The 50445-nt window shown below is 65.9% G+C and carries 64 protein-coding genes and 1 other RNA gene; 25 read left to right on the top strand and 40 right to left on the bottom strand.

All coding sequences use genetic code 11. From position 1 onward, the window contains the following. Nucleotides 1-35: 35 nt before the first annotated feature. From LL06_RS14525 to LL06_RS14515, 3 genes are all read right to left on the bottom strand, one after another. Nucleotides 36-338, bottom strand: coding sequence for a hypothetical protein (locus LL06_RS14525; RefSeq protein WP_035528188.1), 303 nt, complete (start codon nucleotides 336-338; stop codon nucleotides 36-38). A 279-nt stretch (nucleotides 339-617) separates the two neighbouring features. Next, on the bottom strand, nucleotides 618-1637 hold the full coding sequence (gene ilvC / locus LL06_RS14520; RefSeq protein WP_035528185.1) for a ketol-acid reductoisomerase: 1020 nt from the start codon (nucleotides 1635-1637) through the stop codon (nucleotides 618-620). Between the two features lie 74 nt (nucleotides 1638-1711). Then, nucleotides 1712-2446: a TetR/AcrR family transcriptional regulator C-terminal domain-containing protein gene (locus LL06_RS14515; protein WP_244447138.1), complete on the bottom strand. Its 735-nt coding sequence runs from the start codon at nucleotides 2444-2446 to the stop codon at nucleotides 1712-1714. Nucleotides 2447-2576: 130 nt separating this feature from the next. Between LL06_RS14515 and LL06_RS14510 the strand changes: the two genes are divergently transcribed. Further along, nucleotides 2577-2915: a DUF1778 domain-containing protein gene (locus LL06_RS14510; RefSeq protein WP_035528182.1), complete on the top strand. Its 339-nt coding sequence runs from the start codon at nucleotides 2577-2579 to the stop codon at nucleotides 2913-2915. Continuing rightward, nucleotides 2903-3433 carry a GNAT family N-acetyltransferase gene (locus tag LL06_RS14505; RefSeq protein ID WP_035528179.1) on the top strand — a complete coding sequence of 177 codons (531 nt, stop codon included), beginning with the start codon at nucleotides 2903-2905 and terminating at the stop codon, nucleotides 3431-3433. The genes LL06_RS14510 and LL06_RS14505 overlap by 13 nt, the downstream gene beginning before the upstream one ends. A gap of 22 nt (nucleotides 3434-3455) precedes the next feature. Here LL06_RS14505 and LL06_RS14500 read toward each other — a convergent pair whose 3' ends face one another. Further along, nucleotides 3456-3938, bottom strand: a complete 483-nt coding sequence (locus tag LL06_RS14500) for a hypothetical protein (RefSeq protein ID WP_035528176.1) — start codon at nucleotides 3936-3938, stop codon at nucleotides 3456-3458. A 162-nt stretch (nucleotides 3939-4100) separates the two neighbouring features. Beyond that, on the bottom strand, nucleotides 4101-4463 hold the full coding sequence (locus tag LL06_RS14495; protein ID WP_244447140.1) for a helix-turn-helix domain-containing protein: 363 nt from the start codon (nucleotides 4461-4463) through the stop codon (nucleotides 4101-4103). A gap of 180 nt (nucleotides 4464-4643) precedes the next feature. Here LL06_RS14495 and LL06_RS14490 point away from each other — a divergent pair, with 180 nt between their 5' ends. Then, on the top strand, nucleotides 4644-5531 hold the full coding sequence (locus LL06_RS14490; protein ID WP_035528170.1) for an SDR family oxidoreductase: 888 nt from the start codon (nucleotides 4644-4646) through the stop codon (nucleotides 5529-5531). Between the two features lie 88 nt (nucleotides 5532-5619). On the opposite strand, the gene LL06_RS14485 is transcribed toward LL06_RS14490, so the two are convergent. From LL06_RS14485 to LL06_RS14475, 3 genes are all read right to left on the bottom strand, one after another. Beyond that, nucleotides 5620-6192, bottom strand: coding sequence for a hypothetical protein (locus tag LL06_RS14485; protein ID WP_035528167.1), 573 nt, complete (start codon nucleotides 6190-6192; stop codon nucleotides 5620-5622). 89 nt (nucleotides 6193-6281) lie between these two features. Continuing rightward, nucleotides 6282-7025, bottom strand: coding sequence for a pyridoxine 5'-phosphate synthase (locus LL06_RS14480; RefSeq protein ID WP_035528165.1), 744 nt, complete (start codon nucleotides 7023-7025; stop codon nucleotides 6282-6284). A 156-nt stretch (nucleotides 7026-7181) separates the two neighbouring features. Beyond that, the gene (locus LL06_RS14475; protein ID WP_035528161.1) at nucleotides 7182-7457 is read right to left on the bottom strand and encodes a hypothetical protein; all 276 of its coding nucleotides are present in this window, start codon (nucleotides 7455-7457) and stop codon (nucleotides 7182-7184) included. 449 nt (nucleotides 7458-7906) lie between these two features. Between LL06_RS14475 and LL06_RS14465 the strand changes: the two genes are divergently transcribed. Continuing rightward, on the top strand, nucleotides 7907-8503 hold the full coding sequence (locus tag LL06_RS14465) for an HD domain-containing protein (protein ID WP_035528157.1): 597 nt from the start codon (nucleotides 7907-7909) through the stop codon (nucleotides 8501-8503). A gap of 27 nt (nucleotides 8504-8530) precedes the next feature. Here LL06_RS14465 and LL06_RS14460 read toward each other — a convergent pair whose 3' ends face one another. The 4 genes from LL06_RS14460 to LL06_RS14445 form a co-directional block, all read right to left on the bottom strand. Next, on the bottom strand, nucleotides 8531-10039 hold the full coding sequence (locus LL06_RS14460; RefSeq protein WP_035528153.1) for a globin-coupled sensor protein: 1509 nt from the start codon (nucleotides 10037-10039) through the stop codon (nucleotides 8531-8533). A gap of 293 nt (nucleotides 10040-10332) precedes the next feature. Further along, on the bottom strand, nucleotides 10333-10965 hold the full coding sequence (locus LL06_RS14455) for a LysE family translocator (RefSeq protein WP_035528151.1): 633 nt from the start codon (nucleotides 10963-10965) through the stop codon (nucleotides 10333-10335). 65 nt (nucleotides 10966-11030) lie between these two features. Next, nucleotides 11031-11696 (bottom strand): DNA-3-methyladenine glycosylase I, encoded by a 666-nt coding sequence (locus tag LL06_RS14450; protein ID WP_035528148.1) that lies wholly within the window; start codon nucleotides 11694-11696, stop codon nucleotides 11031-11033. An 84-nt stretch (nucleotides 11697-11780) separates the two neighbouring features. Beyond that, the gene (locus LL06_RS14445; RefSeq protein ID WP_035528145.1) at nucleotides 11781-12680 is read right to left on the bottom strand and encodes a LysR substrate-binding domain-containing protein; all 900 of its coding nucleotides are present in this window, start codon (nucleotides 12678-12680) and stop codon (nucleotides 11781-11783) included. A gap of 107 nt (nucleotides 12681-12787) precedes the next feature. Here LL06_RS14445 and LL06_RS14440 point away from each other — a divergent pair, with 107 nt between their 5' ends. From LL06_RS14440 to LL06_RS14425, 4 genes are read left to right on the top strand one after another with little or no spacing between them, the layout of a single operon-like run. Then, entirely contained in the window at nucleotides 12788-13474 is a 687-nt protein-coding gene (locus LL06_RS14440) for an isochorismatase family cysteine hydrolase (protein ID WP_035528143.1), read from the top strand. Then, nucleotides 13471-13788, top strand: coding sequence for a GYD domain-containing protein (locus LL06_RS14435; protein WP_035528140.1), 318 nt, complete (start codon nucleotides 13471-13473; stop codon nucleotides 13786-13788). Before LL06_RS14440 ends, LL06_RS14435 begins: the two co-directional genes overlap by 4 nt. 15 nt (nucleotides 13789-13803) lie before the next feature. Continuing rightward, nucleotides 13804-14613: a transporter substrate-binding domain-containing protein gene (locus LL06_RS14430; RefSeq protein ID WP_161784980.1), complete on the top strand. Its 810-nt coding sequence runs from the start codon at nucleotides 13804-13806 to the stop codon at nucleotides 14611-14613. Between the two features lie 20 nt (nucleotides 14614-14633). Next, nucleotides 14634-15305 (top strand): amino acid ABC transporter permease, encoded by a 672-nt coding sequence (locus LL06_RS14425; RefSeq protein WP_035528135.1) that lies wholly within the window; start codon nucleotides 14634-14636, stop codon nucleotides 15303-15305. 15 nt (nucleotides 15306-15320) lie between these two features. On the opposite strand, the gene LL06_RS14420 is transcribed toward LL06_RS14425, so the two are convergent. From LL06_RS14420 to LL06_RS14415, 3 genes are all read right to left on the bottom strand, one after another. Then, the gene (locus tag LL06_RS14420; RefSeq protein ID WP_035528132.1) at nucleotides 15321-15995 is read right to left on the bottom strand and encodes a hypothetical protein; all 675 of its coding nucleotides are present in this window, start codon (nucleotides 15993-15995) and stop codon (nucleotides 15321-15323) included. A 160-nt stretch (nucleotides 15996-16155) separates the two neighbouring features. Next, nucleotides 16156-16305: a hypothetical protein gene (locus tag LL06_RS27685; protein WP_161784979.1), complete on the bottom strand. Its 150-nt coding sequence runs from the start codon at nucleotides 16303-16305 to the stop codon at nucleotides 16156-16158. Continuing rightward, entirely contained in the window at nucleotides 16299-16994 is a 696-nt protein-coding gene (locus LL06_RS14415) for a hypothetical protein (RefSeq protein WP_052161584.1), read from the bottom strand. The genes LL06_RS27685 and LL06_RS14415 overlap by 7 nt, the downstream gene beginning before the upstream one ends. 120 nt (nucleotides 16995-17114) lie before the next feature. Here LL06_RS14415 and LL06_RS14410 point away from each other — a divergent pair, with 120 nt between their 5' ends. Continuing rightward, nucleotides 17115-18038: a LysR family transcriptional regulator gene (locus tag LL06_RS14410; RefSeq protein ID WP_035528131.1), complete on the top strand. Its 924-nt coding sequence runs from the start codon at nucleotides 17115-17117 to the stop codon at nucleotides 18036-18038. Nucleotides 18039-18075: 37 nt separating this feature from the next. On the opposite strand, the gene LL06_RS14405 is transcribed toward LL06_RS14410, so the two are convergent. After that, entirely contained in the window at nucleotides 18076-18504 is a 429-nt protein-coding gene (locus tag LL06_RS14405) for a hypothetical protein (RefSeq protein WP_244447137.1), read from the bottom strand. Nucleotides 18505-18748: 244 nt separating this feature from the next. On the opposite strand from LL06_RS14405, the gene LL06_RS14400 reads away from it, so the two are divergent. Continuing rightward, a complete protein-coding gene (locus LL06_RS14400; RefSeq protein WP_052161583.1) occupies nucleotides 18749-20170 on the top strand; it encodes an EAL domain-containing protein in 1422 nt (473 codons plus the stop codon). Between the two features lie 22 nt (nucleotides 20171-20192). Here LL06_RS14400 and LL06_RS14395 read toward each other — a convergent pair whose 3' ends face one another. Further along, nucleotides 20193-20561 carry a helix-turn-helix domain-containing protein gene (locus LL06_RS14395; protein ID WP_035528129.1) on the bottom strand — a complete coding sequence of 123 codons (369 nt, stop codon included), beginning with the start codon at nucleotides 20559-20561 and terminating at the stop codon, nucleotides 20193-20195. 102 nt (nucleotides 20562-20663) lie between these two features. Between LL06_RS14395 and LL06_RS14390 the strand changes: the two genes are divergently transcribed. The 3 genes from LL06_RS14390 to LL06_RS14380 all read left to right on the top strand — a co-directional run bounded on the left by LL06_RS14390 (nucleotide 20664) and on the right by LL06_RS14380 (nucleotide 23733). Further along, on the top strand, nucleotides 20664-21785 hold the full coding sequence (locus LL06_RS14390; protein WP_035528125.1) for an NADH:flavin oxidoreductase: 1122 nt from the start codon (nucleotides 20664-20666) through the stop codon (nucleotides 21783-21785). A gap of 234 nt (nucleotides 21786-22019) precedes the next feature. Next, complete coding sequence (locus LL06_RS14385; protein ID WP_035528122.1) at nucleotides 22020-22463, top strand: hypothetical protein; 444 nt, start codon at nucleotides 22020-22022, stop codon at nucleotides 22461-22463. Nucleotides 22464-22524: 61 nt separating this feature from the next. After that, the gene (locus tag LL06_RS14380) at nucleotides 22525-23733 is read left to right on the top strand and encodes a hypothetical protein (RefSeq protein WP_035528120.1); all 1209 of its coding nucleotides are present in this window, start codon (nucleotides 22525-22527) and stop codon (nucleotides 23731-23733) included. 74 nt (nucleotides 23734-23807) lie between these two features. Here LL06_RS14380 and LL06_RS14375 read toward each other — a convergent pair whose 3' ends face one another. From LL06_RS14375 to LL06_RS14355, 7 genes are all read right to left on the bottom strand, one after another. Further along, a complete protein-coding gene (locus LL06_RS14375; protein ID WP_052161587.1) occupies nucleotides 23808-24539 on the bottom strand; it encodes a hypothetical protein in 732 nt (243 codons plus the stop codon). 62 nt (nucleotides 24540-24601) lie between these two features. Next, entirely contained in the window at nucleotides 24602-25909 is a 1308-nt protein-coding gene (locus tag LL06_RS14370) for a hypothetical protein (RefSeq protein WP_035528118.1), read from the bottom strand. Between the two features lie 171 nt (nucleotides 25910-26080). Beyond that, complete coding sequence (locus LL06_RS28470; protein ID WP_345775683.1) at nucleotides 26081-26242, bottom strand: helix-turn-helix transcriptional regulator; 162 nt, start codon at nucleotides 26240-26242, stop codon at nucleotides 26081-26083. After that, nucleotides 26239-26364 (bottom strand): hypothetical protein, encoded by a 126-nt coding sequence (locus LL06_RS28465; protein WP_345775682.1) that lies wholly within the window; start codon nucleotides 26362-26364, stop codon nucleotides 26239-26241. The genes LL06_RS28470 and LL06_RS28465 overlap by 4 nt, the downstream gene beginning before the upstream one ends. 76 nt (nucleotides 26365-26440) lie before the next feature. Next, on the bottom strand, nucleotides 26441-27763 hold the full coding sequence (locus LL06_RS27310) for a hypothetical protein (protein ID WP_152599623.1): 1323 nt from the start codon (nucleotides 27761-27763) through the stop codon (nucleotides 26441-26443). 336 nt (nucleotides 27764-28099) lie between these two features. Next, complete coding sequence (locus LL06_RS14360) at nucleotides 28100-29227, bottom strand: ATP-dependent RecD-like DNA helicase (RefSeq protein ID WP_035528115.1); 1128 nt, start codon at nucleotides 29225-29227, stop codon at nucleotides 28100-28102. Nucleotides 29228-29354: 127 nt separating this feature from the next. After that, complete coding sequence (locus LL06_RS14355) at nucleotides 29355-29744, bottom strand: Rrf2 family transcriptional regulator (protein ID WP_035528205.1); 390 nt, start codon at nucleotides 29742-29744, stop codon at nucleotides 29355-29357. An 86-nt stretch (nucleotides 29745-29830) separates the two neighbouring features. Here LL06_RS14355 and LL06_RS27960 point away from each other — a divergent pair, with 86 nt between their 5' ends. Both LL06_RS27960 and LL06_RS14350 read left to right on the top strand, forming a co-directional pair. After that, nucleotides 29831-29989 (top strand): hypothetical protein, encoded by a 159-nt coding sequence (locus LL06_RS27960; RefSeq protein ID WP_162835376.1) that lies wholly within the window; start codon nucleotides 29831-29833, stop codon nucleotides 29987-29989. Further along, entirely contained in the window at nucleotides 29982-30431 is a 450-nt protein-coding gene (locus LL06_RS14350) for a group III truncated hemoglobin (RefSeq protein ID WP_052161582.1), read from the top strand. Before LL06_RS27960 ends, LL06_RS14350 begins: the two co-directional genes overlap by 8 nt. Before the next feature lie 67 nt (nucleotides 30432-30498). Here LL06_RS14350 and LL06_RS14345 read toward each other — a convergent pair whose 3' ends face one another. The 4 genes from LL06_RS14345 to LL06_RS14330 all read right to left on the bottom strand — a co-directional run bounded on the left by LL06_RS14345 (nucleotide 30499) and on the right by LL06_RS14330 (nucleotide 32915). Continuing rightward, nucleotides 30499-30828: a nitrile hydratase accessory protein gene (locus LL06_RS14345; RefSeq protein WP_035528198.1), complete on the bottom strand. Its 330-nt coding sequence runs from the start codon at nucleotides 30826-30828 to the stop codon at nucleotides 30499-30501. A 55-nt stretch (nucleotides 30829-30883) separates the two neighbouring features. Further along, nucleotides 30884-31543 (bottom strand): nitrile hydratase subunit beta, encoded by a 660-nt coding sequence (gene nthB / locus LL06_RS14340; protein ID WP_035528114.1) that lies wholly within the window; start codon nucleotides 31541-31543, stop codon nucleotides 30884-30886. Further along, on the bottom strand, nucleotides 31540-32217 hold the full coding sequence (gene nthA, locus LL06_RS14335; RefSeq protein WP_035528113.1) for a nitrile hydratase subunit alpha: 678 nt from the start codon (nucleotides 32215-32217) through the stop codon (nucleotides 31540-31542). The genes nthB and nthA overlap by 4 nt, the downstream gene beginning before the upstream one ends. Nucleotides 32218-32321: 104 nt before the next feature. Continuing rightward, a complete protein-coding gene (locus tag LL06_RS14330; protein WP_035528110.1) occupies nucleotides 32322-32915 on the bottom strand; it encodes a LysE family translocator in 594 nt (197 codons plus the stop codon). 121 nt (nucleotides 32916-33036) lie between these two features. Between LL06_RS14330 and LL06_RS14325 the strand changes: the two genes are divergently transcribed. Then, the gene (locus LL06_RS14325) at nucleotides 33037-33882 is read left to right on the top strand and encodes an aldo/keto reductase (RefSeq protein WP_035528108.1); all 846 of its coding nucleotides are present in this window, start codon (nucleotides 33037-33039) and stop codon (nucleotides 33880-33882) included. A gap of 106 nt (nucleotides 33883-33988) precedes the next feature. Here the strand turns inward: LL06_RS14325 and LL06_RS14320 are convergent, their stop codons facing one another. The 3 genes from LL06_RS14320 to LL06_RS14310 form a co-directional block, all read right to left on the bottom strand. Further along, nucleotides 33989-34252: a hypothetical protein gene (locus LL06_RS14320; RefSeq protein ID WP_035528106.1), complete on the bottom strand. Its 264-nt coding sequence runs from the start codon at nucleotides 34250-34252 to the stop codon at nucleotides 33989-33991. A gap of 188 nt (nucleotides 34253-34440) precedes the next feature. After that, nucleotides 34441-35013 carry an acetolactate synthase small subunit gene (gene ilvN, locus LL06_RS14315; RefSeq protein ID WP_035528104.1) on the bottom strand — a complete coding sequence of 191 codons (573 nt, stop codon included), beginning with the start codon at nucleotides 35011-35013 and terminating at the stop codon, nucleotides 34441-34443. 24 nt (nucleotides 35014-35037) lie between these two features. Then, nucleotides 35038-36813: an acetolactate synthase 3 large subunit gene (locus LL06_RS14310; RefSeq protein ID WP_035528102.1), complete on the bottom strand. Its 1776-nt coding sequence runs from the start codon at nucleotides 36811-36813 to the stop codon at nucleotides 35038-35040. Nucleotides 36814-37135: 322 nt separating this feature from the next. Here LL06_RS14310 and LL06_RS14305 point away from each other — a divergent pair, with 322 nt between their 5' ends. The 3 genes from LL06_RS14305 (at nucleotide 37136) to LL06_RS28250 (ending at nucleotide 39642) form a co-directional block, all read left to right on the top strand. Then, on the top strand, nucleotides 37136-39064 hold the full coding sequence (locus tag LL06_RS14305) for an ATP-binding protein (protein WP_035528100.1): 1929 nt from the start codon (nucleotides 37136-37138) through the stop codon (nucleotides 39062-39064). A 134-nt stretch (nucleotides 39065-39198) separates the two neighbouring features. After that, the gene (locus tag LL06_RS14300) at nucleotides 39199-39441 is read left to right on the top strand and encodes a DUF1902 domain-containing protein (RefSeq protein WP_035528096.1); all 243 of its coding nucleotides are present in this window, start codon (nucleotides 39199-39201) and stop codon (nucleotides 39439-39441) included. A 6-nt stretch (nucleotides 39442-39447) separates the two neighbouring features. After that, nucleotides 39448-39642, top strand: coding sequence for a type II toxin-antitoxin system HicA family toxin (locus LL06_RS28250; RefSeq protein WP_035528093.1), 195 nt, complete (start codon nucleotides 39448-39450; stop codon nucleotides 39640-39642). A gap of 45 nt (nucleotides 39643-39687) precedes the next feature. Here the strand turns inward: LL06_RS28250 and LL06_RS14290 are convergent, their stop codons facing one another. Further along, entirely contained in the window at nucleotides 39688-40461 is a 774-nt protein-coding gene (locus LL06_RS14290) for a GGDEF domain-containing protein (protein WP_035528090.1), read from the bottom strand. Nucleotides 40462-40551: 90 nt separating this feature from the next. Continuing rightward, a complete protein-coding gene (gene miaA, locus LL06_RS14285; protein WP_035528087.1) occupies nucleotides 40552-41466 on the bottom strand; it encodes a tRNA (adenosine(37)-N6)-dimethylallyltransferase MiaA in 915 nt (304 codons plus the stop codon). Here miaA and serB point away from each other — a divergent pair. Together serB and LL06_RS14275 are read left to right on the top strand one after the other, a co-directional pair. After that, the gene (serB, locus tag LL06_RS14280) at nucleotides 41465-42355 is read left to right on the top strand and encodes a phosphoserine phosphatase SerB (protein WP_035528084.1); all 891 of its coding nucleotides are present in this window, start codon (nucleotides 41465-41467) and stop codon (nucleotides 42353-42355) included. The genes miaA and serB overlap by 2 nt on opposite strands. Then, nucleotides 42352-42918 carry a GNAT family N-acetyltransferase gene (locus LL06_RS14275; RefSeq protein WP_035528079.1) on the top strand — a complete coding sequence of 189 codons (567 nt, stop codon included), beginning with the start codon at nucleotides 42352-42354 and terminating at the stop codon, nucleotides 42916-42918. Before serB ends, LL06_RS14275 begins: the two co-directional genes overlap by 4 nt. Nucleotides 42919-42986: 68 nt before the next feature. Here the strand turns inward: LL06_RS14275 and LL06_RS14270 are convergent, their stop codons facing one another. From LL06_RS14270 to LL06_RS14245, 6 genes are all read right to left on the bottom strand, one after another. Then, nucleotides 42987-44414 carry a DegQ family serine endoprotease gene (locus tag LL06_RS14270; protein ID WP_244447139.1) on the bottom strand — a complete coding sequence of 476 codons (1428 nt, stop codon included), beginning with the start codon at nucleotides 44412-44414 and terminating at the stop codon, nucleotides 42987-42989. 154 nt (nucleotides 44415-44568) lie between these two features. Next, nucleotides 44569-44757, bottom strand: coding sequence for a DUF2065 family protein (locus LL06_RS14265; protein ID WP_035528076.1), 189 nt, complete (start codon nucleotides 44755-44757; stop codon nucleotides 44569-44571). A 17-nt stretch (nucleotides 44758-44774) separates the two neighbouring features. Beyond that, the gene (locus LL06_RS14260; protein WP_035528074.1) at nucleotides 44775-45767 is read right to left on the bottom strand and encodes a protease modulator HflC; all 993 of its coding nucleotides are present in this window, start codon (nucleotides 45765-45767) and stop codon (nucleotides 44775-44777) included. Beyond that, nucleotides 45767-46876 (bottom strand): FtsH protease activity modulator HflK, encoded by a 1110-nt coding sequence (hflK, locus tag LL06_RS14255; protein ID WP_035528193.1) that lies wholly within the window; start codon nucleotides 46874-46876, stop codon nucleotides 45767-45769. The genes LL06_RS14260 and hflK overlap by 1 nt, the downstream gene beginning before the upstream one ends. 93 nt (nucleotides 46877-46969) lie before the next feature. Beyond that, nucleotides 46970-47560: a dihydrofolate reductase gene (locus LL06_RS14250; protein ID WP_052161585.1), complete on the bottom strand. Its 591-nt coding sequence runs from the start codon at nucleotides 47558-47560 to the stop codon at nucleotides 46970-46972. A gap of 8 nt (nucleotides 47561-47568) precedes the next feature. After that, nucleotides 47569-48363: a thymidylate synthase gene (locus tag LL06_RS14245; RefSeq protein ID WP_035528071.1), complete on the bottom strand. Its 795-nt coding sequence runs from the start codon at nucleotides 48361-48363 to the stop codon at nucleotides 47569-47571. A gap of 130 nt (nucleotides 48364-48493) precedes the next feature. On the opposite strand from LL06_RS14245, the gene ssrA reads away from it, so the two are divergent. The 4 genes from ssrA (at nucleotide 48494) to LL06_RS14230 (ending at nucleotide 50160) form a co-directional block, all read left to right on the top strand. Beyond that, nucleotides 48494-48865, top strand: a transfer-messenger RNA (tmRNA) gene (gene ssrA, locus LL06_RS26890). A 257-nt stretch (nucleotides 48866-49122) separates the two neighbouring features. Next, entirely contained in the window at nucleotides 49123-49686 is a 564-nt protein-coding gene (locus tag LL06_RS14240) for an SspB family protein (RefSeq protein WP_035528068.1), read from the top strand. A gap of 12 nt (nucleotides 49687-49698) precedes the next feature. Further along, nucleotides 49699-49905 carry a DUF4169 family protein gene (locus LL06_RS14235; protein WP_035528065.1) on the top strand — a complete coding sequence of 69 codons (207 nt, stop codon included), beginning with the start codon at nucleotides 49699-49701 and terminating at the stop codon, nucleotides 49903-49905. Nucleotides 49906-49908: 3 nt separating this feature from the next. Next, a complete protein-coding gene (locus LL06_RS14230) occupies nucleotides 49909-50160 on the top strand; it encodes a ribbon-helix-helix domain-containing protein (protein WP_035528062.1) in 252 nt (83 codons plus the stop codon). 70 nt (nucleotides 50161-50230) lie between these two features. Here the strand turns inward: LL06_RS14230 and LL06_RS27680 are convergent. Next, nucleotides 50231-50445, bottom strand: a 215-nt coding sequence (locus tag LL06_RS27680; protein ID WP_035528059.1) for a hypothetical protein, incomplete at its 5' end; no start/stop codon positions are given.

Here is a 50445-nt window from a genome sequence, read left to right as displayed (position 1 = left end):
GAGCTGATCTGAAGGGGTCTCAGATCAGAGGAACATTAGTTACCGAGAGCGGTCTTGCAACGGCTTGCGACCGAGTCGGTGAACTGGGCCTTGGCTTCCTGAGCCTTGGTGCAGGCGTCCTTCAGCGAAGCCTGCTGTTCCGGCGTGGCGTTGTCCCAGTTGGACTGGAAGGTTGCGTCGTCGACGTCAACGCCTTCGGAGTCCATCATCATGTCCCACACGCCCGGCTCGCTGGCATAGGCGTCGAGTTCGGTGCGCGTGTTGCTGGCGTTGGTCTGGGCGAAAGCGCCGACGGTGAAAGCCATCGTGAGGGCGGCTGCTGCGAGAATCTTTTTCATGTGTGTCTCCTCTAGAAAGGCAAATGCCTCTTTGCTGTGGGGTTACAGCCCTACAATGCAGTCAGCGGAGGATCGTTCCCTGGAAAAATGAGGAATGTCGAATAAACCTGCGGCCGCACGGGTCCCGCGCGGGGCCGCGCTTCGCGGCAGGCGCGCGCGGACCAGGGACAACCGTCGCCCGTCGCCCGCCCTTGCCAGGCTCGTTCGCCGGCGCGGCGCGCAAGCAAAAGGCCGGGATCGCTCCCGGCCTTCGCTGCCATGTCCGTTGGACGGAAAAGCTCAGTTCTTCGACTTGTCGACCAGCGCGTTGCCCTTGATCCAGGGCATCATGCCGCGCAGCTTCTCGCCGACTTCCTCGATCTGGTGGCGGTCGTTCATGCGACGGATGCCCTTGAAGCGCGAGGCGCCGGCCTTGTATTCCTGCATCCATTCGGAGGTGAACTTGCCGGTCTGGATGTCGGTGAGCACGCGCTTCATCTCGGCCTTGGTCTCGGCGGTGATGATGCGGGGACCGGAGACATATTCGCCCCACTCGGCGGTGTTGGAGATCGAGTAGTTCATGTTGGCGATGCCGCCTTCATAGATCAGGTCGACGATCAGCTTCACTTCGTGCAGGCACTCGAAATAGGCCATTTCCGGCGCGTAGCCGGCCTCGACCAGGGTTTCGAAACCGGCGCGGATCAGCTCGACCAGGCCGCCGCAGAGAACCACCTGCTCGCCGAACAGGTCGGTCTCGCATTCCTCGCGGAAATTGGTTTCGATGATGCCCGAGCGGCCGCCGCCGACGCCGCAGGCGTAGGACAGCGCCAGGTCATGGGCGTTGCCCGAGGCGTCCTGGTGGATGGCGATCAGGCAGGGCACGCCGCCGCCCTTCTGGTATTCGCCGCGCACCGTGTGGCCGGGGCCCTTGGGCGCGATCATCACCACGTCGACCGAAGCCTTGGGCTCGATCAGGCCGAAATGGACGTTCAGGCCGTGGGCGAAGGCGATCGCCGCGCCGTCGCGGATGTTGCCGGCGATCTCGTTCTTGTAGATGTCGGCCTGAAGTTCGTCCGGAGTCGCCATCATCATCAGGTCGGCCCAGCCGGCGGCTTCCGCGACCGTCATCACCTTGAAGCCGTCGGCCTCGGCCTTCTTGACGGTGGGCGAGCCTTGCTTGAGCGCGATGGCGACATTGCCCGCGCCCGAATCCTTCAGGTTGAGCGCATGTGCCCGGCCCTGCGAGCCGTAGCCGATGATGGCCACCTTCTTCGACTTGATCAGATTGAGATCGGCGTCGCGATCATAATATACGCGCATGAGACACTCCCGTTGGTTCGCGTTTTTCTTTGTTGCCGGCCGCGGGCACCGCGCCCGCCGCCAATGAGGATCTGCTACCCCTGTCCGTGGAGCAGGAGGAATTTGGTCACCGCCCGGGCGGAGATGGCCTGTATTTCGGCCGGGTCCGGCCTGATGTCGTCGCCGAGCAGAAGCCTGATCTGCGTGTCGGCGACGACGAGGCCGAAGAAGCCGCGAAAGGCGTCGGCCGCATCCGTGAACCCGAGCAGGCCCGCCGCCCTGCCCGCCTCGAGCAGCGGCTCGATGCGCCGTTTCATGGCGAAGGGGCCGTTGGTGAGCACGATGTCGCCGAGCCGGCTCCGGCCGGAGCCCGCATGCGCCACCGCGGCGCGGTTGAGCGCGATCGACAGGTCGCCGGTGATCACCGTGAGCCAGCTTTCGGCGAAACCGGTGAGCGCCGCCTCGAGCCCCTCGCGGGTGAGCCGGTCGCTCGGCAGCTTCGGCATGCGCACCTTGGAGGCCTGCCAGCGCACCGCGGCGGTCAGCAGCCCGTCGCGGTCGCCGAACCATTTGTAGAGCGTCTCCTTGGAGCAGCTCGCGGCACGGGCGACGGCGGCCACCGAAAACCCGTCCCCTTCCGCCACCATCAGCTTGAGCACCGCGTCGAGCACTTCGCGCTGGCGCTCGGACAGGCCTTCGCCGGCCACCTCGGACGCGGCCGCACTGCCCCCGGCGCCACGGGCTGCGGCAGCGGGGCGTTCAGGCGTCAGGATCGGATGGGCGGCACGGGTCATGGTGGCTGCGTACCGTACCGTACGGTTCGGTGTCAAGAGGCGATCTTCTGGCGGTGGCCGCCCCACGTCCCCCTTGGCGCCAGGTCGGACCGAAGGAGGCCTTGCACTCTGCCCTTGGAAATTCGAATGTATTGACACTGTGGATACGTTTCAGCATATTTCCGGCATGACCAAGGCTCGTCCCTTTCCCGACCCCAGACATCCCGCGGCTGCGCCCGCCGGGGAACAGGTTCCGCCGTCCGGAACCAGGGGCAGCATCAATCTGCGCATTGAGACGCATACCCGCCAGCTCATAGACGAAGCGGCGGCGATCCTGGGCAAGACACGCACGGATTTCATGATCGACAGCGCGCGTTCGCTGGCGATGGACGTGATTCTGGACCAGCGCCTGTTCGTGCTGGATCCGGACCGCCACGATGCTTTCATCCATGCGCTCGACAACCCGCAGGCGCCCGGCCCCAAGCTGCGTGCGCTGGCGCGGCGGGTTCCGGCATGGGAAAGCTGACGCCCGGGTCCGGACCTCCGCGCACGACGCTTTCGGCACCCGTTCCGCTGGCGGCAAGCCATGAGCTGACGCAGTTCGATTGCGGCGTACCTGTCCTGAACGATTGGCTGAAGCACAGGGCGCTGAAGAACGAGAGCCGGTTCTCCCGCACCTATGTCGTCTGCGACGGCAATGCGGTCGTCGCCTATGTCTGCATCGCCGCCGGATCGGTGGAACGGGCGGCGGCGCCGGGCCGGATCCGGCGCAATGCGCCCGACACCATCCCGGTCTCGATCATCGGGCGCCTTGCGGTCAGCCGGACCCATGCCGGACGGGGCCTTGGCGCGGATCTTCTTTCCGACGCGTTGCGCCGCATCGCGGTCGCCTCCCTAAGCATCGGCATGGCCGCGGTCCTGGTCCAGGCCAAGGACGACGCGGCAAAGCGCTTCTACATGGCCTGCGCCGAATTCCTCGAATATCCGGACGACAGCCGCATGCTGTTCCTGCCGATGGACACCGTGATCGCGGCATTCAGCTAGGACGGCTGCAGGCCGCGCCCGCTCACTCCTGCAGGCGGCAGCGGACCATCGGCACGGCGGGCTGGTCGGGCATCGTTCCAAGCGCCAGCGTCTCGGCGTTGAGCATCTGCACCGAAATGAGCCGGTTCGTCCGCTTCCTGCCGCTCTCGCAGGTGGCGTTGAAGCTGACGTTGGTCTCGCCCGGCGCGCCCGGTTCGAAGCTGCAGGTCCCGGTCGACTGGCGGATGCTGTCGGGGGTGATGACGGCGAAGCCCTCGAAGGCGGTCTGGTCCATCATCGCGCATTTGTCGCCATGGGTGGCCCAGACGCCGACATAGGCGAGACGGCTTTCGTTGCGGTCGTGGGCGAGCGCCGCGACCGTGTCCTCGCGCAGCAGGCTTTGCGGCGGCAGGACCGCGTCGAGATCGACGGCAGGCGTGCGTGGCTCCGGACGGGAGGCGGGCTCGGACACACAGCCCGCCAGCACGAACGGCAGGACGATGAGCGTTGTCTTGATCCGACTCATGAATTCCTCACTGAATGCAGCGCCGGTTTTGGCCGAGCATTGTGACAATTTCAAGCGCGATCGCCTCAGGCCCCGGGATCCGCGCCGCAAGCCCGTGCACGCGCCCGCTTCGCCGCCTTCCGGACTGCGGGAGCGGCGCAGCCATAGGTCGGGTGGAAGGGCCTATCCGGCGCTCCCGGAATCAAACCGCTGCCGCGCGGCATTGACGGCCGAGAAATTGTCGGCGGCCCAGATCACCAGGTCGGTGAGCGGCGTGAGCATCGAGACACCGAGCGGCGTCAGGCCGTATTCGACGCTGGGCGGCTTGGTGGCGTGGACCTTGCGGTAGACATAGCCGTCGCGTTCGAGGTCGCGCAGGGTCTGGGTCAGCATGCGCTGCGAGATGTCGGGCACCAGCCGGCGCAGTTCGCCGAAGCGGTAGGGCCGTTCGGCCAGGGCCTGCACCAGCAGCGTGCTCCATTTGCCGAAGATCCCCTGCATCACCTGCCGCACCGGGCATTTGTCGAGGTCATAGCCGCCCTGCATGGCCTTGAGCCGGTCGGCGAACGAGAACTGCGCATCCATGGGTGGTTCCTTCCGTGTGCCCATTGGCGGCGAAACTGCCTTCTTTCACCGCATCCCCAGATACCATATGTGCAGTAACTCTCAAGACGAGAGCAACTTCATTTTCGGATGCGGCTTCGCATCCCTGGGAAAGGACATCGCATGACCGGCAAGATCCTCGTCACCGGCGCTTCGGGACATCTCGGCGCCCGCATCCTGCATCATCTGCTCGAAAGCCACGGCGTCGCCGCCGCCGGCCTGGTGGCCGGATCGCGCGATCCAGCAAAGCTCGGGGAGCTCGCCGGCAAGGGCGTCGAGACCCGCCGCATCGATTTCGACGACCCCGCCTCGCTCACGGACGGGTTTTCCGGCATCGACCTGCTGCTGATCGTCTCCACCGATGCGCTCGACGCCCAGGGCACGCGGCTGCGGCAGCAACTTGCAGCCGTGGAAGCCGCCAGGCAGGCGGGCGTCGGCCGCATCTTCTACACCTCGATGCCGGGCGCGGACGACAGCCTGATCACCTTCGCCCCGGACCATCTCGGCACCGAACAGGCGATCAAGGCCTCCGGCCTCGCCTACACGATCTTCCGCAACGGCTGGTACATGGAGAACCTGTTCATGGCGCTGCCCGCGGCGCTGGCCCACGGCCAGTGGTACTCGTCGGCCGGCCAGGGCAGGCTCGCCCACATCGCCCGCGACGACATCGCCCGGGCGATCGCCGGCGGCCTCGCCTCCCCGCCCGCGGAAAACATCACCTACACATTGACCGGCGACACCGCGCGCACGACCGACGAGATCGCCGCTCTTGTCCGCGCAGCGACCGGCAAGCCGCTCGAGGTGGTCCATGTCGACGACGCGCACCTGGCCAAGGGCATGGAGGCTGCGGGCGTGCCGGCGCCCTATATCCCGACCTTCGTCTCCTTCGACGCCAACACCCGCGAAGGCAAGATCGCCATGGTGACGGACGACGCCAGGACGCTGTCGGGCGCGACGCTCACGTCGCTCGCGGATTTCCTCAAGGCCAACACGGCCGCACTGGCCGGATAGGCGTCACAGAAAAAGACCGTCTCCCTTCCCGACGGCGGGACGGGAGACGGCGATCGGCCGCGGCGTCCCGATGCCGGGCCGCCGCGCGTCAGCCGTTCGGCGCGGCCAGGTTGAAGCGCGCGCTGACCGGTATGACCGTCCCAAGCGGCGCCAGCGCGTTCTCGTAGGAGACTTCGAGCTCCATCTGCAAAGTCCCCGAGATCGCATCGCGCTCGCCGACAAGCGCGACGAAATTCCTGGCCGGATCGCGAAGCGGCTTCCTGGCATCGGTCTCCGCATGCACGACATTGGGCGCAGAGGCGTTGCCGTGCAGCGTGATGTGCATGTCCAGCCGGCGTCCGACATTGTCGTCGTCATGGGCGGTGTCGGTGAAGGTGCCGTCATAATGGCCGGTATTGACGGTCATGCCGACCGCGTCGCCGGTTTCATCATAGATGGAACAGGTCATGTGCAGTTTCTCGTTGCTTCCCGGGACCACGATGCGCAGGGAGGCGATGCACCTGCCGCAGCGGCCCTGGTCGGTCCTGTCGCAGCCGTCGCTGGTGTAGGTCCTGCCGTCGATGACTGCCTGCATGCGGCCCTCATAGGAGATCTCTTCCGCAAGCGCAGGCTGCGCGGCAAACAGGGCGGCGGCCAGAGCCGCCAGTCGAACTGGTTTCATTGTGCATCCCTCCGAGACGTCGCGCCTCAAAACTAGAGGCACGCCCCGACGGGACGAAGTCCCCAAATAGGGAACGGCGTCGTCGCCTGTCAGCCGCAGGCCTTGACGAAGCGGCGGACGGTCTCGGCCATGCCGTGTTCCAGTGCGTCGGCGGTGAGGCCGTGGCCGATGGAGACCTCGAGCAGGTTGGGCAGCGCGCGGGCGAGCGCCGGCAGGTTCTCGACCGTGAGATCATGGCCGGCATTGACGCCGAGCCCGAGTTCGGCGGCGATGCGGCCGGACGCCTCGAGCTTCTTCAGTTCCGCCTCGGCGCGGGCCGGATCGTCGAAGGTTCCGCCATAGGGGCCGGTGTAGAACTCGACCCGGTCGGCGCCGGTGGCTTTCGCCGCCTCGAGGCTCGCGCGGCTGGCGTCGGGATCGCAGAACAGCGACACCCGCGCGCCGCTTTTCTTCAGCCGCTGCACCACGGCGCGCAGGACATTGCCCTTGCCCTCGAAATCCCAGCCATGGTCGGACGTGGCCTGCGACGGATCGTCGGGCACCAGCGTCACCTGTTCGGGCTGATTGGCCTCGACCAGATCGAGAAACTCGTCGGTGGGATAGCCCTCGATGTTGAACTCGGCATGCGGAAACTCGTCGTCGATCAGCGCGCGGATCTCGGGAAGATCGGAAAAGCGGATGTGACGCTGGTCGGGCCTGGGGTGGACCGTCAGCCCGTGGGCGCCATTCTGAAGCGCGATGCGGCCGAGGCCGGTGACGCTCGGCCACGGCAGGTCGCGGCGGTTGCGCAGCATGGCGATGGCGTTGAGGTTGACGGAGAGCTCGGCGGACATGGCGGCCTCATGGATCGGGACAACGGACGGGACCCATGGCCCCCCGGTTTTCCTAAAGCATTGGCCGGGGATGTGAAATGAATTTCGCTCACGCCGGCATTCCGGTCCTGAATGAATCGGCCGCCCGTCCGCGGTCGCGGCCGGCGCCGGCCCGGATCAGGATTTGCCGCGGCGCAGCCGGGTCGAATAGTCCTTGAGCTGGCCGTCATAGGAGTCGATCATCCGGCGCTGGCGTTTCCTGCCGATCCTGAGCGCTCCCCAGAAGAACAGCACCGCCGCGACCGCGATCAGCGCGAAGAGCGGACCGCCGAGTTCGCTCGGCTCCGAGGTCCCGAAAGCCTGCTTGAGCAGATGATCGATGTCGAGTGCGCGGGCCGGCGCGGCGGCCAGAAGGGCTGCCACCGCCACTGCGAGTGCGGACAGGGTGCGCATGCGGGTCTTCCTCGTTGAGAACATCCGGGGCGCAGTCTAGCGCGACATCGTTAAGAAAAGCCTGTGGCGCAGCACCCGCAAGGGGGGCCGCACCGGCGGTCGCGGGCTTGCCCGAATCCGGTGCCGGGCCTACCATCGCGCCCCGATCGGGGCGGCGCGGCGACGGCCCATCCGCCCGCCCTTCGCAGGAGCCAAATGATGATCTTCATCCGCATGCCGGACACCGGAGAGCGCCGCGAACACCGCGACGGCAAGCCCGACGGGCGCTGCGGGCCGGGCGCGCCGCGACATTCCGACCACCCTGCCCATCGGCTGAGGCCCTTGCTGGCGACGCCGTGGGTCTCGGTGAGGGACCCGAGGGAACTGGCCCGGGCCGGGGGCGATCCGGCGAGCACCGCTCTCGATCCGTCGCGGGCGCAACCCCGTCAGACCGCAGCTCAGAGTGCCGCATGACCGACGCATCCACCCCCTCCGCCGACCGTCTCGCCGCCATCCTGGCGTTTCTCGATGAGGCCAACCGGCTCAAGGACACGCTGCGCAGCGGGCGCACGCCCGAGGGCCGCCAGGAAAGCACCGCCGAGCATAGCTGGCGGCTGTGCCTTCTCGCCATCCTGCTGTCAGACGAACTCAAGGGCGTGGACATGCTCAAGCTGGTCAAGCTCTGCATCGTCCACGATCTCGGCGAGGCGATCTCGGGCGACGTGCCGGCGGTCGACCAGAGGGCGGGCGACGACCGCGCCGCGCGCGAGCGCGCCGACCTGGTCACGCTGTGCGCGCCGCTGCCAGCGGACCTCTCCGCCGAGATGGTGGCCCTGTGGGACGACTATGCCGCCGCCGCCTCGCCGGAGGCGGTGATGGCCAAGGGGCTCGACAAGATCGAGACCATGCTGACCCACTCGACCGGCAGGAACGGGAACGATTTCGATTACCGCTTCAATCTCGGCTACGGGCTCGAAGCCACCGGGCGCCATCCGCTGCTGGCGGCGCTCAGGGCCCCCATCGACGCGCGGCACCGCGCGATCCTCGAGCGCCGCGCGGCCGACTGACGGCGCGGCGCCAAGTCGCCCCCCGCGTCAGGCGGCCCTGGAAGACCGCGACTGGCCCATGGTCTGGCTGATCTGGCCCGAGACCGTGAACCGCCCGGCCAGCTCCGCCAGCGTCTGGTTGATGCCGAGCAGGTTCTGCGTCGCGGCGTTGGTCTGCTCCACCATGGCGGCGTTCTGCTGGGTGATGTGGTCCATCGAACTGACCGCGGTGTTGATCTCGGCGATGCCCGAGGCCTGCTCCTGCGCCGATTGCGAGATCGAAGCGAAATGGTCGCTGATGGTGCGCACCTGGCCGCCGATGCTGGTCAGCGCCTCGCCGGTCTTGTTGACCAGCGACACGCCCTTGAGAACGTCGGCGAAGGAGGCCTCGATCAGTTCCTTGATCTCCTTGGCGGCGGAGGCTGAGCGCTGCGCCAGTTCGCGCACTTCCTGGGCGACCACGGCAAAGCCCCTGCCCGCCTCGCCGGCGCGCGCGGCCTCGACGCCGGCGTTGAGCGCCAGGAGGTTGGTCTGGAACGAGATCTCGTCGATCACCGTGATGATCTGGGTGATCTTCTTGGAGGACTGCTCGATCTTGCCCATCGCGGCGATCGCCTCGGTGACGGTCTCGCCCGACTGGGTCGCATGCTGCGAGGTCTGGTCGACCACCTGGCGCGCCTCGTTGGTGCGCACCGCCGACTGTTTGGAGATGGTGGAGATCTCCTCGATGGCGGCCGCGGTCTGTTCCAGCGCCGCCGCCTGCTGCTCGGTGCGGCGGGCCATGTCGTTGGTGGCGCCGGAGAGCTCGCGCGTGTCGGAGCTCGACTGGCGGATGGACGCCATGATCTCGACGAAGGCCTCGTTGAGCCTGGCGACCGCGTCATTGTAATTGTGCTTGAGCTGGTCGAAATCGGCGGCCAGCGGCTCGGAAATGGTGGAGCCGAGGTCGCCCCCGGACAATCCGGCCAGCGCCCGGCCGAGCGCGTTGAGCGCCTTGTCCTGCTCGGCCTTGAGCCGGGCCTGTTCGGCTTCCGCCTTGGCGCGCTCCTCGCTCAGGGCGTCGAGATAGACCGAAATGGCGTAGTCCATGTCGATCAGCGCCGCCTTGACGACCGCGCCCACGCCGAGGCTCGCCTTGCGGGCCTTCTTGCCCGCGCCGAAACCGGTGACTTCGGTCTCGATGATGTTGGTGATCAGTTCCTCGAGAATCAGCGAATAGCCGCCGATATACCATTTCGGCTCGAGGCCGAGCCTCGCGTGCACCTTGCCGATGCGGGTCACGCCGTCGATATAATTCTGGTCGAACATGCCGGTGGAGATCATGACCCAATGGTCGACCTGCTTCTGCTTGGCGTGGTCGACATGGGACTGGTCGCGGAAATGCCGGGAGGTTTCCGGATTGGACATGGCCTCGCGATAGAACCGGTCCAGCGCAGGCCCCACCGAGCGTTCGATCTGGGGCTTGAGGGTCCGCAGCGCCGCCCGTTGTTCTTCCTTCATTCCCACGAATTTGAGCTTGTCGGCGATTTCGCGTGTGGCTGCGGTGTCCTGGTCCATGATGCTTCCCGATCTTACGCCGTGAGAGATCGCTAACCATCCGCGGTTGTCCCGGCATGCAACAAGGCATTAATCGCCTCGAAACTACATTCCAACAGAATTAACTAATGTAATCCTAACTCGAACCCGTGGTATCTTGCACTTTCCGGCGGCAAACCCCTGTTTCCCATCCGGCTCGCCCGGAATTGGACCACAATAATTCCACGAGCCTGCTCCGGCGTCGCTTCCCGATGTTTCAAAACGACACCGCCCGATGCCGGGCCGGACGCGCCGGCCGCCATTTCCGCCCGGGGTCAGGGCGTGAGCGGATTGCGGCTGTCGGCCAGGATCTTGCCGCCGATGGCGATGAAGCAGACGCCGGCGGCGCGCTCAATGACATGGCGGGCGTTCTCGAACCGGGCGATCACCCGGCGCGACGACATGAACAGCGTCACCAGCGTGTACCAGACGGCGGCACTCACCATCACCAGGCCGATCATCGCCGCCATCACCCACAGCGGCATGGCATCGGTGACGGCGGTGGCGAAGACGCTGGTGAACAGCACGATCGCCTTGGGATTGGTCAATGTCACCAGGAAGCCGAAGACCAGCGGATTGCCGTGGCGCGCGCCCGCCTCGCCGTCGATCTCGACTTCGGCAGGCTTGCTCATCAACAGTTTCAGGCCGAGATAGCCGAGGTAGAGACCGCCCAGCACCCGCACCAGCCAGGCGAGCCACTGGTACTGGACCAGGATCGCCGACAGGCCGATCAGGCTGAGCCCGGCATAGAGCCCCAGCCCCAGCGTCACGCCGCAGGTGGTCATCAGCCCGGCGCGCGCTCCCCGCGCCATCGACGAGCGCACGACGGCTATGAAGTCCGGCCCCGGCAGCATCAGCGCCGGGATGAAGATGGCGAAGACGCCGACGAATGCGAGAGTCCATTGCATGACGTTTCCTTCTTCAGATCTTGCGTCCGCGTCCCGACGCCACCGGCGCCGACGCGAAACAGCGGTTAGAGGCTCATGGCCAGCGTGCGGCTGATCTCGGTCAGCGACCGGCCGGATTGCTTCATCCAGACATTGAACGCGGACTGGACCTCGGCCAGGGCTTTCTTCGAGGTCGGCTGTTTGTCGATGATGCCCTCGGCGATCAGCCGGTCGACCACGCTCTGCGACAGGATGAAACTGTCCTTGCCGAGGCTGCGCAGGCAATATTGCCCGGTGGTGCCGCCGAGCCGGCTGCCGCGGGTCTTGAACATGTCGAGCAGGCCGATGAAATCGGTCGAGGGCCAGGCGGCAATCGCCCTGCCCGCGCCGCCGGCCTCAGCCGCCAGCGCCCGGACGAAGACGGCGTTCTCCTGCACCGAGCGGATCTTGCCGCCGTTGCGGATGATGCGGGTGTCGGAGACAAGGCGTCCGAAATCCTCGTCGGTGAGCATGGCGCAGCGGCCCGGATCGAAGCCGTCGAAGGCCGCCTCGAAGCCCGGCCACATGGCCTCGACCACCTTCCAGTTGAAGCCCGCCTGGAAGACGCAGCGGGTCATCGCCGCGAGCCAGCGGTCATCGGCAATGGCGGCCAGCTCCGCCTCGGATTTCGGCGGGGTGAGCAGCGCGTTGAGCGCGTCGGCGCCGCCCTTGCGGTCGGCGGCGATGGCGAAGATCTCATCAAACGAGCGCATGGGGTGCTCCGGAGGCGTGCGTTGCCGGCGCAGATTAGCCGAGGCCCTGGCCGATGGCGAGAGCGTTTCCGGGCCTGCCCCGCCTCAGCTCCGGTTCGGCCGGCTGTAGTCGAGAATGCGCTCGATCAGCGACTGGATCAGCGGCTCCTCGGCGCGCTCCTCGCGGCACAGGATGTAGTATTCGTGGGCGGCGTTGATGGAGGTCAGGAACGGCTGGATCAGGCGGCCCTCGGCGAGATAGTTCATGGTCAGCACGTTCGATACGAGCGCGATGCCGTGGCCCTGCACCGCCGAGGCGATGGCCTGGGCGACGCTGTCGACGCGGACGCGGCCGCTGCCCTGCAGGCTGACGCGGGCCGCGACGGCCCATTTTGCCCATTCCTCGCCGTCGTCCTCGTGCAGCAGGGTGATGCCGTTGAGCTTGCGGTCGCGATGCTGCAGGTCGAGCCTCGGGAACAGGATCGGCGAGCAGACGGTGCGCAGCCGCACCTGGCTCAAGAGCCGCCAGTGCTTGCCCGGAAAGGGCGGGTTGTCATAGACGATGGCCACGTCGTTGGCGTCCCAGTCGACCTGATCGGCCGAGATCGCCTCGTTGATGACCAGGTTCGGGATGTTGCGGCTTTCGGCATAGTCGACGATGGCGCCGCTGAGCCAGGCCACCCCGAGCGCGGTGGGCAGCGACACGGCAAGCGACGCGGTCTGCTGCGCGCGCTCGACGTCGCGCGCGGCCGTCGCCGCCTGGGACAACTGGCTGAGGCAGATCGCCACCGATTCGGCGAAATTCGCGCCGCTCCGCGTGAGGGCCAGGTTGCGCCCGGACTTCTCGAACAGCGCCATGCCCGACAGGTCGGACAGCTTGCGCAACTGAAGCGAGATCGCGCTCGGGCTGAGATTGAGTTCGGCGGCGGCGGCGCGCACGCTGCCCAGCCGGGCGACCGCTTCGAAGGCGGGCAGGAAATGCAGGAACGCAAGCCGCTGGGCCATGGCTCACCCTTTCAATGATGGTTGAGTATAACAGAACGATTCAGCGCAGGATAAATTGATTTTTCTGCACGGTTACCCGTGCCAGATTGACCCCAAAGGAGACCGAGATGATTACGGCGAAGCCCTTCGATTTCCCCTATGACGGCAAGCTCGTCCCCGAAGCCACCGCGCTTCTGGTGATCGACCTGCAGCAGGATTTCCTCTCCACCACCGGCTATTTCGCCAGGCAGGGCTACGATCCGGCGCCGTTGCGGGCGATCCTGCCCACCGTGTCGAAGCTGATTACGGCCTGCCGCGCTGCCGGCATAAGGGTGATCCACACCCGCCAGGGCTACCGGGCCGACCTCGCCGACATGACGCCCTATGAAAAATGGCGGCGCAGGCGCAACGGGCTCGAGGGCACCGACGTTCTGCTGCGCTCGAGCCCGGGCTTCGAGATCGTGCCCGAGATCGACGTGCAGGCCAGCGACATCATCGTTGACAAGACCTGCAACAGCGCCTTCACCTACACCGATTTCGAGCATGTACTGCGCGCGCAGGGCATCACCCATCTGATGTTTACCGGCTGCACCACCGATGTGTGCGTGCACACCACGCTGCGCGAGGCCTGCGACCGCAATTTCCAGTGCCTGACAATTTCGGACGCCTGCGCCAGCGGCGACACTTACGCGCACGAGGCGGCGCTGCACATGGTGACGGTGGAGAACGGCATTTTTGGCGCGCTCACCGATTCGGCTGCCGTGATCGCCGGGCTGTCCGGACTCGGGCCCGCGGCCGGGAGCGCCAGCGCATGAGCGCCGCGCCCAACGATCCCGCCGCCCAGAAATACGTGTCGCTGATGAAGCTCACGGCCAAGGGGCTCGCCGAACTCTCCGACAGCGCCGCCCGCCGCAAGGTGAGCGAAGACCGGGTCGCGGCGCTCGGCGGCCGGTCGATCGCCTTCTACGCGGTCATGGGTGCTTACGATTTCGTGCAGGTGTTCGAGATGCCCAGCAACGAGGCGATGATGCAGTACGTGCTCACGGCGCGGCGCGACGGCCATGTCGATCCGCTGATCCTGCCCGCTTTCGACACCGGCGTCTGGGGAAATATCGTCGCAAAAGTCTAGAAAAGGGGAATGACCATGATGAAGACAGTGCTGATTTCCGCCGCGCTTGCAGCCGGCCTCGCCTCCGGCGCGCAGGCGGCCGGGCCGAGCTTCGTCTCCGCAGGCACGCTCACGGTGTGCACGACGGCGAACTTCCCGCCGCTGACCTTCAAGAAGGATCCCGGCGACGCGCTGCCGGTCGGCATCGACATCGACATCGCCAATGCGCTGGCCGGAGAGTGGAACGCCACCACCGCCTTCACCACCACCGATTTCGCCGGGCTGCTGCCGACGCTCGGGTCGGGGCGGTGCGACCTCATCATCAGCGGCATCTACATCAACGAGGAACGGCGCCAGACCTATGACGGCGCGCGCTACATGAAGTCGGCCACGGTGCTGGTCACCAAGGCCGGCAACCAGGATATCTCCGATCCCCAAAGCCTCTCCGGCAAGACCGTGGCGCTGGAATCGGGCACCTATTACGTGGAGGAACGCATCGACCCGCTCAACGCGGAGTTCAAGACCGCCGGCAAGCCGGCCGTCACGGTGCAGGACTATCCCACGCAGCAGGCCGCCTACCAGCAGGTGCTGGTCGGCCGGGCCGACGCGACGCTGACCGAGGAGGCCGAAGGCGCCTACCGGGTGGCCACCACCACCGACCAGTTCAAGATCGCCTACACCTGGCAGTCGGACTTCACCTACGGCATCTACATGCGCCGCAACGGCGATGACCTGACGCGGGTGCGCGACACGCTCAAGAAGCTGAGCCAGGATGGGTTCTTCGCCACTTTGGCCGAGACATACGGTCTCGACCCGGCGGTGTTCGAGGTCGACTACGACTCCTGATCTGTGGACGCGCGAGCCCGATGACCCTTGATCTCGCCTTGTTCCTGAAGGCCCTGGCCTCGCCTGCGCTGATGAGCGGCGGGGCCGTGGCGCTGGTGCTGTCGGTGATCGTCTTCGTGCTGTCGTTCTTCGGCTGCCTGCCGGTGGCGCTGTGCCTTAACTCGGGCAAGAGGGGCCGGCGCTTCGCCGCCCAGGTTTATGTCTGGGTGTTCCGGGCGGCGCCGCTGATCCTGGTGCTGCTGATCGTCTGGAACGGCGCGCCGCAGGCGGTGCCGGCGCTCTTGAAGGCGCACTGGTTCACGCCCTTCGTCGCCGCGGCAATCTCGCTCACGCTGGTCTCGGTCGCCTATATGGGCGAGATCATGAAGGGCGCGCTGCGCTCGATCGCCAAGGAACAGGGAGAAGCCGCCCAGGCGCTGGGGCTGAGGCCGTTCCAGACCTTCCGGCTGGTGATCCTGCCGCAGGCGCTGCGCGTGGCGCTGCCGCCCTTCGTCAACGAATTCATCAACATCCTCAAGGTCACCTCGCTCGCCTATGTGATTTCGCTGAGGGAAATCATGGCGGTGGTCAACGACGCCATCGCCGCCTCGTTCCGGTTCGTCGAGTGGTACTGCGCGGCGCTGGTCTATTACCTGGCGATCGTCTCGGTGTTCATGCTGATCCAGTCGATGATCGAAAAACGCCTGAAATAGCGCGCGCCCGCAGCGTCAGCCGGGCCTGACCGCCAGCCAGATCATGTGGCGGGCGCCGCGTTTCTTCGTGCTGGCGCGGGTCGGGACCTCGGTGACGGAAAAGCCCGCCTGGCGGAGCCGCCGGGTGAAGGCCGGGTCGGGCGCCGAGGACCAGACGGAAAAGACGCCGCCCGGCGCCAGCGCGCGGAAGGCGGCGGCGAGGCCTTCGGCCGAATAGAGCGCGTCATTGCCGGTGCGGGTCAGCCCCTCCGGGCCGTTGTCGACATCGAGCAGGATCGCGTCCCAGGCGCCGGCGCGCGCGCGGATGGGCTCGCCCACATCTCCTTCGATGAGGCTCACGCGCGAATCGTCGAGACAGCCGCCGAAGACGGGCGCCATCGGCCCGCGCGCCCAGGCGATGACCTCGGGCACCAGTTCGGCCACGGTGACCCGGGCGTCGCTGTCCAGCACCGCCAGCGCCGCGCGCAGGGTGAATCCCATGCCGAGCCCGCCGATCAGCAGGCGGAGCCCGGCCCTGCCCGCCAGACGCTGCGCCGCGAGCGTCGCCAGCGCCTCCTCCGAGCCGCTCAGCCGGCTGTTCATCAGCTCGTTGGCGCCGAGCATGATCGAGAACTCGGAGCCGCGCTGCATCAGCTTGAGCTCGGGACCATCGTCAAGTTGAACGGCGTCAAGCCGGACCCAGGGGATCATCAGCGTCCTTTCGCGGGCGTTGCCCTCACCTCATGCCCGTCTGATGGCCGGAAACGGCAGTCGTGGCAAGGGCGGACGGGTCCGGGCGGGGCCAGACGCCTCCTGGGAAAACGCCGGATGTCCGGGGCGGCGCCGATGCGCCTCCCGGACAGGTCTGTCGTCAGTCCGGCCAGATCGCCGGCTGCCTGCCGGACTTGCCGTCGTCCATCCACCCGGTGCGCAGGCAGTTGGGGCAGCCCAGGCAGGTGCCGGAGGGGATCCGGCTGCAGGGGGCCGCGGGCGGGCGGGTGGCTGCGGTTCGCCTCAGCATAGCAACGCCTCCATGCGGTCCCAGTCGCCGAACGACCAGGGTTCGCCGACCACGGCGCCCATGACGCCCGCGAAGACCGGCGCCGGCATCCCGGCCTGCATGCCGGTCACCAGGCCGACCCGCTCGGGCCGGCTCGCGGCCGAGAGCATGGCGCGGGTGAACAGCACCATCTTCTCGGGCGCGATGGCGCCGACGATGCGCTCGCGGATGCCGGTGATCTCGGCCGCCGAATAATGCGCCTCGATCCGCGGCTGGATCTCGGTCTCCTCCTCGTGCATGTGGCGGAAGTCGTCGGCGATGAACAGCGCGAAGCGCTGGTAGAGCCGGCGCAGAAGCAGCGGCCGGTCGTCGCCCTCGGCCGAGGCCAGCTCGCTTGCCAGCCGGCTGAGTTCCTCGAAGGTCTCGACATGGTGCTCATGGTCCTCGCCGGCATGGTCGGCCACGCCGGGCAGGCTCGTGTCCAGGAGCGCGTGGATCTCGCGGTTCTCATGGGTGAGATGGCTCATCCCCATGCCGATGAGATCGGACAACTGGCCCAGAGTCGCGGCGACCGCGTCGCGGTCGAAGGGATCGAGCTGTCCCAGGGCGATGAGCATCCGGGCGGCGGCCAGCCGCAGGCCCTTGTGAACGGCGTAATAGAGGTCTTCCTTCTCCTCGTGGGAAGGGTGGATTTCGGTCAGGGCATTCATGGGTGTCTCCTTGTGCCGCCGGTTCGTCCGGCGGTTGAATGGAGCGCGGGATAGCCAATTCCTTCCGCTTGAAAAACACGTCGCATTCGGATTGAGTGTCCGAAATTAGCGGACAATCCCATGGACCAGCTCAAGGCGATGAAGGTGTTTCAACGGGTCGCCGAGCGCGGCAGCCTCTCGGCGGCCAGCCTCGACCTGGGACTGTCGCGCGGCGGCGCCAGCGCGGTTCTCACCGAGCTTGAGAAATATCTCGGCGTGCAACTGATCGAGCGGACCACGCGCAGCCTGCGGCTCACCGAGGACGGGCTCTATTATCTCGAAAAGGCCCGGGCGATCACCGAGGCGGTCGCCAATCTGGAGGACGAGGTGGGCTCGGCCGAGCGGCAGCCGCGCGGCCGGCTCCGGGTGCAGATCCCGGCCGGGCTCGCGGCCATGGCGGTGGCGCCGGCGCTGCCCGAATTCCTCGCCGCCTATCCGCAGGTCGATCTGGAAATCCTGTCGCGCGACGGCGTGCCGGATTTCGTGGGCGACCAGATCGACGCCGCGGTGCTGGTCGGCGCGGTGCCGGAGATCGACATCGTCGCCCGCCCGCTCGGGCGGATCCCGGTGATGACGGTCGCCTCCCCGCTCTATCTCGGTAGCCGCGGCACGCCGGCCTCGACCGAGGACCTGGCGCGCCACCAGTGCATCGCCATCATCTCCTCGGTCAGCGGCCGGCCGGTGCCGTGGCGGTTCCGGGTGGGCGGCGAGGAGATCTCGGTGGCGGTCCAGGGACGGCTGGCCTTCGAGACGGCGCCGGCAGCGGTGATCGCCGCCCGGCGCGGCGCGGGCATCCTGCAGCTTGCGAGCTACCTGGTCTATTCCGAGGTGCGCGCGGGCAGCCTGGTTCCGGTGCTCGACAGCTTCCGTCCGGGCAGCAGCGAGATGTTCCTTGCCCACCCGCGCCACCGGCTCAAGCCGCGGAAGCTCAAGGTGTTCGAGCAGTTCCTGATCGAGCTCGGCCCGCGGACGCGGCAGAAATGGGGCGTGCGGCAGGACGGGTGACCGGCGGCCTCCTCCGTCCGCGCGGTGCCGCTCGCGCCTATTTGTACTCGTAGGTGTAGGACGCGCACATTTCGGAATCGCGGACCGGCGCATCCTGGGTGTCGAAGACGCCGACCATTGTGAGCGTGTCGTCCGAGGGGGCGCCCCAGACGGCGACATAGGTGACGTCGCCCTGGCCGCAGAGCCTGTTGCCGTTGTTGAGCTCGGGATCGGCGGGCGTGGTGACGCTGTAGACCGAGGCGCCGACCTGGGAGCCTTCGACGTTGAAATTGTCGGCCACGAGTTCGTCGAAGTCCAGCCGCTCGCCGTTCTCGAAGACGATCGAGAAATCATCGAGCTCGATGTCGCCGGTGATACCCATGGCGGTGGTGGAGACGGCGGCGAGGCTGTCGGCCAGGACGGGCGACACAAGGACCGGGGCAAGGGCGAGCACGAGAGCGAGGCCTGGGGCGCGAAGGCATGTCATCGGGGAGAACTTTCCTGCTGGGGACCGCAAACCGCGGCAGCCGGGACGATAGGGCCGGCCCGCGGCCCATGCAACGGCAAATCGGGCGAGGCCCGTCGGCCGGCATCGCCAAACCGATCCGGCCAAAGAATACCCCGCTGATTCTCGCAGGCCGGGCCCATGATCTTGTTAAGCTTGGGATGCGATGACTTGCCACGGGGGATGCAGGACCGGCCCATGGCCGGTCAAGACAAGCGAGAGACCATTGGCATTCGACATGGGGCGCCGGCCGGAGGCGCATACCGACAGGCAGTCGCAGCGGCTGATCTTCGCCTATGAGACAGCCGCGCTCCTGACCATGGCCTCGAGCCTGGCCTGGGCGATCTACTTCCTCTTTATGGAGCGATGGCCGATCGCCACCGCCAATACGCTGCTCGTGGCGCTCGCGGGCGGCGCATGGCTGCTGATCAGGGCCGGCCGGCTGAACACCGCCCTGATCGTGAGCGAACTCAGCCTGGTGATCTTCGCCATCTTCTACGGACTGATGTTCGACCCGCCGAGCGCGGAGATCCCCAGGATCACCCATCTCTATCTCCTGGTGCTGGCGATGCTGGGCTATCTCGGCCATCTCCGGCGCCGGTCGGTGTTCCAGCTCGCGGTGACCGCCGTCAGCCTCACGGCCTTCGTCTTCCTGGCCTGCTCCACCTATGCGTTCCCCTTCGCCCAGGCCATTCCCGACGAGATCCGGGCGACCGGGATCTGGGTCAACGGCATCCTGGCGACCGCCATGATGTGCGGCGGCATCTACGTGCTGCAGCGGGAATTCAGCCGGCCGAAGGGGCTGGCGCTGGAGCTGCGCAACGCCGTGCGCAATGGCGAGATGGAGCTCTATTTCCAGCCGCAGATCGACCGGGCCGGCACGATCCTGGGCGCGGAGGCGCTGATCCGCTGGCAGCATCCCAAACGCGGCCAGGTGGCGCCCAACGACTTCATTCCCGTGGCCGAAGCGGCCGGGCTGATGCCGCTGATCGGCGGCTGGGTGATCGAGGAGGCCTGCCGCACGCTGGCGCACTGGCGCGGCGATCCGGCCCTCGGCGGCCTGACGCTCGCCGTCAATGTCAGCGCCGACCAGTTCCAGGTCGAGGAGTTCGAGCGCTCGGTGCTCGCCGCCGTGCGCCTCCACGGCGTCGATCCCTCCCGGCTCAAGATCGAACTCACCGAAAGCGTCGTGGTCCACAGCCTGGCGCCGGTGATCGCCAAGATCGACAATCTGCGCGCCGCCGGCATCCGCTTCGCGCTTGATGATTTCGGCACCGGCTATTCGTCGCTGAGCTATCTGCGGCAACTGCCGCTCGACCAGATCAAGATCGACCGCAGCTTCGTGCGGGATTCGCTCGACAGCGAACGCGGCACGGCGCTGGTCAAGAGCATCGTCCATCTCGGGCTCGACCTGGGCCTCGTGGTGGTGGCCGAGGGCGTCGAGACGCCGGCGCAGCACGCCTTTCTCAGCGACTGCGGCTGCCACGAATTCCAGGGCTACCTGTTCGGCCGGCCGATGCCCGCCGGCGCCTTCGCCGCCCATGTGCGCGAGGCGATGCTGGCCGCGGCCCTGACCGCGCCGGACCTGCTGCGCGCCACGCTCGCGGACTGGCCGGAGCGGTACGCGCAGCGCGCCGAAAGCGCCTAGACCTGACGGACCCTGCCGGCTTCTAGCGGGCGCGGGCGTCAAACGCCCGGCGCGCCGCCTCGACTTCCGGCATCTGCTCGCGTGTCCAGGCATAGAGCGCCTTGAACGGCGGCTGCAGCGTGCGGCCGAGCGGCGTGATCTCGTATTCGACGCCCACCGGCGAGGTCGGCAGCACCCGGCGCTCGACAAGGCCGTTGCGCTCGAGCCGTCTGAGGCATTCGGTCAGCGCCTTCTGGGTGATGCCCTCGAGGTGGCGCTTGATGGCGTTGAAGCGCATCGGCCCGGCGTCGAGGACGGTGAGCACCATCATCGACCATTTGTCGGCGATCTGGTCGAACAGAACCCGGCTCGGGCAACTGGCCGAAAAGCTCTCGCAGGTCCTCGCATTCATGGTGGTTTCCTTATCCATACCTGGTCAATCCAAAGTGCGTTCTTGAACCTTGGTATAAACTATATACTTGGAAAGCTCCACTGAAAAAGGACTCCCAAGACAATGCAAGCCTCCCCCACCACCGACAGCCTGTTTACGCCCTTCGCCCTGAAGTCGCTCACCCTCAAGAACCGCATCGTCATGGCGCCGATGACCAGGAACTTCTCGCCGGGCGGCGTTCCCGGCGCCAATGTGGTCGAGTATTACCGCCGCCGCGCCGAAAGCGACGTCGGGCTGATCCTGTCCGAAGGCACGGTGATCGACCGGCCGGCCTCGCGCAACGAGGCAGGCGTTCCCTTCTTTCATGGCGTGGATGCGCTCGCCGGCTGGAAAGCCGTGATCGACGGCGTCCATGACGCCGGCGGCAAGATGGGGCCGCAAATCTGGCACACCGGCGCCACCCGCGGCATGAGCGGCTGGACGCCCGACGCCCCGGTCGAAAGCCCGTCGGGGCTCAACGGCCCGGGCGATCCCAATGGCGTGGCGATGAGCGAGGAAGACATCGCCGACACCATCGCCGCCTTCGCCAGCGCCGCCGCCGATGCGAAACGCCTCGGCTTCGACGTGGTCGAGCTGCACGGCGCGCATGGCTACCTGATCGACCAGTTCTTCTGGGACGGCAGCAACGAGCGCACCGACCGCTACGGCGGCGCGACGCTCAAGCAACGCGCCCGGTTCGCGGCTGAAGTGGTGGCGGCGACGCGCGCCGCGCTCGGGCCCGACCTGCCGCTGATCCTCAGGCTGAGCCAGTGGAAGCAGCAGGACTACAAGGCGCGGCTCGCCACCACGCCGGACGAGATGGCGGACTGGCTGCTGCCCTTGAAGGAGGCAGGCGTCGACATGTTCCACTGCTCGCAGCGCCGCTTCTGGGAACCCGAATTCCCCGAGATCGACGGCGCCGAGGGCCTCAACTTCGCCGGCTGGGCCAAGAAACTGACCGGGGCTGCGACGATCTCGGTCGGCTCGGTCGGCCTGTCGGGCGAGTTCCTGGCCGCCTTCGGCGGCCAGAGCTCCTCGCCGGTCGGCCTCGACGCGCTGGTCCGGCGCATGGAAGCCGAAGAATTCGACCTGATCGCCGTCGGCCGCGCCATCCTCGGAGACCCGCACTGGGTCACCAAGATCAGGACCGGCGAGACCGGCGAGCTCAAGAGCTTCGACCCGGCCTCGCTCGCCGAACTGGTCTGAGGCCATGCCTCCGCCGCCGGGACTTGGGTTCCGACGGCGGGGGCCCGGAATTGCAGAGACGGACGGGGCGCGCCGGTCGCTCCGTCCCCGTCGCTGCCGGGTGACAAGGGCGCTCGCGGCGGGAGGGTGCCCGGGCGTCCGCCGCCCAAAGGAATTTGCTCGCCTCCGGCTCAATAACATGGGAAATTGCGGGGGTGACACGCGGGCCGAGGGGGCCGCGGCCTGGAGAGACCCATGGGACTGCGACTGCTGAAAACCGCGCTGATGGCGCTGGTCGCGCTGATCGCCGGCTATGTCGCCGCCCTGGCCATCGGCCTGATCGCCTTCGACATCTTCGAGGTGTCCACCCGCGAGGGCGCCAATGCCATGGGGCTGGCGTTCTTCATCTGCCCGGCCGTCGCGCTGGTCGTGGCGATCGTGGCGGCCATCCGCTATTTCGTCGCCTCCGGCCGGCCCGCCTCCCCGACCGCGCGCAAGCCGTGGCCGCGGCCCGTCACCGCCGGCGGCGCAGCGCTGGCAGGGCTGCTCGCGGGCTTCCTGCTGCAATGGATCCTGGCCGGCCGGTCCTACGAAACCTGGACCGCCGCCGCCTTCGTGTCCTTCTCGCCCTGGATCGGCGCGCTGCTGCTGGGCGGCATCACCCTGTTCTTCACGCGCCGCGGCGCCAGGCCGGGCTGATCGGTTTCAGGCCGCGGGCAAAGACATGCACAATCGAGACTTCACCACATCCGGGAGCCCCATGCGCACCTTCCTCCTTGCAGCCCTCGCCATCCTGTCGTCCGCCGCGCAGCCGGCGATGGCCGACGCCTTCACCTACGCGGGACATCTCGGCACCCTGCCGGTCATCGCCGAATTCACCGGCCCGGAGACCGGCGCGCAGCAGGTCGGCCGCTATGCCTATCTCTCAAAAGGCATCGACATCCCGCTGCACGTTATCGCGGGCGGAGCGGGGCTGACGCTGCGGGAGGAACGCCCCTGCAGCGAGGCGCTGTGCCGCAAGGCCGACGGCGAGCTCGTGACCCAGGCGCCGCTCGGCGCGGAATGGGTGCTCACGGGCGCGGTCGGCGACCAACACCTTTCCGGCCGCTGGCGCGACCCCGACAGCGGTAAGAGCCTGAAGCTCAAGCTCGAGCTCAAGGGACGCAGGAAGGTCGGCGACAGCGGCGACGCTCCGTTCGACGTGTTCAGCTTTTATGCGATGGCGTCCGGCGGGGAGCCGGTCGCGAGCCCCGAGACGCTGCCCTACGACTTTCTCCGGATGGACACCCCGTTTGAGCGGGGCCCGGAAACCGCGCTCGGCGACGGCGTGATCCGCCTGGACACGGATCCCCGCAACGGTCTCGACTATCCGGTGGTCGTGCGCCTTTCGGGCGCGGATCCGGCCGTGCTCAACGCCGCTCTCGCCCGGCACAGGATGCTGTCGGAAGCGCCGGCCTTCGCCTGCGGCGCCACCGCCTATCACGGTTTTGGCTGGACCGGCTCGTCCAGCGACGGCAGCGACGGATTTGAAGGCAACTGGAGCGTGGAGGTGAAGCACCTGAGTTCCCGCCTGCTGGGCTGGTCGGAATCGGGCAGCTATTTCTGCGGCGGCGCCTATCCCGACAATTTCACCACCGAGTATCTGGTCGACGCGAAAAGCGGCGAACCGGTGGTGGCGGAACATCTGCTCATTGGCTGGGCCGGCGACGGCCCCAGCGCCGCGCTGGCGGCCTATGTCAACCAGCACCGCGACCGGTCCGACGCGGCGCGCGAGGACGAGTGCGGCCTTCCGGACCTGGTGCAGACCAATCTCGGCGTCTTCTTTCGCCAGCACAGCCTGGTGTTCACCCTCAAGGGCCTGCCGCACGTCATCTTCGCCTGCTCCGACGATCTCCTGGAGATTCCGCTCAAGGACGCCCGCCCGCTGCTCACCGACGCGGGCGCGGCCTATTTCGCAGAGTTCGACTGAAGCAGCCCGGCTGAAAGCGCGGGCGGGCCGGACCCGTCGCACAGGACCGTGCCGAAACAGCGCGTGACGGGCACCTAGTCGGCCTGCTGCGCCGTCGCCACCGGGGCGGTCGTCAGCTTGAACTCCACCATTTCCTCAGGCGTCAGATAGTAAAGCCGGTCGGGCGGCGTTTCCAGCGCGTGGATCCACAGCCCGCTGCCGATGCCCATCTCGTCGAGATGGCGGGCGATGCGCGCCGTCGTGCTTTGGGCGCCGGACATGGCCTGCTCGGCGGACGGCTGTTCCTGGCCGGCATTGAAGACCTGGTGGACGCCGAGAATGGCATCCGCTTCCGCCTCGCGCGCCACCCCGCCGGCGAAGACCAGCGGGCAGGAGGAGGCGCAGAGCGCCTTCGTCTCCACCCTGGTGTTCAGGCCCTTTTCCCGGATCAGCTTTGACATCGCCAGCGCGTCGTCGACGGAGCCACCCGGCGAATTGAGCGACACCGCCTGGACATATTCGCCGCGCGCCGCGATCTCCTCGGCGAAGCGGCCGGCTGCGCCCGGATCGATCGACCCTTCCGCCTTGAGCTGGCCGCCGGGCAGCAGCTCGAAGCGCATCGGCTGGCTCAGGACTTCGCGGGATGTTTCCGGTTCCACCGGCGGCGGGTGGGGAACGCCGTCCGTCAGCGCTGGCGGAAGCACCGGGGCGTCCGTGGTCATCGGATCATGGCCGGGCAGCGCCGCGCTCGCCAGGCTCATTTCCCTGAGGTCGACGAAGAGAAAGGCGGCCGATGCCGCCAGAAGCGAGAAGAATGCGCCGCGCATCAAGAGACCGTCGTCGGCGGTCACAAAGGCGGACTTCAGGCGCGAGCCGAGCGACGCGGGCGTCACGCGGGTGGCCCCTTGCGCGGGGCCTTCGCCGACATGTCGAGGCTGGTGATGTTGGAGTCCGTCCGTGCGCGCTCGTCCTCGGCTTCGGCCGACTGCAGCGCCTGTTCGACATCAACCCCCTGGCGGCCGAGCGCGCGCTGCACCTCGAGCGCCTCGAGAAGCTCCGCCGCGGTGATCCGCTGCGCGAAGGGCAGCCGCTCCTCCTGCCGCCGGATCGCCCCGTGGACGACGGCGAGGATGAAGACCAGGACGGCGGGCAGCAGGTCGATGGAGATGGCGCCTGCCCAGGCCGGGATGAAATCGCTCGCATAGCGCAGCACGGCTTCCGCCGACGACAGCGGCACGAAGCGGCGCTCGGCCACCGGCGCGCGCGCCAGGATGTCGTCGGCGGCCTGCGAGAGAACCTGAGACTGGGCGGAGACGGAGGCACGGATCGTCTGCATCACCTGGTCCTGGCGGTCGACGAGATCGGCGGCCCTGCCATCGGCGACCGGGGCGATGAAGCCGAGCGACAGGTCCTCGGCCGCGCGCTTGACCGACGGGGCAATCGAGGTCTGCTCGAGCGAGGTGATGACGCCCGAGAGCGCCACGACCTCGGCGGAGAACTCGTCGCTGCGCGGCGCCACGGCGCCTGGCGCCGAGACCAGCGTGCGCATGGTGGCAAGATGGCTGCGCCCTTCGTCGAAGAGCGTGGCGACGCGCTCGCGCGAGGCGACGATGCCGGCCTCGAGCTCGCTCAGTTGCGAGGACATCTGCGACAGGAGCTGGACCACGCTGCCCGACCCCGTGGTTCCGGTCAGCGCGCCGTTCTCGCGCTCGTCCTCGGCAAGCCGCGAGAAGCGTTCCGATGTCCGCTGGATATCGGGCAGCAGGCTCTGGGCGGCGAGCGCGTTCTGGTGCGCCTGGTCGAGGTCGGCGGTATAATCCTGCACCGTCTCGGCCAGATGCTGCTCGAGCGCCGCGGATCCGGCCAGCGCCGCCGCATTGAGCCAGCTCGACATGGCGATGATCATGGCGCAGCCGAGCGCCATGACGCCGATCAGGGCGCCGCGGGAGGCGGCGCCGGTGACATGCGGATAGAAGCGGGCCATGTAGGACCAGAAGGCGTAGATCGCCACGGAAACCGACGCCGAATAGATGATGGCGGCGAAGAAGATCGCGGTGGGCGACCCGTCGAGCAGGCTGCGGACGCCCAGATAGGTGTAGACGCCAGATGCCAGCGCCAGCACGGCCAGTGCAAAGCGCGTCATGGTTTCGACGGCGAGGACGCCCTCGTGCAAGCGGTGCGATGCGCCAAGCGCCATGAAGACCTCCGACAGGATTGAAACCTTAACAAGCCCTTAAGAACGGGGCGAAATGAAGGCTGCGGCGCGGGTTCCCCAGTATGCCTTGTGCGATGTGGGCTTCTCGCGGGCGCGGTCAAGGCCCATTCGCAGGAGCGATCCGCCGCGGTCGGCGGCGTCAGGAAGCCGGTATTACGGCGTCACCACAGGCTCAAAACTGATCTTCAGCCACGCGCCGGTGGCGGCGGCGTAGCGCTGCAGCGCTTTCATCGACGGGCTGACGCGGCCGCTTTCGAGCTTGGCGACATAAGACTGCGAGGTCTGCATCTTCTCGGCGACCTGCTCCTGCGTCATGCCTCCGCGCGGGCGCGGATCAGCGCCTCGACGATCGAGAATTCTTCGTCCAGAGCATCGTATTCGGCGCGCACATCGGGACGCTTGAGCAGTTTCGTCTTGAGATCATTCAACCTGGTCATGTCACGTCCTCTGCCCGCTTTAGGGCGATGTGCATACGGGATCCGCGTATAAAATTCGAACCAGGCCTTAACTGATTCAGTTTTTGCCTTTCATTATTTCATAAGCCTCAAGCACGTCTCGAATGGCTGCCTTGTCACCAGCCGACAATTTTACATCACGATGATATTGATTTCCTTCAAATCGAAGAATGGATTCTTTAGATTTGGCAATAGATCGCAACAGTTCTATCTGGTCAGATTTTGGAGAAATATCCACCCATTCCCAAATGGTCGTATTATTATCCCGTTCAAATCTACCCACAAAGAGAGTTTCTTTTGCTCCGTCATACCAAGCCTTTACGTTCTCCACAAAAAGCCAGTCAGTTGATGTATATTGTATTTTCATCCGAAGCCATGGCGTTCCAGACTTACCCTTCCGCCCGATATACAGGTAAACAGTTGAACGGCTATTGAGGTATTTTGGTTCGTTGGGGTGTTTGAACCATGTAACTCCCTCCACCTTGTCTTCTTTAACCCGGAGCCTTGAAATAAGTCTCTTCCGAGAGTTCTCTATGGATTCTTTGTAAAATCGTACTTTTTCTTGATACTCATTCTTCTTAGGCTGGACGGCGACCAGAAACTCATACCCTTGAAGATTAATTTCATACTCGCTGGCAGGGATCGGCTTTACCAATCGCAGCATATGCGCCTCCATCTGGCCTGCGAATTCAGCCGTAGTAATTTCTGATATCACTAACCGTTGATAATGGTTTTTTGCATCGATCCACTGATGCGCTTCAAGGGATTCACGCACAGCCTGCTCTATTCTCGCACGCTTGCTCGAACCGCCATCTTCTACCGGTTCAATCGTTCTACTCGCTTTTTGCAAAGGTTCTCTTGGGAGACGCTTAATGCAGGCATACTTCGCTATAACATCTGAAATGGAACCATCGACAAGCTCCGATAATGTCGGACGGTTTTTATGTGTAAGATCCGATACCGTGTCACCTTCGGCTATGTAGCCGGAAAGCAGGGGTTCACACTGTATTAGTCGGATGGCGAAAGATGTTCCGGACGGACCTTCCCTGCGAGTTGTAACCTCAACCATGCCGTCAACTCGCGTGTCGTTCTTTACAACGAAATACTTGGCTTTCGGGTCACTTGGAACATTAATCATTTCCTCCTTCGCCTCGGCCACCTTGTTAGAAACTTTTCCAGTTTTGCTCGAATCAGCCTCTGGCGCCATTACACCGAAAGCAATAAAACATATTACTAATACAATAAATGCGTTAGTTCTTTTTTTGAAAGGTTTATATGGATATATGATACCCAACGCGGACAACATCATAATCATTAATATAATATATATTGCCACCTCCATCGATTTTTTCTCTATTTCACCTTCTTTTCGATCTTTCAAAAAACTGAAAACACCCCATTTTTAAAAAATTCCGTTGGCTGCAAGCCTCACATTAATGCGAACAGAAACTTAAAAAAACAATCCTTAAGTGTTTTTCAGCATGATCAGCATATTAACGGATAAATTCTCTTCCGAATATCCTTCACCACGAATTATTTGAACTTGTGTAGATTGCCAACACTTATGAAAACAGTCCAAGGCTGTGCCCTGACCTAACTATCACCATCCGCTCCGCGGCCCGGTGAGGCTGACGTATGCTTTCCGTCGCGGCCTTGAACCTGTCAAACGGCGAAATGCATCGCGCGTACCCCAACAAACGGCGGTGGGTTGATTTCGTTACCTGACAATCACCAGCCGCTCCGCGGCCCGGGTGATCGCCGTGTAGAGCCAGCGCTCGCGGCTGTCGCGGAAGGCGTAGCTTTCGTCGAAGAGGACGACGGAGTTCCATTGCGAGCCCTGCGCCTTGTGGACGGTGAGCGCGTAGCCGTAGTCGAAATCGTCGTAGCGCTTCTTGGTCTGCCAGGGGACTTCGATGTCGGGATCGTCGAAGACGCTTTTCAGAAGCTTGATCTTGGCCGAGCCGCGCTCCATGTCGTCGTCCTCGGGGCGAACGAGCAGGTTGATGCCGGGCTTGACCGTCTCCTTGGACGAGGTCATCACCTGCCACAGCGAGCCGTTGAGCAGGCCCTTGGCGGGGTCGTTCCTCAGGCACACCAGCTTGTCGCCGGCCTGCGGAAACGCCTGGGTAAAACCCTTGAGCTCGCGCAGGCGCTGGTTGTAGCGCCGCCGCGTTCGGTTGGTGCCGACCAGCACCTGGTCGGCGGCAAGCACCATGTCGCGGTCGACCTCGTTCTTGCCGATCACCTGCGCCGTGCCGTAGTCGCCATGCATGATCTCGCGGCCCTCGCGCACATGCATGGCGAGATCGATGATCGGGTTGTCGCGGGCCTGGCGATGGATCTCGGTCAAGAGAATGTCGGGCTCGTGCTCGGTGAAGAAGCCGCCGCCCGAGATCGGCGGCAACTGGCCGGGATCGCCCAGCACCAGGATCGGCGTGCCGAAGCTCATCAGGTCCTTGCCGAGCGCCTCGTCGACCATCGAGCATTCGTCGATGATGATCAGGGCTGCCTGGGCGAGCGGGCTCTGGCGGTTGATGGCGAACATCGGCGAGACGGTGGTCTTGCCGGTCTCTTCATCGGAGACCTCCTCCTCGCCGCGCGGCCGGTAGATCAGCGAATGGATGGTGCGCGCGTTCCGGGCGCCGCGGGCGCGCAGCACCTGCGCCGCCTTGCCGGTAAAGGCCGCGAACAGCACCTCGCCGTCGACATTGTCGGCGAAATATTTGGCCAGCGTCGTCTTGCCGGTGCCGGCATAGCCGAACAGCCGGAAGATCGGCGTGCGGCCATCCTTGAGCCAGCGCGAGACGGCCTTGAGCGCCTCATCCTGTTGCGGTGAAAACTTCATGATCCCTCATGGCAGATTCGGTCGGGGCTGTCGCGCGTGGGAATGGGGGGTGGATGGGGCATGCCGGGGACAGTTTACGTTTTGGAGCGAAGCCCCAAAAAGTAAACTGTCCCCGAACTACACAGACCTACAGGATCGACGCCAGGTTGTGCTTGTCCAATGTCTGCAAGAACGCGAGCTTGGCCTGGCCGAGCACGCCCTTGAGGCGGCAGTTGGGGAGGAACACGCAGTCCTCGCCGCCGAAGCAGAGGGCGATGTTGAAATCGGGCTCCATGTGCAGCGCCACCGCCCTAAGGTTGATCTCGTCCGGGGCCATGGCCAGGCGCAGACCGCCATGGCGGCCGCGCACGGTGGTGACGAAGCCGCCGGCGGTCAGGTTCTGCGCCACCTTCATCAGATGGTTCTTCGAGACTTCGAACTCACGGGCCAGATCGTCGACCGACTTGACCTCGCCGGGGGCACGGGCAAGCGCCATCAGCACGCGGAAGGCATAATCGGTGTGAAGCGTCAGGCGCATGATGGTCCTCAATACTGGTATTTCAGATGTTGCTTTTAGCCGCAGCATCGAATAGTGGTAAATCAGATACCAGAAAAGGGATCGTGATGAAAACACTGCTTTGGCTTTTTCTTCTCCCCGGGGACATGGTGCGCCAGAAACTCGGCATCACCGTCGAAGAGGATGGCGGGCTGATCCGCTCCTTCATCAACATGTGCGTCTGGGGGGCAGTCACGCTGATGATCGCGCTGAAATTCTATGGCTGAGAAGCCCGCGCCCATCGTCATCACCGCCAGGCCGGCGCAGCCGCGCACGCCGGCGGTGGAGATCTCGCCCGACGAGATCTCGCTGCTGGTCGACCGGTTCTACGCCGACATCAGGCGGCATCCGCGGCTGGGGCCGCTGTTCGAGGCCAGGCTCGCCGGCATCTGGGACATGCATCTCGAGCGGATGAACCGGTTCTGGCGCTCGGTGCTGCTGCATTCGGGTGAATATTCCGGCCAGCCGGTGGTCAAGCACAACGCCTTGCCTGATCTCGAGGAGGAGGACTTCCGGCTCTGGACCCAACAGTTCGAGCAAACGGCGGCGGCGCTGTTTGCGCCCGACACCGCTGCCGCGATCACGGTCATCGCCCGCCGCATCGCCCGCAGCCTCTGGCTCGCCCGCTTCGGCACGCCGTTCAACCAGGCCCCGGACTGGCTGGCTTAAGTATTGGGGACAGTTTACTTTTTAGGGCGGATCCCCAAAAAGCAAACTGTCCCCGATCTACTCCGACCTAGCGTTCCGGATCATTCTCCAGCCGGATCGGCTGGCCGTGCGGGGTGGCGTGGGCGGCGCGCTGCCAGGCGGCGGAGACCGCGTCGATCGAGCCGGGCTCGGCCACGCCCTTCTTGGCCAGCAACGCTTCGAGGGCTGCTAGCCAGTGCCGGTAATAGTCGCCGCCATCCTCCGCCGCGCCCGGCCGCGCCAGGTGCGCCGACAGTTCCGCTGCCCATTCGCTCCAGGAAAACAGGCCGCGCTCGTTGAGCGCCACCGCGAGCGCGAAGACCTGGGCCTGCCAGGGCTCGGCGAAGACCGGCGCGTTGGGGCCGCTGCCGGGCGGCAGGCGGAACGGCGCGCCGGACGACGCCGCCGGATCGCCGTCCGCACCCTGCCCCGGATCACGCGGGCTCAAGATAGCTCTCCCAGGCGTCGATCGACACGGTGAGCGCCGGATCGCCCCCCCTGCCCCACAATTCATGCCCGTCGAAGCAGACGGTGTAGACATGCTCCGGGTTCTCGCCCTTGCCGTGGGCGTTGGTGTCGGGGAAGACGAAGCCCTCGCGCACCGCCTCGATCGTTCCCAGCTTGCCGCGGGCGTAGCGCGGCAGCCGCGTGTGGCCGGTCGGGTGCTCGTTGATCGTGCGCACGCGGTCGCCCGTCCCGAAGCGCGGCGGGGCATCGACCGGGCGGTTGCACGGCCCGCCGCGGGCGAGCACGCGGGGCACATCGCCGGGTCTGAGCACCTGCTTGGGCTTGACGCCGGGCCAGAGCGGCCGGCCGCCCTCGATCTCCTCGGTGGCGACGAAGCCGTGGCGCTCGAGCAGGACTTCGAGCGCGCGGATCCAGATCTCGTAATAGCTCGCCGCATAATAGGTGGCCGGATGCAGGCTTTCGCGGGCGTGGCGGCTTTCGTCGAGGGTCCAGGCGCCGAGCGCGCCGGCGGCGAGCGTCACGCCCAGCGCGCGGCGCTCCCAGTCGGCGTGGAACACCGGCTCGGCCACTTCCGGGGCGACCGGGCCGAAGCCCATCTGTCCGCCGAGATCATGCGGGCCGTTCATGGCGCCGTCCCCGCCGTACCGGTGGCCGGCCACAGCACATCGGGCGACAGCGAGCCGGGCCTGAGCGGCAGGCCGGTGCCGATCATGCAATCGCGGGTGACGAGCCTGGCGAGCTCTTCCTCGCCGAGATCCGCGGTTTCCGCGGGCCGCATCGGCACCACCATGTAGCGCAGCTCGGCGGTGGAATCCCACACCCTTATGCGGGTCGTCTCCGGCAGCTTGAGGCCGAATTCGGCCAGCACGCCGCGCGGGTTGATCACCGCCTGGCTGCGGTAGGGCGGCGCCTTGTACCAGACCGGCGGCACGCCCAGCACCGTCCACGGGTAGCAGGAGCAGAGCGTGCAGACGATCAGATTATGGGTGTCCTCGGTGTTGAACACCGCCTGCATGTGCTCGCCCTGGCGGCCGGTGTAGCCGAGCGAGGCGATGGCCGCGGTGGCGTCGCGGGCGAGCCAGTCGGAAAACTCCGGATCGGCCCAGGCCCTGGCCACCACGCGGGCGCCGTTGCGGGGGCCGACCTTGTGCTCGTAGGTCTCGACGATGGCGTCGACGGCGGCCGGATCGATCAGCCCCTTTTCGGTAAGGATCGTCTCCAGCGCCCTGACGCGCGCGGCGAAGGGATCGAGCTCGTTGTCGTGGGGGTGGTCGTGCGGATGGTGGTGATCATGAGTCATGGCGCAAGGTTAGCCCGCGGCACCGCCGATCGCAATATCGGCCAGCGGGTTCCGGCCGCGCTTGCCAAGCCTTCGATCGGCAAAAAGGCATGGGGCCCGGCGCCCTACCGCAGCATCGGCCAGAGGCTCGCCACCAGCAGCACCGCCATGGTGATGTTGAACCATTTGAGCCGCAGCGGATCGGCGAGCCAGGTGCGCAGGGCCGAGCCGAAGCCGGCCCAGACGGCGACGCTGGGCATGTTGGTGAGCGTGAAGGCGATGCCCACGAGCAGCACCGTGACGGTGTGGTTGGCCGGATCGGTGTAGACCGCCATGGCGGTGACGGCCATCACCCAGGCCTTTGGGTTGACCCACTGGAAGGCCGCGGCCTGCAGCAGCGTCATCGGCGAGGCGCCCACCCTGCCGTCGGGCATGGCGCGCGACATGCCGATCTTCCAGGCGATGTAGACGAGATAGGCGCCGCCCAGGAACTTGAGCGCCGTGTAGAGCATGGGCGAGGTCGAAAGCAGCGCGCCCAGGCCGAAGCCCACGCCCAGCAGCAGCGTGAAGAAGCCCGCGCCGATACCCAGCATGTGCGGCAGCGTCCGGCGGACGCCGAAATTCACGCCGGAGGCGAACAACATCATGTTGTTCGGGCCCGGCGTCACCGAGGTGACGAAGGCGAACAGGACCAGCGACAGAAAGGTTTCCAGGATCATCTGCTTTCCCGCGGCCCTAATGCCGGCCCCTGCTTGATAAACGAGACGTGCGCGGAGACAATCAAATTGTCGTCATGCTCGCATTCGAAGATGTGATAGTCATCTTGCACAGGAGAACCGCATGAGCCTACCGCTTGCCTCAGCCACCTTCCCTGACGGACACACCGTCCCCGCCCTCGGTCTCGGCACCTGGCACATGGGCGAGAGCCGAAAGGAGGCGGCTGAGGAGATCCGGGCGCTGCAGGCGGGAATCGATTGCGGCATGACGCTGATCGACACGGCGGAAATGTATGCCTCAGGCGGCGCCGAGACGGTCACCGGCGAAGCGATCCGGGGCCGCCGCGACGAGGTGTTCCTGGTTTCCAAGGTGCTGCCGTCAAACGCCAGCCGCCAGGGCACGATCGCCGCCTGCGAGGCGAGCCTCAAGCGGCTTGGCACCGACCGGATCGATCTCTATCTCTTGCACTGGCCCGGCCGCCATCCGCTCAGCAAGACCGTCGAGGCCTTCGAGGAACTGCGCGCAGCCGGCAAGATCGCGCGCTGGGGCGTGTCCAATTTCGACCCGATCGCCATGCGCCAGCTCACGGCGCTGCCCGGCGGGCAGAACTGCGCCGCCAACCAGGTGCTGTACAATCTGTCGACGCGCGGCGTCGAATTCGACCTGATGCCGTGGATGGAAGACCGGGCGATGCCGCTGATGGCCTATTCGCCGCTCGACGAGGGACGGCTGATCCGCCATCCGGGGCTGGGCAGGATGGCGGGCCGGATGGGCGTCACGCCGGCGCAGCTCGCCCTCGCATTCCTGCTCGGCAAGGACGGCGTGATCGCCATTCCGAAATCGTCGAGCCCGGAGCGGGTGAAGGAAAACCGTGCGGCCGCCGAGATCGAGCTCACCCAAGAGCAGATCGCCGAACTCGACAGGATGTTTCCGCCGCCCCGCGCCCGCCAGCCGTTGCAGATGATCTGACCATCGCCGTCCAAGGCGCGGGATCATTGCCGTGCGAACGGCAAAGAGCCGCCGGAGACCCGGGATCTCCAGCAGCGCACTTGCATCTTCAGGATGGAACCGGGCGTCAGTTGAGGCACTTTTCCAGCAGTTCCGCATCGGGATATTTGGCGTCGGGGCCAAATTCGGCATAGCAGCCGGCAGTCCATTCATGGGCAGTGTTGTCCGGCACATTGGCGGCGCCGACAGGGCTCGCGCCGATCTTCAGGCCGATGGCGGCGGGCGCGGGACGCGCGGATTTCATCGAGCGGCCCTCGGCGTTGGCGCTGCCTGCGGCGGCAAGCATGAACCCCAGCGTAACGGCGGCGGTTGTCAGAACGATCTTTTTCATGTCTTTCTCCTCTCTCTGAGGTTGTCGCGTTGTTGCGATGAACCCTTTCTAGAGAGAGCAGCCTGAACCGACACCGAACGCCATGTTCATCTGGCGTTAACCATGTTTTTCACCCTTTTGCGGTCATGACGTGCGCGCTTGCGCGTCGGACGCCCGCGCCTGTCGAGGAGCGACGCGGGCGGTCCGGATCACATCCCCTGCGGGCCGCGGTTCATGGCGGCGATGCCGGTGCGGCAGATCTCGACCAGGCCGAGCGGGCGCATGATCGAGATGAACTGCTCGATCTTGGAGACGCGGCCGGTGATCTCGAAGATGAAATGCTCGGTGTTGGCGTCGATCACCTGGGCGCGGAAGGCGTCGGCGAGGCGGAGCGCCTCGACCCGGTTCTCGCCGGAGCCCGTGACCTTGACCAGCGCCAGTTCCCGCTCGAGCGGCTTGTCGTGGCCGAGTTCGTTGGAGCGCACGGTGAGATCGACCACGCGGTGGACCGGCACGATGCGCTCGAGCTGGGCCTTGACCTGTTCGAGCACGTTGGGGGTGGCGGTGGTGACGATGGTGATGCGCGACAGATGCGCCTCGTGCTCGGTCTCCGAGACCGTGAGGCTGTCGATGTTGTAGCCGCGGCCGGAAAACAGGCCGATGACCCGGGCGAGGACGCCCGGTTCGTTGTCGACCAGCACCGAGAGCGTATGGGTCTCGGGCCGGGCGGTCTCGGCGGCCATGAAATAGGCCGAACCGGTGGGCTGATGCTGCGCGTTCATGGAATCGGTTCCTTTCAAGGCCGCTCAGACGAGCGCCCGGCCCTTGGCGTCAATGGCGTTGGCGACGGCTTCGTCGGTGGCTTCGTCGGGCAGGAGCATCTCGTTGTGCGCCTTGCCCGAGGGGATCATCGGGAAGCAGTTGGCGAGGGCCGCCACGCGGCAGTCGAAGATCACCGGTCCGGGCGTGTCGATCATCTTCATGATCGCGTCGTCGAGATCGGCGGGCTTGTCGCAGCGCATGCCGGTGCCGCCATAGGCCTTGGCCAGCATGACGAAATCGGGCATCGACTCGGTGTAGGAATGCGACAGCCGGTTGCCATGCAGCAATTGCTGCCACTGCCTGACCATGCCCATGTACTGGTTGTTGAGGATGAAGATCTTGACCGGCAGGTTATACTGCACGGCGCAGGACATTTCCTGGATGCACATCTGGATCGAGGCATCGCCGGCGATGTCGATGACCAGGCTGTCGCGGTGCGCCACCTGGACGCCGATGGCCGCGGGGAAGCCGTAGCCCATGGTGCCGAGCCCGCCCGAGGTCATCCAGCGGTTGGGTTCCTCGAAACCGTAGAACTGCGCCGCCCACATCTGGTGCTGGCCCACTTCGGTGGTGATGTAGGTGTCGCGGTCCTTGGTCAGCTCGTAGAGCCGCTGGATCGCGTATTGCGGCATGATGACGTCGCGGTTTTCCGGATAGGCGAGCGAATTGCGGCCGCGCCACTTGCCGATCTGCTTCCACCAGCCTTCGAGCTGCGAGCGGTCGGTCTTCTTGGACGCGCGCCACAGCCGGACCATGTCCTCGAGCACATGGCCGATGTCGCCGACGATGCCGATGTCGGTGCGCACGTTCTTGTTGATCGAGGACGGATCGATGTCGATGTGGATCTTCTTGGAATGGGGCGAGAAGGCATCGAGGCGGCCGGTGATGCGGTCGTCGAAGCGGGCGCCGATGCAGAGCATGACGTCGCAATCATGCATCGCCATGTTGGCTTCATAGGTGCCGTGCATGCCGAGCATGCCCATCCAGCTCTTGCCCGAGGCCGGATAGGCGCCGAGGCCCATCAGCGTCGAGGTGATCGGGAAGCCGGTCAGGTCCACCAGTTCGCGCAGGAGCTGGCTGGCCTCGCGGCCGGAATTGACGACGCCGCCGCCCGAATAGATGATCGGCCGCTTCGCGGTGGCCATCAGCTCGATAGCCGCGCGGATCTTGTCGAGATCGCCCGAGAGTTTCGGCTGGTAGCTCTTCTGCGCGATCACCGGCGACGGCGGCGTGTAGATGCCGGTGGCGAACTGCACGTCCTTAGGCACGTCGACGACGACCGGGCCGGGACGGCCGGTGGTGGCGATGCGGAAGGCTTCATGGATGACGCGGGCGAGCTGGTTGACGTCCTTGACCAGCCAGTTGTGCTTGGTGCACGGCCGGGTGATGCCGACGGTGTCGCATTCCTGGAAGGCGTCGGAGCCGATCAGCGAGGTGGGAACCTGGCCGGTGATGCAGACGAGCGGGATCGAATCCATCAGCGCGTCCTGCAACGCGGTCACCACATTGGTGGCGCCCGGACCGGAGGTCACCAGAACGACGCCGGGCTTGCCGGTGGAGCGGGCATAGCCTTCGGCCATGTGGCCCGCGCCCTGTTCGTGGCGCACCAGGATGTGCTCGATGTCGTCCTGCTGGTGCAGTTCGTCATAGATCGGCAGCACCGCGCCGCCGGGATAGCCGAACATGTGCTTGACGCCGTTGTCTCTGAGCGCCTGCAAAACGATTTCCGCGCCTGTCATTTCCATTTGCTTGCCGGCCATTCGCCTGACCCCTTGTCCCGTCTGTTTTTCCTGGCTGCATAGCCCGGATTAAGCCATAAAAAAAGGCTCCTTCCGGAGCCTTGTGTCGCGCATGGGAGCTTTCGCCGGGTGGCTACGCCACCCTGCCCATGCGCGGTCTTACCACAATGAGATTTGCGATCTGTGTCATGACAGCTTTGGTATCGCCTGAAATGCATCGCGTCAACGGCTTAATTTCATCAATCGGGGGGATTTGATCCAAACCGGACGGGTCGGCAATACCCCATTAACCCCGAAATGCGATGGTGGCGCCATGGAGAACAGGCAAACCACGGACAGCGGCATGGCGTCACCGATCCCCGAGGCGGAGGACGAGCGTGACCGCCGTGGCACTTACGCGGCGGGAAACCGCCTGCTGGGCCGCGTGATCGGCTGCTCGGGATCGAAGGCGACCGTCAGCGCGCTGGCCGGCAAGGACGGCGGCGGCCTCGCCGAACTCTGGTCCGTGGGACGGCTGATCTCGATCTCGGTCGGGGCAAACCGCGTCGTGGCCCTGGTCTATTCGATGACGACCGCGTCGGCGTCCTGGTCGGATGCGGACGAGAACGTGATGCATATCGAGGTGGAGCTCGTGGGCGAGATCCATACCGGCGTGAGCGGCAAGACCGAATTTTCCGCCGGCATCTCGCAATATCCCTATCTCGGCGCCGTGGTTCACCGCATGCGCTCCTCCGACCTTGCGGTGATCTACGATCCGGGCGTCTCCGACACCGCCGTGATCGGCAGCCTGACGCAGGACCCGACGCTCGGCGCGCTCATCCATGTGCCGTCGCTCCTGTCGCGCCACTTCGCGGTGGTGGGCACCACCGGCGTGGGCAAGACCACCGCGGTGACGCTGCTCCTGCACAAGGCGCTGCAGGCCGACCCGTCGCTGCGGGTGCTGATCCTCGACCCGCACAACGAATTCGCCGCGGCGTTTCCGACCCAGTCGGTGGTCATCGACACGGATACGCTCGACCTGCCGTTCTGGCTGTTCAAGCTCGAGGAATTCACCGAGGTGCTGTTCCGCGGCCGGCCGCCGATCCCCGAAGAGATCGACGTGCTGCGCGACCTGATCCCGGAAGCCAAGCGCATGTTCAAGGGCTCGACCGACACGGCGCTGATCCGCCGCGGGCCGGAAAAGTCCTCGCTCACCGCCGACACGCCGGTGCCCTACCGGGTGGCCGACCTGATGGCGCTGATCGACGAGCGCATCGGCAAGCTCGAGGGCCGCAGCGAGAAGCCGCATCTCAGGTCGCTCAAGGTGCGCATCCAGGCCGCCATCAACGACCCGCGCTACGAATTCATGTTCTCGTCCAACACGATCCACGACACGATCCTGCAGACGATCAGCCACATCTTCCGCATTCCGGGCGACGGCAAGCCGGTGACCACGTTCCAGCTCTCGGGCATCCCCTCGGAAGTGGTCAATTCGGTGGCCTCGATCCTGTGCCGCATGGCGTTCGAGATCGCGCTGTGGAGCGCGGGCGGCGTGCGCATCCTGGTGGTCTGCGAAGAGGCCCACCGCTATGTCCCCGCCGATCCCAATCTCGGCTTCTTCCCGACACGGCAGGCGATTTCGCGCATCGCCAAGGAAGGCCGCAAATACGGCGTCAGCCTGGGGGTGATCACCCAGCGCCCGGGCGAGCTCGACCCGACGATCCTGTCGCAGTGCTCGACCGTGTTCGCCATGCGCCTGTCCAACGACCACGACCAGGACATCATCCGCTCGGCGATCCCGGATTCGTCGGCCTCGACCATGAGTTTTCTCTCCTCCATCGGCAATGGCGAGGCGATCGCCTTCGGCGAGGCCGTCGCGGTGCCGATGCGCATGATGTTCGAACGCGTGTCGGAAAACGTGCTGCCGCGCGCCAATTCGGGCCTGCAACCGGTTCACCGCGGCGATCCCAACGGCGTCGACCTGCGCAAGATCGTCATGCGGATGCGCCATATCGACGACAGCCCGAAGCCGCAGGCGCCGCAACATGTGCCGGGCCGGCCGCAAAGCGAGCAACTGCCGTCGATCGATCCGATGGACGAATTCGGCGCGGCCCCTGCCCGCCGCCGCTTCTCCGACCAGCCGGCCTATGCGCCGCCCGCGCCCGCCCCCGAACGCGGCTACGGCTACAACGAAGCCGCACCGGAAGCGGCACCCGCAGCACCCCGGCACGAGCTGAGCTCGCTCCGCTCCAGCCTGCTCAAGAAGCCGCTGTCGTCGCTGCTCAAGGACTAGGCCAGGTTCGCGTATTCCGCGGCATCGTCAAAGCCGGATACGGAAAAAAGTCGCTTTTTACACATAGCATTGTGTATAGTGAAAGCGGTGGATATGCGCTGACAGCGCATGGCGAACGGGAGTTGACGAACCACATGAAGCCCACATCTATAATTGTGCGCGCAGATTGGGATGACGAAGCAAGCGTTTGGGTCGCAAGCAGCAGCGACATAGAAGGCCTGTGCATCGAAGCGGATACGGTCGAGGCACTTGAGCCTAAGGTCCTTGCTGCCATTCATGATCTCTTGGAACTCAACGGAACTCGTTTCGAGACCCCGGAGATTCCGGTCCAGATCGTGGCCCAACACTCGGCCAGGATCCCGAATCCGTGCGTGTAATCCGCCATGGCGGGATTTCTCCGGGAACTGAAGGAACTGCTGGCGGCGGCGGGCTGCTTCTTTCACAGGAACGGCAGAGGCGATCACGAGATATGGTACAGCCCAATCACTAAGAGGTATTTCACGGTTGATTGCGGCACCAAATCCCGCCACACAGCTAACGAGACGCTCAAGCAGGCCGGGCTGCCTAAACACTTCTAGAGAATTTGGCCGAGAAAACCCAACGAAGCCGACGCGCGCCCCGCCTCAGGCGGCGCAGACGCGGTTGCGGCCCTGGCGCTTGGCCTCGTAGAGCTGCTTGTCGGCGCGGCGGTAGAGTTCCTCGCCGCTCTCCACGCCGTTCCAGATCGCCAGCCCGGCGCTGACCGTCACCTTCAGCGTGACGTTGCCGTTGCGGACATTGAGGTCGGCCACCGCCTGGCGGATGCGGTCGGACAGGTTGTAGAGCTGCCGTTCGGTGATGTTGGGCGACAGGATGGCGAATTCCTCGCCGCCCAGCCGGGCGACGACATCATGGTAGCGGGTGAAGATCTGCAGGCAGTCGGCGACCTGGCGCAGCACCTCGTCGCCGACATCGTGGCCATGGGTGTCGTTGACGCTCTTGAAGTGATCGAGGTCGAGGATGACCATGCCGATCGGCTTGTCGATCCGCCCGAAGGCGCTGAGATATTCGGTGAGCGCATCGTCGAAGTAGCGGCGGTTGTACATGCCGGTGAGCCCGTCGGTGACGGCGGCGTGCTCGAGCGATTGCGACCGCACCGACAGCGATTCCGTCATCTTCTGCAGCTTGCCGCGTTCGCGCAGCCCGCGCGACATGATCGGGTAGATCAGGAACACGCCGCACACCACCGACAGCACCGCCAGGACCGCGCCCATGAAGGCGAATTTCGCCGCCGTGTCGACGCCGCCGACGACAACGCCGCCCGTGGCGGCCGAAAACGCCAGCCACGAGAAGCCGCCGCCAAGGCCGACCAGGCCCATCAGCAGGAAGAAAAACAACTCGGCCTTGTGAAAGCGCATCGTCCCCAACTGTAATGCATTACGTTCAACGAATATAACGCCAACCCGTTATGTTTGATTTAACGCAATACCACGCATTTGGCGGCAATTCTAAACGTCAATTACCTCAGGTTGCATTCTCTCCCATCGCCCGTCCAACTGGTTCCGGAACCAGGTCATCTGCCGTTTGGCGTATTGCCGCGTGGCGGCGCTGGCGAGATCGACCGCCTCATCGAGCGAAATCCGGCCGGCGAGATGGGTCGCAAGCTGGCTCACGCCGATCGCCTTCATCGCCGGATGCTGGGGCGGGATGTCCATCGCCATCAACTGCCTGACCTCGTCGATTGCCCCGTCTTCGACCATCCTGGCGAAGCGCGCATTGATGCGCGCGTGCAAGACCTGCCGGTCGGGCTCGAGCACGATGCAGCGCGCGGTGAGCGGATCGACGATCTCGGCGCCGCTGCGGCCCTGGAATTCGAGGATCGACCGGCCGGTGGCGCGCACCACCTCGAGCGCACGCAGGATGCGCTGGCGGTCGGCCGGCCGCAGCCGCGCGGCCATCTCCGAGTCCAGTGCGGCAAGCTCGCGGTGCAGTGGCTCCACACCCCCGCTTTCGAGCCGGGCGCGCAGCTCCGTGCGGAGCGCGTCCGGGATCGCCGGCATGTCGGAGAGGCCGCCGGTCAACGCGCGGAAATAGAGCCCGGTGCCGCCGACCGCCACCGGAAGGGCGCCGCGGGAGCGAATGCCGGCGATCGCTTGCGTGGCCTGGTCGAGCCAGATGCCGGTGGAATAGGCGGTGGCGGGGGAGACATGGCCGTAGAGATGATGCGGGACGGCTTCGAGCTCGGACGCGCCGGGCCGCGCGGTCAGGCAGTCGAGCACGCCGTAGACCTGCATGGAATCGGCGTTGACGATCTCGCCGCCCAGATCGCGCGCCATCTCGAGCGCCAGCGCGGACTTGCCGCTGGCGGTCGGCCCGGCTATCAGAACGGCCGAGATGTCTTGTCGCCGGAGTTTTTGTTCCATGGCCCTCGTTGCCACGCTTATCGCCAATCCGTCAAATCCCGTTCTCTCCGAGGCGCTGGGCGAAGCGGCCTTTCGCGCTGTCGACGGCGCGGGGCTCTACTGGCTCGCCGACGGGGTGGCCTGCGACATCGCGCTCCGCGACGGAACCGACCCGGACACGGCGCTTGCCGCGCTCCGCGGCGTCATCGGCATCGCCGCCGTTGACGCGGCGGTGCAGGAGGCGGAGAGAAGGCGCAAGAAGATCCTCATCGCCGACATGGATTCCACCATGATCGGCCAGGAATGCATCGACGAGCTTGCCGCCGAGGTCGGACTCAAGGAGAAGGTCTCGGCGATCACCGCGCGGGCGATGAACGGCGAGATCGCCTTCGAGCCGGCGCTCAGGGAACGGGTCGGCCTGCTCAAGGGCCTGCCCGAGAGCGTGATCGCCGAGGTTCTTGCAAGCCGCATCACGCTCACGCCCGGCGGCCGCGAACTGGTGGCGACCATGCGGGCGCAGGGGCACTACACGGCGCTGGTCTCGGGCGGCTTCACCGCCTTCACCTCGGCGGTGGCGGGCATGCTCGGCTTCGACGAGAACCGCGCCAACATCCTCGAAAGCGACCAGGGCGTGCTGTCGGGCCTGGTGCGCGAGCCGATCCTCGGCAAGCAGGCCAAGGTCGACGCGCTCATCGACATCGCGGAGCGGCTGGGGCTCGATCCGTCGGACGCGATCGCGGTCGGCGACGGGGCCAACGATCTCGGCATGCTCGGCCTCGCGGGCGTCGGCGTGGCGCTGCACGCAAAACCATCGGTGGCGGCCGAGGCCGACATCCGCATCGACCATGGCGACCTGACGGCGCTGCTCTATCTGCAGGGCTACCGCCGCAGCGATTTCGTGACGTCATGAGACCGGACGCGATCCTCGCCACCGAGCGCCTGCGGATCCGGACCTGGGCCGACACCGAGGCGGACCGGGCCTTCTTCCACCGGGTCAATTCCGACGAACGGATGCTCGCCTTCTACCCGCACCGGCGCAGCCGCGCGGAGGCGGACGAGTTGTTCGACCTGATGCGGGCGCGCACCCGGGCCACCGGCATCGGCTGGGCGGTGGCGGAAGACCGGGAGACCGGCGCGCCGCTCGGCTTCACCGGGCTCGCGACCATCCGCGACGAGGAGGTGATCGGCGCGGGCGTGGAGATCGGCTGGCGCTACGTGCCCGAAGCCTGGGGCAAGGGGCTTGCCACGGAGGCGGCGCGGGCGCTGCTTGAGCATGGCTTCGACGAGATCGGGCTCGAGCGCATCGTCGCCTTCGCGGTGACCGACAACCACCCTTCCCTCGCCGTCATGCGCCGCATCGGCATGACCGCGCGGCCGGATCGCGATTTCGACCATCCGGGCGTGCCCGACACTATGCCGCATCTCAAGCGCCACGCGTTCTACGAAATTCTGGCAGGCGACAGGCGGCTTTAAGGCTCGCGCACCCCTCATGAAAAAGGCGGCCCGAAGGCCGCCCGATTGTCCTGCCGATTGCGGCCGGATCAGTCCATCCGCACCGTGACGAAGCGCAATTCGCCGGTGGGGCCGGCCAGCATCAGAAGCGCGTTGCGGCGGCCATCCTGCCGGAGCGCGTCGATCCGGTCGGCGACATCCTGCGGCGTCGACACGGTTTCCTGGGCGATCTCGACGATGACGTCGCCGGGTTCGATGCGCTTCTCGGCGGCGGCCGAGTCGGGATCTACCGCGGTGATCACCACGCCCGCCACATCCTCGGCGATGGAGAATTCCTGGCGGCCTTCGTCCGTGAGTTCGGCGACCGTCATGCCGAGAACGCTGACGGTTTCGGGCGCGTCCACTGCGCCGCCGCCGTCATCGGTGCCATCCTCGGCGCTGGCGTGTTCGTCGCTGTCCTCCAGCCGTCCGAGCGTCACCTTGACGGTCTGCTCCACGCCCTTGCGGATGACGACGACGTCGACCGCCTTGCCGACCGGGCTTTCGGCCACCACGCGCGGCAGGTCGCGCATCTCGTCGACATCGCGTCCGTCGAAGCGGATGATGACGTCGCCGGCCTCGATCGAGCCGTCGTCGACCGGACCGCCGCGGATGACGCCCGCGACCAGCGCGCCCTTGGCGTCCGCCATGCCCAGGCTTTCGGCGATGTCGTCGGTCACCGGCTGGATGCGCACGCCGAGCCAGCCGCGGCGGGTTTCGCCGAATTCGCGAAGCTGGTTGATGACGTTGAGCGCGAGTTCGGTCGGCACGGCGAAGCCGATGCCGATGGAGCCGCCCGACGGCGAGATGATCGCCGTGTTGATGCCGATGACCTCGCCGTTCATGTTGAACAGCGGCCCGCCGGAATTGCCGCGGTTGATGGCGGCGTCGGTCTGGATGAAATTGTCATAGGGTCCGGAATTGATGTCGCGGCCGCGCGCCGAGATGATGCCGACCGTCACGGTCCCGCCGAGGCCGAAGGGATTGCCGATCGCCATCACCCAGTCGCCGATGCGCATCGTGTCGGAATTGCCGAGCGGCACCTCGGTCAGCGGCTTGACCGGCGTCACCTTCAACACCGCGAGATCGGTCTTGGTGTCGGCGCCGACCAGTTCGGCCTTGAGCTTGGAGCCGTCGGCGAAATTGATCTCGATGTCGTCGGCGCCCTCGATGACGTGGTTGTTGGTGACGATGATGCCTTCCTCGGCGTCGATCACGAAGCCGGAGCCGAGCGAGGAGACCTTGCGGTTGAGCGGGCCCTCGCCGCCGCGATCCTGGAAGAACTCGTCGAAGAAATCCTGGAAGGGCGAGCCGTCCGGCGCCCGCATCTGCGGCTGGGTGCGGCCGCTGTCGACATTCTGCGAGGTGGAGATGTTGACCACCGCGTCGAGCAGGCCTTCGGCGAGGTCGGCCACCGAGGCGGGTCCGGAATTGGACTGCGCACGGGCCGGCAGCACCGCCGGCGAGGCCACCAGCATGGCGGCGGCAATCGCCGTTCTGACTGCGCGGAAGCGAATATTCCTCATCGGGACGGTCTCCTTGAACGACATGGGCTGGTCAGCATCTGACCTTAAATTATGGCGCAATTTCTGCAGGTCCAGTCACGGTTGCGGCGTGGGCGCGACCCGCGCCTCAAAGATGCCGCGCCAGATAGACGAGCCCCACCCCGATGGCGAGTGCCGCCACCCCGAACAGGCGCAGATGCTCGTCCCCGAGCCTGGGCAGTTCCTCCGCCATGCGGCGGATAAAGGAAGGGGCCAGCGCATAGGCCAGCCCCTCCACGACTAGGACAAGACCGACCGCCAGAAAGAAGGTGCTCACCGGCGGTCACCCTTCCCTCAGTTGGCCGGAACGGCGGGGTCCGCCGGTGCGGCAGCGTCCGCCGCCGGAGCGGCAGGAGCGGCCGGAGCCGCGCCTGCGGCGCTGCCCGTCCCCGACCTGGCCGCCGCATTGGCGCCCGAGGCACTGTTGAAGTAGCGGAAGAACTCCGAGGACGGCGACAACACCATGGTGGTGCCGGTGTCGGCGAGCGCCTGGCCATAGGCGTTCATCGAGCGGTAGAACTCGAAGAACTCCGGATCGCGCGAGAACGCCTCGGCGAAGATGGCGTTGCGTTCGCCGTCGCCCTCGCCTCGGATGATTTCCGCGTCGCGGGCGGCTTCCGAGACGATCTCGACGACCTGACGGTCGGCGATAGCGCGGATACGCTGCGCCGCCTCGTTGCCGCGGGCGCGGATCAGCTCGGCTTCGGCCAGACGTTCGGCCTTCATCCGCTCGAAGGTCTGCTGCGAGACTTCCTGGGTGAGGTCGGTGCGGCGGATGCGCACGTCATCGACGCGCAGACCGAGGGACTCGGCTTCCGGACGCAGTTGATCGCGGACTTCCTGCATCATCGAGGTGCGTTCTTCCGACAGCGCCGATTCAAACCCGCGCAGACCGTAGACGGTACGAAGCGCAGAGTTGAGACGGGTGCGGAGCCGGGATTCGGCCGAGACCAGGTCGCCCGACACCGTCTGGCGGAACCGCTTGGCGTCGGCGATCTTGTAGAGCACGAAGGCGTCGACTTCGTAGAACTTGCCGCCCGAGACCTGGACGCGGATGTTCTCGAGGTCGAAGCGGAGCACCCGGTCCTCGACATACTGCACCGTATCAGCGTCGATGAAGGCGAAGGGCAGCTTGAAGTAGAGGCCCGGTTCGGTCTTGACGTCCTGGATTTCACCGAAGCGGACGACGATGGCCTGCTCGCGTTCGTTGACGACGAAGATCGACGACCAGACGAGGAAGATGATGACGACCAGAAGGCCGATGATCAGAGGAAGACGATTGCCCATTAGTTGTTTCCTCCCGCATTCTTGCGGACTTCCGGCAGGGGCAGATAGGGCACCACTCCGGCGCCGCCGCCGTCCTGTTCGATGATGACCTTGTCGGATCCGCCGAGCACCTTTTCGAGGGTCTCGAGATAGAGACGCGAGCGGGTGACGTCGGGCGCCTTGGCGTATTCTTCATAGACCGAGAGGAAACGGCCCGCCTCACCGGTCGCCTCGTTGACGACGCGGTCCTTGTAGGCGGCGGCTTCTTCGCGAAGCTGGGCGCCTTCACCGCGGGCCTGGCCGAGCTTCTGGTTGGCGTACTGGTTGGATTCCTCGACGAAGCGGTCCTCGTCCTGCTCGGCGCGCTGCACCTCGTCAAAGGCGTCGGCCACCTCGCGCGGCGGCGCCGCGTCCTCGATCGACACCTGGTTGATGGCGATCCCCGACGGGAAGGCGTCCATGCCGGACTGGATGATGGTGCGCACCTCGGTGGCGATGGCTTCGCGGTTGTCGCGGAAAATGTCCTGCGCCGGCCTGCGGCCGACCACTTCGCGCATGGCGCTTTCGGCGACCTGGCGCAGCGTGTCCTCGGGACGGGCGAGATTGAACAGGAACGCCTTGGGATCCTGGACGGCATAGAGCAGCTTGAACTCGACGTCGACGATGTTCTGGTCGCCCGACAGCATCAGGCCGTCGCTCGACCCGGTGCGCGAGGAGCCGCCAGTGCTCATTTCGCGCTCGACGATGGTGGCCATCTCGACGGTTTCGAACGGCCAGAAAACCATGTGCAGGCCCGGAAGCGAAATCTCTTCCTTGGGCTTTCCAAAGCGCAGCTCGACGCCGCGCTCGTCCGGCTGGACGGTGTAGACGGCCTGCATCAGCCACAGGCCGACGAGGCCGAGCACGACCAGGCCGACGATCAGCTTGGTGCTGGCCGAGCCGGGACCGCCGCCGCCCGGAAGCACTTCGCGCAGCTTGTCCTGGCCGCGCCGGATCAGTTCCTCAAGGTCTGGCGGATTGCCGCCGCCGCGCGGCGGCTGGGGGCCCTTGCCCCACGGTCCCTGATTGTTACCTCCACCGCCGCCGCCCCATGGACCGCCGCCGCCTCCGTTTTGATTGCTCCAGGGCATCAAGACCTCTTTCCAAACCGTGTTATGGCGCGGTCCGGACAGATTTCCGGAGCACGCACGCTGAAGACGTTATAGGTATGGTATCCCCGGCTTTCAACGCGGCAATGTGCGTTCGCTCCCCGATTGGGCATTATTCCGGTCGAATTGTCGCGGCCGGCGGCGCCAGACGGCGAAACGGACGGAATGGCTGTCTTTTTCGGTTCTGACGGGATCGGACAGGCTGAGCTTCTGCCACTTTGTCGAATCGATCTCAGGGAAGACCGTGTCGCCGTCGATGTCGGCGTCCACTTCGGTGAGGAGGAGTTCGTCGGCGAAGACTATTGCCTGCGCATAGATCTCGCCGCCGCCGATCACTGAGACCTGGCGCGCGCCGGATTGCCGCGCATGGTCGCGGGCAAGCCCGATCGCGGCCTCGAGACTGGCGGCCGTCTCGACCCCGTCGGCGGAAAAGCCCGAGCGCGTGACCACGATGTTGGCCCGGCCGGGCAGCGGCCGGCCGATGGACAGGAAGGTCTTGCGGCCCATGATCACCGGCGTGCCGAGCGTGGCCGCCTTGAAATGGCGGAGGTCGGACGGCAGCCGCCAGGGCATGTCGCCGTCCCGGCCGATCACCCCGTTCCTGGCATGGGCCGCGACCAGCACGATCTCGATGTCGGGCGTCGCGCCGGGCTGTTGCTGAGCCATCGCGCCGGTCACACCGCGATCGGGGCGGAGATCGCCGGGTGCGGATCGTAGCCCTCGAGGCTGAAATCCTCATAGACGAAGGCGAACAGGTCGGTGACCGCGGGGTTGAGGCGCATCACCGGAAGCGCGCGCGGCTCACGCGAGAGCTGCAGATGCGCCTGGTCGACATGGTTGCTGTAGAGATGCGCGTCGCCCAGCGTGTGGACGAAATCGCCAGGCTTGAGCCCGGTCACCTGCGCCACCATCAGCGTCAGCAACGCATAGGAGGCGATGTTGAAGGGCACCCCCAGGAAGATGTCGGCCGAGCGCTGGTAGAGCTGGCAGGAGAGTTTTCCGTTGGCCACATAGAACTGGAACAGGCAATGGCACGGCGGCAGCGCCATGTCGTCGACCTCCGCCGGGTTCCAGGCGGTGACGATGTGGCGGCGCGACGTGGGCTTGGCCCTGATCTGCGCCAGCACGCCGGCGATCTGGTCGATGGTGGTTCCGTCCGGGCCGGGCCAGGAGCGCCATTGCGCGCCGTAGACCGGGCCCAGATCGCCGTTTTCGTCGGCCCATTCGTCCCAGATCGAGACGCCGTTGGCTTTCAGATAGGCGATGTTGGTGTCGCCCCTGAGGAACCACAGGAGCTCGTGGATGATCGAGCGAAGATGCAGCTTCTTGGTGGTGAGCGCGGGAAAGCCCTCCGCCAGGTCGAACCGCATCTGGTGGCCGAAGATGCTGCGCGTGCCGGTGCCGGTGCGGTCGTCGCGGTCCGTTCCCTTGTCGAGAACCAGACGGAGAAGGTCGTGATACTGCTGCATGGAAGCCGCTTTTTTGATTCGATGGATGTCGATCCTAGCCGAGTTTGGCGCGGGATCGAAAACTTTGCGCGGTTCTGGACCGCCATTCCGCACAGGCGTTCGCGCGTCCGGCGGTCGGCTTCACGCATTGCCCCTTTCCATTCGCGTCCGCGCTCCCTATATTGGGTGTGCTGCGCAAGCAGCTATGACAATAAACGAGCGTTGAAATAAACCAATCGGACCCGGGGGCGGTACCCGGCGCCTCCACCATGATCCGGCCATCGGGCCACACCGGCCACACGGCCGGATGATGATGGGGGCGAAACAGGATTGACGAGGGTGTAAAGAGCGACTTTTTGTTCGGCATTGTACCACCGTTATCGGGCTAAACTTGTAGTTGCAAACGACAACTATGCGGAAGCTCGTCTCGCTGCTTAATTGCGGTGTGACACTTCAAACTAAGTCCTAGGGGGTCGCACTTCTAGGCGGGGTTCGGAGGTACCTGGCAACAGAAACCTCCATTTTTCCCGAACTTGCAGCCGCCGGCGGAACCCATTCATTCACCGCCTTGTTGGATAATCGGAGCCTTTTGTTGCGAATTGCCCTATAAGTGACGCGGTCGTGGGTGCTTTGGAGCTTTCGATCGCAACTCCGCTTTCAAGCTCGCGGGGTTTCCGGTTATAAAGACCAGTGAATCGCAGGCTTGTCATCGCCTTCGACAATGAGAGTTGGCTTCGGACTCGCACGTGACGCCGGGCCCAGACAGGAAAGATCGCGCATATGCCGCAAGACCACATCCGATACGACATTCTTGCCCAGGACGCGTTGCGCGGCGTGATCCGCAAGGTGCTGTCCGAGGTGGCTGTGACAGGGTACCTGCCGGGCGATCATCATTTCTTCATCACCTTCCTCACCGAAGCGCCGGGCGTGCGGATCTCGACCGCGCTCAAGGAGCGCTATCCGGAGCAGATGACCATCGTCGTGCAGCACCAGTTCTGGGATCTCAAGGTCACGGAATCGCTGTTCGAGATCGGCCTGTCCTTCTCCGACAAGCCGGAGAAGCTGGTGGTGCCGTTCGCGGCGATCCGCGGGTTCTATGATCCCTCGGTCAATTTCGAGCTCGAATTCGACACCGTCCTCGAACACGCCGCCAATGACGGCGGCGACATCGAGGATGACGAGCGCGCGGATCTGGCGAGCACGATCGACCGGCTGGTCGAGCCCGCCGTCAAGTCCGAGACCGCGGCCAGGACCGAGGGCGCCGACGGCGATCCGGCGCCGGGCGGCGACAAGAAGCCGGGCGCCGACGTCGTCTCGCTCGATTCCTTCCGCAAGAAGAACTGACGGGCGCCTGCCGTGAGCGGCGATGTGGTCAATCTGCGCCTGGCCCGCAAGCGCCGCGACCGCGCCGCCAGGGAAGCCGAGGCCGAGCGCAACCGGTTTGAACACGGCCGCTCGAAGGCAGAGCGCGACCTCGCCCGCGCCCGCAACGACAAGGCCGTGCGCGACCACGACGCCTCGCGCCGCGAGCCCGGCCCCGAGACCGGTAAGGACGACGGCTGAGCCATGGCGGGCTCGCAGATGCGCAAGCACTCCGTCAGCATCCGCGGCCACCGCACCAGCATCACCCTCGAAGACGCCTTCATGGACGCGCTGCGGCAGATGGCCGGTGAGCGCGGCCTGGCGCTCGCGGCCCTGATCGCCGAGATCGACGCTTCCCAGGCGACGCCGGGCAACCTGTCCTCGGCGCTGCGCCTGGCCGTGCTCGACTGGGCGCTGGCCGGCCGGACGCCGTCCGCGACACCGCCCCAATCCTGAGAGGCGCGCCGCCGGTCCCGCGACGGACGCCGCCGCGCTTGCAAGCTGCCTTGGGGGCATCAGCGGCTGGTCAGCCGTCGGGCGCGATCAGGCTGCGGATCGGGTCGTCGACCCCGGGCAGATCCTCGAACTGCAGATCGGGAACGTCCTCGAACAGGGTTCCATTGGTGATCGACGAGGGCGGATCGGCCGGCGGCTCCGGCAGGGCCCGCCTTTCCACGGCGGACGGCGCGTCGAGCGCGCGCTGGCGGGCCGCCTCCTCGGCGGCCTGTTGCGCGGCCGCGG

The organism is Hoeflea sp. BAL378, from assembly GCF_000759435.1.
Classification (GTDB): Bacteria; Pseudomonadota; Alphaproteobacteria; order Rhizobiales; family Rhizobiaceae; genus Hoeflea.
Note: the sequence above shows the minus strand (reverse complement) of the source record. Positions and strands in the feature narration are given on the sequence as shown.

Coding starts and splice junctions, on each gene's coding strand:
- LL06_RS14525 (WP_035528188.1), bottom strand. CDS start 338: ATGAAAAAGATTCTCGCAGCAGCCGCCCTCACGATGGCTTTCACCGTC.
- ilvC (WP_035528185.1), bottom strand. CDS start 1,637: ATGCGCGTATATTATGATCGCGACGCCGATCTCAATCTGATCAAGTCG.
- LL06_RS14510 (WP_035528182.1), top strand. CDS start 2,577: ATGACCAAGGCTCGTCCCTTTCCCGACCCCAGACATCCCGCGGCTGCG.
- LL06_RS14505 (WP_035528179.1), top strand. CDS start 2,903: ATGGGAAAGCTGACGCCCGGGTCCGGACCTCCGCGCACGACGCTTTCG.
- LL06_RS14500 (WP_035528176.1), bottom strand. CDS start 3,938: ATGAGTCGGATCAAGACAACGCTCATCGTCCTGCCGTTCGTGCTGGCG.
- LL06_RS14495 (WP_244447140.1), bottom strand. CDS start 4,463: ATGCAGGGCGGCTATGACCTCGACAAATGCCCGGTGCGGCAGGTGATG.
- LL06_RS14490 (WP_035528170.1), top strand. CDS start 4,644: ATGACCGGCAAGATCCTCGTCACCGGCGCTTCGGGACATCTCGGCGCC.
- LL06_RS14485 (WP_035528167.1), bottom strand. CDS start 6,192: ATGAAACCAGTTCGACTGGCGGCTCTGGCCGCCGCCCTGTTTGCCGCG.
- LL06_RS14480 (WP_035528165.1), bottom strand. CDS start 7,025: ATGTCCGCCGAGCTCTCCGTCAACCTCAACGCCATCGCCATGCTGCGC.
- LL06_RS14475 (WP_035528161.1), bottom strand. CDS start 7,457: ATGCGCACCCTGTCCGCACTCGCAGTGGCGGTGGCAGCCCTTCTGGCC.
- LL06_RS14465 (WP_035528157.1), top strand. CDS start 7,907: ATGACCGACGCATCCACCCCCTCCGCCGACCGTCTCGCCGCCATCCTG.
- LL06_RS14460 (WP_035528153.1), bottom strand. CDS start 10,039: ATGGACCAGGACACCGCAGCCACACGCGAAATCGCCGACAAGCTCAAA.
- LL06_RS14455 (WP_035528151.1), bottom strand. CDS start 10,965: ATGCAATGGACTCTCGCATTCGTCGGCGTCTTCGCCATCTTCATCCCG.
- LL06_RS14450 (WP_035528148.1), bottom strand. CDS start 11,696: ATGCGCTCGTTTGATGAGATCTTCGCCATCGCCGCCGACCGCAAGGGC.
- LL06_RS14445 (WP_035528145.1), bottom strand. CDS start 12,680: ATGGCCCAGCGGCTTGCGTTCCTGCATTTCCTGCCCGCCTTCGAAGCG.
- LL06_RS14440 (WP_035528143.1), top strand. CDS start 12,788: ATGATTACGGCGAAGCCCTTCGATTTCCCCTATGACGGCAAGCTCGTC.
- LL06_RS14435 (WP_035528140.1), top strand. CDS start 13,471: ATGAGCGCCGCGCCCAACGATCCCGCCGCCCAGAAATACGTGTCGCTG.
- LL06_RS14430 (WP_161784980.1), top strand. CDS start 13,804: ATGATGAAGACAGTGCTGATTTCCGCCGCGCTTGCAGCCGGCCTCGCC.
- LL06_RS14425 (WP_035528135.1), top strand. CDS start 14,634: ATGACCCTTGATCTCGCCTTGTTCCTGAAGGCCCTGGCCTCGCCTGCG.
- LL06_RS14420 (WP_035528132.1), bottom strand. CDS start 15,995: ATGATCCCCTGGGTCCGGCTTGACGCCGTTCAACTTGACGATGGTCCC.
- LL06_RS27685 (WP_161784979.1), bottom strand. CDS start 16,305: ATGCTGAGGCGAACCGCAGCCACCCGCCCGCCCGCGGCCCCCTGCAGC.
- LL06_RS14415 (WP_052161584.1), bottom strand. CDS start 16,994: ATGAATGCCCTGACCGAAATCCACCCTTCCCACGAGGAGAAGGAAGAC.
- LL06_RS14410 (WP_035528131.1), top strand. CDS start 17,115: ATGGACCAGCTCAAGGCGATGAAGGTGTTTCAACGGGTCGCCGAGCGC.
- LL06_RS14405 (WP_244447137.1), bottom strand. CDS start 18,504: ATGACATGCCTTCGCGCCCCAGGCCTCGCTCTCGTGCTCGCCCTTGCC.
- LL06_RS14395 (WP_035528129.1), bottom strand. CDS start 20,561: ATGAATGCGAGGACCTGCGAGAGCTTTTCGGCCAGTTGCCCGAGCCGG.
- LL06_RS14390 (WP_035528125.1), top strand. CDS start 20,664: ATGCAAGCCTCCCCCACCACCGACAGCCTGTTTACGCCCTTCGCCCTG.
- LL06_RS14385 (WP_035528122.1), top strand. CDS start 22,020: ATGGGACTGCGACTGCTGAAAACCGCGCTGATGGCGCTGGTCGCGCTG.
- LL06_RS14380 (WP_035528120.1), top strand. CDS start 22,525: ATGCGCACCTTCCTCCTTGCAGCCCTCGCCATCCTGTCGTCCGCCGCG.
- LL06_RS14375 (WP_052161587.1), bottom strand. CDS start 24,539: ATGCGCGGCGCATTCTTCTCGCTTCTGGCGGCATCGGCCGCCTTTCTC.
- LL06_RS14370 (WP_035528118.1), bottom strand. CDS start 25,909: ATGGCGCTTGGCGCATCGCACCGCTTGCACGAGGGCGTCCTCGCCGTC.
- LL06_RS28470 (WP_345775683.1), bottom strand. CDS start 26,242: ATGACGCAGGAGCAGGTCGCCGAGAAGATGCAGACCTCGCAGTCTTAT.
- LL06_RS28465 (WP_345775682.1), bottom strand. CDS start 26,364: ATGACCAGGTTGAATGATCTCAAGACGAAACTGCTCAAGCGTCCCGAT.
- LL06_RS14360 (WP_035528115.1), bottom strand. CDS start 29,227: ATGAAGTTTTCACCGCAACAGGATGAGGCGCTCAAGGCCGTCTCGCGC.
- LL06_RS14355 (WP_035528205.1), bottom strand. CDS start 29,744: ATGCGCCTGACGCTTCACACCGATTATGCCTTCCGCGTGCTGATGGCG.
- LL06_RS27960 (WP_162835376.1), top strand. CDS start 29,831: ATGAAAACACTGCTTTGGCTTTTTCTTCTCCCCGGGGACATGGTGCGC.
- LL06_RS14350 (WP_052161582.1), top strand. CDS start 29,982: ATGGCTGAGAAGCCCGCGCCCATCGTCATCACCGCCAGGCCGGCGCAG.
- nthB (WP_035528114.1), bottom strand. CDS start 31,543: ATGAACGGCCCGCATGATCTCGGCGGACAGATGGGCTTCGGCCCGGTC.
- nthA (WP_035528113.1), bottom strand. CDS start 32,217: ATGACTCATGATCACCACCATCCGCACGACCACCCCCACGACAACGAG.
- LL06_RS14330 (WP_035528110.1), bottom strand. CDS start 32,915: ATGATCCTGGAAACCTTTCTGTCGCTGGTCCTGTTCGCCTTCGTCACC.
- LL06_RS14325 (WP_035528108.1), top strand. CDS start 33,037: ATGAGCCTACCGCTTGCCTCAGCCACCTTCCCTGACGGACACACCGTC.
- LL06_RS14320 (WP_035528106.1), bottom strand. CDS start 34,252: ATGAAAAAGATCGTTCTGACAACCGCCGCCGTTACGCTGGGGTTCATG.
- ilvN (WP_035528104.1), bottom strand. CDS start 35,013: ATGAACGCGCAGCATCAGCCCACCGGTTCGGCCTATTTCATGGCCGCC.
- LL06_RS14310 (WP_035528102.1), bottom strand. CDS start 36,813: ATGGCCGGCAAGCAAATGGAAATGACAGGCGCGGAAATCGTTTTGCAG.
- LL06_RS14305 (WP_035528100.1), top strand. CDS start 37,136: ATGGCGTCACCGATCCCCGAGGCGGAGGACGAGCGTGACCGCCGTGGC.
- LL06_RS14300 (WP_035528096.1), top strand. CDS start 39,199: ATGAAGCCCACATCTATAATTGTGCGCGCAGATTGGGATGACGAAGCA.
- LL06_RS28250 (WP_035528093.1), top strand. CDS start 39,448: ATGGCGGGATTTCTCCGGGAACTGAAGGAACTGCTGGCGGCGGCGGGC.
- LL06_RS14290 (WP_035528090.1), bottom strand. CDS start 40,461: ATGCGCTTTCACAAGGCCGAGTTGTTTTTCTTCCTGCTGATGGGCCTG.
- serB (WP_035528084.1), top strand. CDS start 41,465: ATGGCCCTCGTTGCCACGCTTATCGCCAATCCGTCAAATCCCGTTCTC.
- miaA (WP_035528087.1), bottom strand. CDS start 41,466: ATGGAACAAAAACTCCGGCGACAAGACATCTCGGCCGTTCTGATAGCC.
- LL06_RS14275 (WP_035528079.1), top strand. CDS start 42,352: ATGAGACCGGACGCGATCCTCGCCACCGAGCGCCTGCGGATCCGGACC.
- LL06_RS14270 (WP_244447139.1), bottom strand. CDS start 44,414: ATGCTGGTGGCCTCGCCGGCGGTGCTGCCGGCCCGTGCGCAGTCCAAT.
- LL06_RS14260 (WP_035528074.1), bottom strand. CDS start 45,767: ATGGGCAATCGTCTTCCTCTGATCATCGGCCTTCTGGTCGTCATCATC.
- hflK (WP_035528193.1), bottom strand. CDS start 46,876: ATGCCCTGGAGCAATCAAAACGGAGGCGGCGGCGGTCCATGGGGCGGC.
- LL06_RS14250 (WP_052161585.1), bottom strand. CDS start 47,560: ATGGCTCAGCAACAGCCCGGCGCGACGCCCGACATCGAGATCGTGCTG.
- LL06_RS14245 (WP_035528071.1), bottom strand. CDS start 48,363: ATGCAGCAGTATCACGACCTTCTCCGTCTGGTTCTCGACAAGGGAACG.
- LL06_RS14240 (WP_035528068.1), top strand. CDS start 49,123: ATGCCGCAAGACCACATCCGATACGACATTCTTGCCCAGGACGCGTTG.
- LL06_RS14230 (WP_035528062.1), top strand. CDS start 49,909: ATGGCGGGCTCGCAGATGCGCAAGCACTCCGTCAGCATCCGCGGCCAC.